Source organism: Phormidesmis priestleyi BC1401 (assembly GCF_001650195.1).
Taxonomy (GTDB): domain Bacteria; phylum Cyanobacteriota; class Cyanobacteriia; order Leptolyngbyales; family Leptolyngbyaceae; genus Phormidesmis_A; species Phormidesmis_A priestleyi_B.
In genome coordinates, this window is sequence record NZ_LXYR01000032.1 from 1 (window position 1) to 56,553 (window position 56,553).

General features: G+C 48.7%; 60 protein-coding genes and 1 tRNA gene (1 of these 61 only partly in view). 21 read left to right on the top strand and 40 right to left on the bottom strand.

Translation table 11 applies throughout. The annotated features are described in order from the left end of the window. Positions 1-548: 548 nt before the first annotated feature. A complete protein-coding gene (locus tag A8707_RS16290) occupies positions 549-986 on the top strand; it encodes a YidH family protein (protein WP_068818292.1) in 438 nt (145 codons plus the stop codon). Positions 987-1,221: 235 nt separating this feature from the next. Here A8707_RS16290 and A8707_RS16295 read toward each other — a convergent pair whose 3' ends face one another. The 6 genes from A8707_RS16295 to A8707_RS16320 form a co-directional block, all read right to left on the bottom strand. Beyond that, positions 1,222-1,722: a hypothetical protein gene (locus tag A8707_RS16295; protein WP_068818293.1), complete on the bottom strand. Its 501-nt coding sequence runs from the start codon at positions 1,720-1,722 to the stop codon at positions 1,222-1,224. A gap of 16 nt (positions 1,723-1,738) precedes the next feature. After that, the gene (fldA, locus tag A8707_RS16300) at positions 1,739-2,251 is read right to left on the bottom strand and encodes a flavodoxin FldA (RefSeq protein ID WP_068818294.1); all 513 of its coding nucleotides are present in this window, start codon (positions 2,249-2,251) and stop codon (positions 1,739-1,741) included. A gap of 103 nt (positions 2,252-2,354) precedes the next feature. Next, positions 2,355-2,768, bottom strand: a complete 414-nt coding sequence (locus A8707_RS16305) for a heavy metal-responsive transcriptional regulator (protein WP_068818345.1) — start codon at positions 2,766-2,768, stop codon at positions 2,355-2,357. 9 nt (positions 2,769-2,777) lie between these two features. Then, complete coding sequence (locus A8707_RS16310; protein ID WP_068818295.1) at positions 2,778-3,272, bottom strand: cupredoxin domain-containing protein; 495 nt, start codon at positions 3,270-3,272, stop codon at positions 2,778-2,780. A gap of 18 nt (positions 3,273-3,290) precedes the next feature. Next, the gene (locus A8707_RS16315) at positions 3,291-5,543 is read right to left on the bottom strand and encodes a heavy metal translocating P-type ATPase (protein ID WP_068818296.1); all 2,253 of its coding nucleotides are present in this window, start codon (positions 5,541-5,543) and stop codon (positions 3,291-3,293) included. Between the two features lie 38 nt (positions 5,544-5,581). After that, positions 5,582-5,779, bottom strand: coding sequence for a heavy-metal-associated domain-containing protein (locus A8707_RS16320; RefSeq protein ID WP_068818297.1), 198 nt, complete (start codon positions 5,777-5,779; stop codon positions 5,582-5,584). 407 nt (positions 5,780-6,186) lie between these two features. Here A8707_RS16320 and A8707_RS16325 point away from each other — a divergent pair, with 407 nt between their 5' ends. After that, entirely contained in the window at positions 6,187-6,891 is a 705-nt protein-coding gene (locus tag A8707_RS16325; RefSeq protein ID WP_231948108.1) for a DUF305 domain-containing protein, read from the top strand. 215 nt (positions 6,892-7,106) lie between these two features. On the opposite strand, the gene A8707_RS16330 is transcribed toward A8707_RS16325, so the two are convergent. From A8707_RS16330 to A8707_RS16380, 11 genes are all read right to left on the bottom strand, one after another. Next, the gene (locus tag A8707_RS16330) at positions 7,107-7,394 is read right to left on the bottom strand and encodes a response regulator (protein ID WP_074382517.1); all 288 of its coding nucleotides are present in this window, start codon (positions 7,392-7,394) and stop codon (positions 7,107-7,109) included. 216 nt (positions 7,395-7,610) lie between these two features. Beyond that, a tRNA-Pro gene (locus A8707_RS16335) sits at positions 7,611-7,684 on the bottom strand. Positions 7,685-7,731: 47 nt separating this feature from the next. Beyond that, positions 7,732-8,097 (bottom strand): DUF1818 family protein, encoded by a 366-nt coding sequence (locus A8707_RS16340; protein WP_068818300.1) that lies wholly within the window; start codon positions 8,095-8,097, stop codon positions 7,732-7,734. 5 nt (positions 8,098-8,102) lie between these two features. Then, a complete protein-coding gene (locus A8707_RS16345; protein ID WP_068818301.1) occupies positions 8,103-8,648 on the bottom strand; it encodes a hypothetical protein in 546 nt (181 codons plus the stop codon). A gap of 511 nt (positions 8,649-9,159) precedes the next feature. Beyond that, a complete protein-coding gene (locus A8707_RS16350; RefSeq protein ID WP_068818302.1) occupies positions 9,160-9,519 on the bottom strand; it encodes a hypothetical protein in 360 nt (119 codons plus the stop codon). Positions 9,520-9,552: 33 nt separating this feature from the next. Beyond that, positions 9,553-9,789, bottom strand: a complete 237-nt coding sequence (locus A8707_RS16355) for a DUF4926 domain-containing protein (protein WP_068818303.1) — start codon at positions 9,787-9,789, stop codon at positions 9,553-9,555. Between the two features lie 9 nt (positions 9,790-9,798). Continuing rightward, on the bottom strand, positions 9,799-10,038 hold the full coding sequence (locus tag A8707_RS16360; protein ID WP_068818304.1) for a type II toxin-antitoxin system HicA family toxin: 240 nt from the start codon (positions 10,036-10,038) through the stop codon (positions 9,799-9,801). Beyond that, on the bottom strand, positions 10,038-10,259 hold the full coding sequence (locus A8707_RS16365; RefSeq protein ID WP_068818305.1) for a type II toxin-antitoxin system HicB family antitoxin: 222 nt from the start codon (positions 10,257-10,259) through the stop codon (positions 10,038-10,040). The genes A8707_RS16360 and A8707_RS16365 overlap by 1 nt, the downstream gene beginning before the upstream one ends. Positions 10,260-10,363: 104 nt before the next feature. Beyond that, positions 10,364-12,721: an NACHT domain-containing protein gene (locus A8707_RS16370; protein ID WP_231948113.1), complete on the bottom strand. Its 2,358-nt coding sequence runs from the start codon at positions 12,719-12,721 to the stop codon at positions 10,364-10,366. Between the two features lie 319 nt (positions 12,722-13,040). Further along, on the bottom strand, positions 13,041-16,268 hold the full coding sequence (locus A8707_RS16375; protein WP_068818307.1) for a glycoside hydrolase family 15 protein: 3,228 nt from the start codon (positions 16,266-16,268) through the stop codon (positions 13,041-13,043). 111 nt (positions 16,269-16,379) lie between these two features. Further along, entirely contained in the window at positions 16,380-17,801 is a 1,422-nt protein-coding gene (locus A8707_RS16380) for an amidohydrolase (protein ID WP_068818308.1), read from the bottom strand. A 188-nt stretch (positions 17,802-17,989) separates the two neighbouring features. Here A8707_RS16380 and gap point away from each other — a divergent pair, with 188 nt between their 5' ends. The 7 genes from gap (at position 17,990) to A8707_RS16415 (ending at position 22,508) form a co-directional block, all read left to right on the top strand. Then, complete coding sequence (gene gap, locus A8707_RS16385) at positions 17,990-19,015, top strand: type I glyceraldehyde-3-phosphate dehydrogenase (RefSeq protein WP_068818309.1); 1,026 nt, start codon at positions 17,990-17,992, stop codon at positions 19,013-19,015. A 117-nt stretch (positions 19,016-19,132) separates the two neighbouring features. After that, positions 19,133-19,462 (top strand): ArsR/SmtB family transcription factor, encoded by a 330-nt coding sequence (locus A8707_RS16390; protein WP_068818310.1) that lies wholly within the window; start codon positions 19,133-19,135, stop codon positions 19,460-19,462. Between the two features lie 124 nt (positions 19,463-19,586). Then, positions 19,587-20,669, top strand: a complete 1,083-nt coding sequence (gene arsB, locus A8707_RS16395) for an ACR3 family arsenite efflux transporter (RefSeq protein WP_068818311.1) — start codon at positions 19,587-19,589, stop codon at positions 20,667-20,669. A gap of 16 nt (positions 20,670-20,685) precedes the next feature. After that, positions 20,686-21,147, top strand: coding sequence for a phosphatase domain-containing putative toxin (locus A8707_RS16400; protein ID WP_068818346.1), 462 nt, complete (start codon positions 20,686-20,688; stop codon positions 21,145-21,147). A gap of 3 nt (positions 21,148-21,150) precedes the next feature. Continuing rightward, a complete protein-coding gene (arsH, locus tag A8707_RS16405; RefSeq protein WP_414858406.1) occupies positions 21,151-21,828 on the top strand; it encodes an arsenical resistance protein ArsH in 678 nt (225 codons plus the stop codon). A gap of 18 nt (positions 21,829-21,846) precedes the next feature. Beyond that, positions 21,847-22,164, top strand: coding sequence for a DUF433 domain-containing protein (locus tag A8707_RS16410; protein WP_068818347.1), 318 nt, complete (start codon positions 21,847-21,849; stop codon positions 22,162-22,164). Between the two features lie 14 nt (positions 22,165-22,178). Next, positions 22,179-22,508, top strand: coding sequence for a DUF5615 family PIN-like protein (locus tag A8707_RS16415; RefSeq protein ID WP_068818313.1), 330 nt, complete (start codon positions 22,179-22,181; stop codon positions 22,506-22,508). A gap of 27 nt (positions 22,509-22,535) precedes the next feature. Here A8707_RS16415 and A8707_RS16420 read toward each other — a convergent pair whose 3' ends face one another. From A8707_RS16420 to A8707_RS29790, 4 genes are all read right to left on the bottom strand, one after another. Continuing rightward, entirely contained in the window at positions 22,536-24,881 is a 2,346-nt protein-coding gene (locus A8707_RS16420) for an ATP-dependent helicase (RefSeq protein ID WP_331711724.1), read from the bottom strand. Between the two features lie 208 nt (positions 24,882-25,089). After that, the gene (locus tag A8707_RS29780; RefSeq protein WP_231948109.1) at positions 25,090-25,395 is read right to left on the bottom strand and encodes an SNF2-related protein; all 306 of its coding nucleotides are present in this window, start codon (positions 25,393-25,395) and stop codon (positions 25,090-25,092) included. A gap of 102 nt (positions 25,396-25,497) precedes the next feature. Next, a complete protein-coding gene (locus A8707_RS29785; RefSeq protein ID WP_068818315.1) occupies positions 25,498-26,046 on the bottom strand; it encodes a phospholipase D-like domain-containing protein in 549 nt (182 codons plus the stop codon). A gap of 102 nt (positions 26,047-26,148) precedes the next feature. Beyond that, a complete protein-coding gene (locus A8707_RS29790) occupies positions 26,149-26,391 on the bottom strand; it encodes a phospholipase D-like domain-containing protein (protein WP_068818316.1) in 243 nt (80 codons plus the stop codon). 132 nt (positions 26,392-26,523) lie between these two features. On the opposite strand from A8707_RS29790, the gene A8707_RS16440 reads away from it, so the two are divergent. Continuing rightward, a complete protein-coding gene (locus tag A8707_RS16440; RefSeq protein WP_068818317.1) occupies positions 26,524-26,943 on the top strand; it encodes a DUF1824 family protein in 420 nt (139 codons plus the stop codon). Positions 26,944-26,947: 4 nt separating this feature from the next. Here A8707_RS16440 and proC read toward each other — a convergent pair whose 3' ends face one another. The 6 genes from proC to A8707_RS16475 all read right to left on the bottom strand — a co-directional run bounded on the left by proC (position 26,948) and on the right by A8707_RS16475 (position 35,039). Beyond that, entirely contained in the window at positions 26,948-27,760 is an 813-nt protein-coding gene (proC, locus tag A8707_RS16445) for a pyrroline-5-carboxylate reductase (protein ID WP_068818349.1), read from the bottom strand. Between the two features lie 90 nt (positions 27,761-27,850). Beyond that, complete coding sequence (locus tag A8707_RS16450; protein WP_068818318.1) at positions 27,851-28,462, bottom strand: cell division protein SepF; 612 nt, start codon at positions 28,460-28,462, stop codon at positions 27,851-27,853. Positions 28,463-29,421: 959 nt separating this feature from the next. Further along, positions 29,422-30,102, bottom strand: a complete 681-nt coding sequence (locus A8707_RS16460; protein ID WP_068818320.1) for a YggS family pyridoxal phosphate-dependent enzyme — start codon at positions 30,100-30,102, stop codon at positions 29,422-29,424. Continuing rightward, on the bottom strand, positions 30,102-30,371 hold the full coding sequence (pipX, locus tag A8707_RS16465; protein ID WP_068818321.1) for a transcriptional coactivator PipX: 270 nt from the start codon (positions 30,369-30,371) through the stop codon (positions 30,102-30,104). The genes A8707_RS16460 and pipX overlap by 1 nt, the downstream gene beginning before the upstream one ends. Before the next feature lie 318 nt (positions 30,372-30,689). Next, positions 30,690-31,736, bottom strand: a complete 1,047-nt coding sequence (locus tag A8707_RS16470; protein ID WP_068818322.1) for a fatty acid desaturase — start codon at positions 31,734-31,736, stop codon at positions 30,690-30,692. Between the two features lie 261 nt (positions 31,737-31,997). Next, positions 31,998-35,039 carry a hypothetical protein gene (locus A8707_RS16475; protein WP_068818323.1) on the bottom strand — a complete coding sequence of 1,014 codons (3,042 nt, stop codon included), beginning with the start codon at positions 35,037-35,039 and terminating at the stop codon, positions 31,998-32,000. A 430-nt stretch (positions 35,040-35,469) separates the two neighbouring features. Here A8707_RS16475 and A8707_RS16480 point away from each other — a divergent pair, with 430 nt between their 5' ends. After that, positions 35,470-35,727 carry a hypothetical protein gene (locus tag A8707_RS16480; protein WP_156518650.1) on the top strand — a complete coding sequence of 86 codons (258 nt, stop codon included), beginning with the start codon at positions 35,470-35,472 and terminating at the stop codon, positions 35,725-35,727. A 69-nt stretch (positions 35,728-35,796) separates the two neighbouring features. Further along, complete coding sequence (gene ppc / locus A8707_RS16485) at positions 35,797-38,904, top strand: phosphoenolpyruvate carboxylase (RefSeq protein ID WP_068818324.1); 3,108 nt, start codon at positions 35,797-35,799, stop codon at positions 38,902-38,904. 26 nt (positions 38,905-38,930) lie between these two features. Here ppc and A8707_RS16490 read toward each other — a convergent pair whose 3' ends face one another. Further along, on the bottom strand, positions 38,931-39,110 hold the full coding sequence (locus A8707_RS16490; protein ID WP_068818325.1) for a hypothetical protein: 180 nt from the start codon (positions 39,108-39,110) through the stop codon (positions 38,931-38,933). 160 nt (positions 39,111-39,270) lie between these two features. On the opposite strand from A8707_RS16490, the gene A8707_RS16495 reads away from it, so the two are divergent. After that, entirely contained in the window at positions 39,271-41,568 is a 2,298-nt protein-coding gene (locus A8707_RS16495) for an NACHT domain-containing protein (RefSeq protein WP_068818326.1), read from the top strand. Positions 41,569-41,595: 27 nt separating this feature from the next. Beyond that, positions 41,596-41,814 (top strand): hypothetical protein, encoded by a 219-nt coding sequence (locus A8707_RS28290; protein ID WP_156518652.1) that lies wholly within the window; start codon positions 41,596-41,598, stop codon positions 41,812-41,814. A 114-nt stretch (positions 41,815-41,928) separates the two neighbouring features. Here A8707_RS28290 and A8707_RS16500 read toward each other — a convergent pair whose 3' ends face one another. After that, entirely contained in the window at positions 41,929-42,174 is a 246-nt protein-coding gene (locus A8707_RS16500) for a hypothetical protein (RefSeq protein ID WP_231948110.1), read from the bottom strand. A 594-nt stretch (positions 42,175-42,768) separates the two neighbouring features. Here A8707_RS16500 and A8707_RS16505 point away from each other — a divergent pair. Next, complete coding sequence (locus A8707_RS16505; RefSeq protein WP_068818327.1) at positions 42,769-43,008, top strand: hypothetical protein; 240 nt, start codon at positions 42,769-42,771, stop codon at positions 43,006-43,008. A gap of 352 nt (positions 43,009-43,360) precedes the next feature. Here A8707_RS16505 and A8707_RS16510 read toward each other — a convergent pair whose 3' ends face one another. The 3 genes from A8707_RS16510 to A8707_RS16515 all read right to left on the bottom strand — a co-directional run bounded on the left by A8707_RS16510 (position 43,361) and on the right by A8707_RS16515 (position 44,796). Then, positions 43,361-43,969 (bottom strand): DUF3318 domain-containing protein, encoded by a 609-nt coding sequence (locus tag A8707_RS16510; RefSeq protein WP_231948111.1) that lies wholly within the window; start codon positions 43,967-43,969, stop codon positions 43,361-43,363. A gap of 100 nt (positions 43,970-44,069) precedes the next feature. Further along, on the bottom strand, positions 44,070-44,198 hold the full coding sequence (locus A8707_RS26955; RefSeq protein ID WP_082906395.1) for a hypothetical protein: 129 nt from the start codon (positions 44,196-44,198) through the stop codon (positions 44,070-44,072). A 100-nt stretch (positions 44,199-44,298) separates the two neighbouring features. Then, positions 44,299-44,796 (bottom strand): Photosystem I reaction center subunit III, encoded by a 498-nt coding sequence (locus A8707_RS16515; protein ID WP_068818329.1) that lies wholly within the window; start codon positions 44,794-44,796, stop codon positions 44,299-44,301. A gap of 164 nt (positions 44,797-44,960) precedes the next feature. On the opposite strand from A8707_RS16515, the gene tsaD reads away from it, so the two are divergent. After that, positions 44,961-46,028 (top strand): tRNA (adenosine(37)-N6)-threonylcarbamoyltransferase complex transferase subunit TsaD, encoded by a 1,068-nt coding sequence (gene tsaD, locus A8707_RS16520; protein WP_068818330.1) that lies wholly within the window; start codon positions 44,961-44,963, stop codon positions 46,026-46,028. On the opposite strand, the gene A8707_RS16525 is transcribed toward tsaD, so the two are convergent. Continuing rightward, a complete protein-coding gene (locus A8707_RS16525) occupies positions 45,992-46,570 on the bottom strand; it encodes a hypothetical protein (RefSeq protein WP_068818331.1) in 579 nt (192 codons plus the stop codon). The genes tsaD and A8707_RS16525 overlap by 37 nt on opposite strands. A 98-nt stretch (positions 46,571-46,668) precedes the next feature. On the opposite strand from A8707_RS16525, the gene A8707_RS16530 reads away from it, so the two are divergent. After that, complete coding sequence (locus A8707_RS16530) at positions 46,669-47,001, top strand: DUF565 domain-containing protein (protein WP_068818332.1); 333 nt, start codon at positions 46,669-46,671, stop codon at positions 46,999-47,001. Between the two features lie 150 nt (positions 47,002-47,151). Further along, positions 47,152-47,343, top strand: coding sequence for a hypothetical protein (locus A8707_RS16535; protein WP_068818333.1), 192 nt, complete (start codon positions 47,152-47,154; stop codon positions 47,341-47,343). 66 nt (positions 47,344-47,409) lie between these two features. On the opposite strand, the gene A8707_RS16540 is transcribed toward A8707_RS16535, so the two are convergent. The 3 genes from A8707_RS16540 to A8707_RS16550 all read right to left on the bottom strand — a co-directional run bounded on the left by A8707_RS16540 (position 47,410) and on the right by A8707_RS16550 (position 51,804). Further along, positions 47,410-48,120 carry a hypothetical protein gene (locus A8707_RS16540; RefSeq protein ID WP_068818334.1) on the bottom strand — a complete coding sequence of 237 codons (711 nt, stop codon included), beginning with the start codon at positions 48,118-48,120 and terminating at the stop codon, positions 47,410-47,412. A gap of 313 nt (positions 48,121-48,433) precedes the next feature. Further along, positions 48,434-50,998, bottom strand: coding sequence for a peptidase domain-containing ABC transporter (locus tag A8707_RS16545; RefSeq protein ID WP_068818335.1), 2,565 nt, complete (start codon positions 50,996-50,998; stop codon positions 48,434-48,436). Positions 50,999-51,045: 47 nt separating this feature from the next. Beyond that, the gene (locus A8707_RS16550) at positions 51,046-51,804 is read right to left on the bottom strand and encodes a peptidylprolyl isomerase (RefSeq protein WP_068818336.1); all 759 of its coding nucleotides are present in this window, start codon (positions 51,802-51,804) and stop codon (positions 51,046-51,048) included. A gap of 345 nt (positions 51,805-52,149) precedes the next feature. Between A8707_RS16550 and A8707_RS16555 the strand changes: the two genes are divergently transcribed. After that, positions 52,150-52,785 (top strand): peroxiredoxin, encoded by a 636-nt coding sequence (locus A8707_RS16555; RefSeq protein WP_068818337.1) that lies wholly within the window; start codon positions 52,150-52,152, stop codon positions 52,783-52,785. A gap of 53 nt (positions 52,786-52,838) precedes the next feature. Here A8707_RS16555 and A8707_RS16560 read toward each other — a convergent pair whose 3' ends face one another. Next, the gene (locus A8707_RS16560) at positions 52,839-53,516 is read right to left on the bottom strand and encodes a Uma2 family endonuclease (RefSeq protein WP_068818338.1); all 678 of its coding nucleotides are present in this window, start codon (positions 53,514-53,516) and stop codon (positions 52,839-52,841) included. 175 nt (positions 53,517-53,691) lie between these two features. On the opposite strand from A8707_RS16560, the gene A8707_RS16565 reads away from it, so the two are divergent. Together A8707_RS16565 and A8707_RS16570 are read left to right on the top strand one after the other, a co-directional pair. Next, positions 53,692-54,669: a cysteine synthase A gene (locus A8707_RS16565; protein WP_068818339.1), complete on the top strand. Its 978-nt coding sequence runs from the start codon at positions 53,692-53,694 to the stop codon at positions 54,667-54,669. Positions 54,670-54,746: 77 nt separating this feature from the next. Continuing rightward, positions 54,747-55,022 carry a (2Fe-2S) ferredoxin domain-containing protein gene (locus A8707_RS16570; protein WP_231948112.1) on the top strand — a complete coding sequence of 92 codons (276 nt, stop codon included), beginning with the start codon at positions 54,747-54,749 and terminating at the stop codon, positions 55,020-55,022. Here the strand turns inward: A8707_RS16570 and ygfZ are convergent. The 3 genes in view from ygfZ to A8707_RS16585 are tightly spaced (at most 21 nt apart) and all read right to left on the bottom strand, a layout consistent with a single transcriptional unit that may run on beyond the window. Next, positions 55,019-56,002 carry a CAF17-like 4Fe-4S cluster assembly/insertion protein YgfZ gene (ygfZ, locus tag A8707_RS16575; protein ID WP_068818341.1) on the bottom strand — a complete coding sequence of 328 codons (984 nt, stop codon included), beginning with the start codon at positions 56,000-56,002 and terminating at the stop codon, positions 55,019-55,021. The two genes, A8707_RS16570 and ygfZ, sit on opposite strands and share 4 nt — an antisense overlap. Next, the gene (locus A8707_RS16580; protein WP_068818342.1) at positions 55,999-56,493 is read right to left on the bottom strand and encodes a hypothetical protein; all 495 of its coding nucleotides are present in this window, start codon (positions 56,491-56,493) and stop codon (positions 55,999-56,001) included. Before A8707_RS16580 ends, ygfZ begins: the two co-directional genes overlap by 4 nt. A 21-nt stretch (positions 56,494-56,514) precedes the next feature. Further along, on the bottom strand, positions 56,515-56,553 hold the final stretch of the coding sequence (locus tag A8707_RS16585) for a hypothetical protein (protein WP_068818343.1). 636 nt of this gene lie beyond the right edge of the window; the window shows 39 of its 675 coding nt (coding positions 637-675); its start codon lies beyond the right edge, outside the window; its stop codon occupies positions 56,515-56,517.

Below are 56,553 nucleotides of genomic sequence, written 5' to 3' on the forward strand. Positions count from 1 at the left end.
CAACGTCACCAAAAACGTCACTTGCGGTTTGCGAAAATGCCCACTTTGGTCAGTAGGCTCTGTACAATGACTTCCATCGCTATTCATCCGGTGCTTGGTTGATACTGGCACCCTGTCCGATGGATAGCTTTCCTGTCAAAAATTGTCCGGACTATTGTTGAACTAACGACACAAAATTCAAACAACAGTTCAAAAGAAAATGAAATTAAATCGCCTGATAATATGCTGAAAAAGATAGAAAAGATGGAGAGAAAAACTCAACACGAACACGCTGAAGCGTCTGTGAGAAGGATGGCGCAGAGAACACAAAAAGAAAGCGGTTGGACAAGATTGAATCTGCGCTAGAAACGAGAACGAAAGAAGAAATTCAGCGATCCGAGGAGAGAGCCATAAGGATATTTGACGAATTGAAAGCAAAAAGAAAGAGAGATTAAGGTTTGGGTCAGCTTTGTGGCAAGAAAAAGACACCTCTGCCATTTTACAGGCGATCGCTCAGTCCTATTTGCAGTCTAAAGTTATACTCTAGTCACTGAATACTACTGTTTGCAATGACTCCAGACTCCCCCGTTGACCGTCAACGAGAACATCAAGCCAACGAACGAACCTTTCTTGCCTGGGTCAGAACCTCGATCGCGCTGATTGGGTTTGGGTTTGCGATCGCCCGCTTTGGCATCTTTCTGCGCCAACTGGAGCTAACCCTGACTCAACAAGAACCCCAGGCTCGCTCCTTCTTCAGTTCTGAGCATCTTGGCGTTAGTTTAGTGGTGTTTGGGGTTGTGACGATCGCCCTAGCCGCGTGGCGATACAATCAGGTGTTTTGGCAAATTGAGCGCGGCAACTATCGTCCTGATCGTTCGATCGTGTGGCTGATGACGGCTGTTGTGATGGTTTTAGGATTGCTTAGTATTCCGCTACTGCTTTCACGCAGTCGTCTGCCCAGTGTTCCTGCTGCGCCCATTAAACCTCAGTCTAGGCAGCCGTTTTGACACTCATCAGAAAATTGTCTATCGTGCCAGACTCCCTTTCTCAAAGTGTTCGGTTGCAACCCTGATTGATGATTTGCATATCACCGATGCAGCAGAGGCAGGGCAAGCTCTTTAAAGCAATGAGCAATGGAAAGAGCAATTGCAGCAGCTTCCGATCGACTGTATCTTGGGGCTTGGGTATACTCCTTCTGTCTTGATGTCTACCTGTGCCTTGATCGAACAGGGTCAGCATAAACTAGGTGAGAGGCAAGATTGAGCTTCTCCGTCTGAACTCGGAGAGGTGACGTTTGACGAACCAGACCACAAGGGGCGGAATCAGCACCCACTGAAAGAGCGGCAGCAGTCCAGTCCCCAAGAATGGAAGGGTTGGCATCAGGTCAGCATATTTCCATTGACTAAATATCTTAGTAGCTAGAGCTTCAAAGATGACTGTAATGACGACGCCTACTAGGATAAAGCTGCTGACTTGCCAGTATTTAAGGTTATGAAACCATTGCCGTGATTTTGAGATCACCGCAACCGCCCAAAAAGCAGCGATCGAGATTCCAACGTCCCCAACGGTCGCGAGAGTACAGTTTCTGATCATATCGAAGCAAGAAGAATCAGATGGAATCTGATAAAACGGCATTTGCTGCATTTCCCAGAAGAAATTCAACAGAAATGAGAATATACCAATGTTCCACTCCGGCAAATTCAGCCAACGAAAGGAGCGAATGACGCTTGTATTGTGTGTCATATAACAACTGATTGAGTCATACACCAAACGCTGGTTTCAGTTCAGCAACCCAAGTTTTGATCCGCTCCTCGGTCAGTTCAGATTGATTATCTTCATCCAGAGCGAGACCCACAAATTTACCATCCCGAACGGCTCTAGACTCATTAAAGTCGTAACCATCAGTAGACCAATACCCCACCGTTGTACCACCCTGTTCAGAAATTTTCTCTTCCAAGATGCCGATCGCGTCTTGAAAACTATCGGCATAGCCTACCTGATCACCGATCCCAAAATAGGCGACTTTCTTGCCCGTGAAATCAACGTTATCTAGCTCATCGTAGAAGCTGTCCCAATCGTCCTGAAGCTGACCGACATTCCAGGTTGGACACCCAACAATGATATTGTTATAGTTCTCGAAGTCACTGAGTTCAAATTTCGCAACATCATACAACGTCACAGCTTCTTCACCACCAAACTCCTTTTGAATTAGTTCTGCTTCAGTTTGGGTATTCCCGGTTTGAGTTCCATAAAATAAGCCAATCTTAGACATATTTCACTCCTTTAAACTTATTAGTGGTCAATGGCTAACGATTCGTAATTCGCGCAACTTTGAAGGAACCGATGAATCCTATGATCTTTTGAGTTCTCTAAGATCAAACCTGCTCAATGATTGGACAAATGGTTGCCGCCGAGTTTTGGGGCAAAATAGCTTCTCCAGCCAGAAGTCTTCCTAACTCCCGTCTGAGAATTTGGAGTTCCTGAATTTGTCGATCGACCTCTATAAGCTTGTTTCTCAGACTTTCTTGAACGCGATCACACGGCAAATCACCTTGGTCGTGAATCTCTAAAAACTCTCGAATTTCTAACAAGCTCAATCCTAATTTTTGAGCGCGTTTAATAAAGTTTAAGCGGGCGAACACATCAGCGCTAAACAATCTAAATCCGCCCTCCGTCCTGCCCATCGTTTTGAGTAAGCCTAGTTCCTCATAATAGCGAATCGTTTTGATCGGAATCCCACTTTCTTTGGCAACGGAACCAATCAGTTTTGTCTCTTCTTGAACAACCATCTTGATCACCTACTCTGCTTTCACAACTCCCCGAAACATATTCATGCCACAGGTAAAGGGATAGTCACCCGGTTTCTCTGGCGTAAACTCGATCGACGTAATCTGATTCATGGCTAAGTCAGCCGCAATGTGGAAATCTGGAAACAAAACTTTCTCTAAGCAGCTACTGGAATCTTTGCGAAAAAAGTTTAGCTGCACAGGTTGACCTGCTTTGACCACCACTTGACTCGGCTCATAGCCCCCATCCACATCGATCGTGAGGGTCTGAACGCCTTGCTCAACGGTGGATCGCTGTGCCTTTGGTTTGCCGAGAAACCACCAAAGTTCCAATCCAATCAGAGCGATTCCCCCAACTGCAACTCCAGCTTTGACGGCGATCGGTTGCTCAATGCGCTGAAATTCATTCGGTGTAGAACGCTCCATTGGCATTTGTGCAGACGCGGATGCAGCGCCCAGCAACAAACTCAGACCTACTAAACGTCCTAAAATTTTGCGTCGGTTCATGGTGTTGTCCCTTCCTGATTAGGTCAGTGTTTTAGGCTGAAAGTTGCGTAAGCGCAGAGCATTGGTGACGACTGAAATAGAACTCAGTGCCATTGCACCGCCAGCAATCATCGGACTGAGCAACCAGCCAAAGAATGGAAATAAAATCCCCGCCGCGATCGGAATCCCAACAATGTTGTAAATGAATGCGAAGAAGAGATTTTGACGGATGTTTCTCATCGTAGCGCGACTGAGCTGAATGGCAGTGACAATGCTTTGAAGATCGCCAGAGATTAACGTAATGTCACTCGCTGCGATCGCCACATCAGTTCCCGTCCCGATCGCGATCCCAACCTGCGCCTGAGCTAAAGCGGGTGCATCATTGATGCCATCCCCCACCATTGCCACAATTTTTCCTTCTTTTTGAAGGGCGGCAATTTGAGCGACTTTTTGGTCGGGGCGAACTTCAGCAATTACACGACTAATCCCCACTTCACGGGCGATCGCGTCTGCAGTTTGCTGATTATCTCCAGTCAGCATGATCACGTCTAGACCGAGTTTCTTCAGCGATCGGACTGCCTGAACCGAGGAAGGTTTCAGCGCATCGGCAATCCCCATTAATCCCTCAAGTTTGCCGTCGACTGCAATCCAGACGGCGGTTTTACCCGATGCTTCTAACTGACTTTTTTGCTCTCGCAATGCCTGAGAGTCGATTCTAAGTTCTTCCATCCAGCGCTGAGTGCCGATTTGGACGACTTGATTAGACATTGTGCCCTCAACGCCACTGCCAGCAACTGCTTCAAAGTTCTGCACGTCTCCTAACGCCACTTCTTGAGACTGAGCATAGCGAACTACCGCTTCCGCTAACGGATGTTCCGAGTTTCGCTCAACCGATGCCGCTAATCTCAGGAGTTTCAATTCGCTTTGATTCGCAGTACCGTTTACCGTTAGAAAGTCTGTTACGGTTGGTTTTCCTTGCGTTAACGTTCCCGTTTTATCTAGCACGATCGTTTGGATTTGATGCGCCAATTCTAAACTGTCTGCCCCTTTGATCAAGATTCCGTTTTCGGCTCCCTTTCCAGTACCCACCATAATCGAGGTTGGAGTGGCTAATCCCAATGCACACGGACAGGCGATAATTAGCACGCCAACGGTTGTAATCAGAGCCAGAGTTAGATTTCCGAGGGCGAGAAACCAGATCACAAAAGTGGCGATCGCGACCCCAATGACAACAGGCACAAACCAACCAGTGACGCGATCGGCTAACCGCTGAATCGGTGCTTTTGATCCTTGAGCTTGCTGCACGAGTTGAACAATCTGTGCCAGTAGGGTGTCTTTTCCAACTCGGGTCGCCCGAAACTTAAAGCTACCTGTCTTATTGATTGTTGCCCCGATCACTTCATCTCCAGCTTGCTTTTTAACGGGCATACTTTCGCCAGTCACCATCGACTCATCAAGCGTCGAAGATCCGTCCACCACTTCGCCATCAACGGGAATCTTTTCGCCCGGACGCACGACCACGACATCCCCAATCTGCACATCCTGAATCGGGACTTCCAGTTCTCGCCCATTGCGAATAATGCGAGCATCTCGTGCCTGCAAGCCAATCAATTTGCGAATCGCATCCGAGGTTTGCCCCTTGGCGCGATTCTCAAACAATCGACCCAGCAAAATTAGCGTAATGATTACCGAGGACGCTTCGTAGTAAACCTCCGGTGTCAAGCCTTGGGTAGTGAAGAAACGCGGGAAAACAGTTGCAAAGATCGAGTAGAAGTAAGCAGACCCGGTTCCGATCGCCACCAATGTATCCATCGAAGCTGCGCGGCGCTTAAGGGCTTTCCACGCATTCTTAAAGAAGTCTCCTCCACACCAAAACAGCACCGGAGTTGCCAGCACGAGTTGAATCCAAGGATTGTCAAGCCCTCGAATCAACGGTAAATTCAGCATGGCAGACATTGCGCCCACCACAATCAAAGCACTCAAAGCGCCGCCAACGATCACCTTGCGTTTGAGTTGACGCGACTCGGCTGCCCGCATCGATTTTTCAGCATCATCCTCGCCCGTCACCATCGTTTGTTCTTGCAGCGAGAATGCAGAATATCCCGCTTCGCTGACGGCATCCTGAATCGTGTCCAGGTCGGTCTTACGAGGGTCGTAGGTGACAGTTGCTTGTTCAATGCCAAAATTAACGTTACTTTCGCTAACTCCAGGAACAGTGCGAATCGCGTCTTCAATGCTGTTTGCGCACGAAGCGCAGCTCATGCCCCGCAGCTTGAGCGTTACAGTTTCCATGTTTAAACTCCTTTAGCTTTGCTTGAAAAAGCACCTCGTCACGAAGCGACGGTATATCCAGCCGCCGTAATCGCGTCTTTGATTGCCGTTTCAGACTGCTGAGTTTCGATGTTCACAAGCTTGGTTTTGGGGTCAGCTTCGACTTTGGCAGTGGTATCGATCGCTTTCACCGCTTCAGTGATCGTGGTGACGCAAGCAGAACACGCCATATTGGGAACCGTGAGTTGAAGTGTCATGATGGTTAAAGAAAAACAATTGGATGTAAAACTTACTTCTATCTTGATCTCTCCAGCCCACTAGAGAGTCAAGCGATTTTGTGAAAATCATCCTTAGGTGTGAGTGAGACCGACCAAAAAAGACTGCCCGATCGAGGCTGTTAAGCAGATAAACCGGGCAGCATCTGTCTTCAACGCCCAAGATCTTGCCTGTCATTTCGCTGGTCTAAATTTTGCTTTTTCAGATGAATCTAAATCTCATCCTGATCTCAGTTTCTATGAAATACTAAGCAGTTGCGCCAGATAGGGCATTTCTGTCTTGTACTTCATCGTCTCCAACCAAGTTGAGCGATAGAGTTGACTCTCCAGTGAACCGGAGAGTGCAGAATTGAAACGCTGTTGTGATTGAACTTTAGATGACACTACAAATGATGCAAAAACGTGCTTTGAGTGGCTTTTGGACAGTAGCGTGGATGACGATCGCCACCTCTGGAGGAGTGTTAACCGCCTGTTCAAATGCTTCTCAACCTTCGGTTCAAGCGTCCCCAAGCCCTGCGGCGACTGACACAGGTTTCATGAAGGGAATGGATCACAGCACCATGGATCACAGCAGCATAGGCAGCATGAGCATGGATCTGGGTCCTGCCGATGCCGACTTTGATTTACGATTCATGGATGCCATGACTTCGCACCACCAGGGAGCCGTGATGATGGCAAAAGAAGCCAAGCAAAAGTCAAAGCGCCCAGAAATCAAAAATTTAGCATCCGACATCATCAAAGCTCAAGATCAAGAAATTGCTCAGATGAAGCAGTGGCGAACCGCCTGGTATCCCAAAGCAGAAAGCACCCCAATGGCGTATAACTCCAAAATGGGAAAAACGATGCCAATGCTGTCTGACCAAATGAACGGCGTGATGATGAACAGGGATCTCGGTGCCGCCGATGATCAGTTCGATTTACGCTTTATCAATGCGATGATTCCGCACCACGAAAGCGCAGTGGTGATGGCAACCGATGTGTTGAGCAAAACAAAGCGTCCAGAGGTCAAGAAACTAGCTGAAGACATTGTTTCATCCCAGCAGGCAGAAATTGCTCAGATGAAGCAGCGGCGCAAAGCCTGGTATAACCAGTAACTCAACTCTCGCAGTTCTAAAGCAACCTTTTTAGAATTGCGGTGATGAGTTTCAAGGAGGGAGCCAAGCGGCTCAGTCTGCGGGATCAATTCAGATAGATGCCGAAACCGCCAAGCGAATAGGGCTAAAGATCGAACCCGTGACTCGCCAGCGATTAGCCTTTGGCGTGAAAGCCACGGGACAGATCGAATCTTTGCCCAACCAGCCAGTAGAAGTCACGACTCCGGTCGGCGGAACTGTGTTGCAGTTGTTGGTGAAGCCAGGAGAACGGGTGAAACGGGCAACTGATAACCTCGTCGATCGCAGAGGCGTTGACATAAGCGGATTCCATCCAGCTTGGGCAGCATGATATCGAGAAATAACAAGTCATAGCTGAAGGCTTCTAGTAAGTTCCACCCGGCTAACTCATCTGCCGCAGGTTCGACCAAAGAATGCTGATCGGTCAAGGCTTCAGTAACAGCATCCGCGATGCGATCGTCATCTTCAACAAACAAAATTCTCACGACAGTGGGATAAAACGGCTATGGAGTTTGGGCATTGGGGTCACGCCTTGAGTTGGATGCAGGCTGGGATCTTACTGATCCCAAAAAGCCCCCATCAAATGCCCAAGATTACCCAAATTTGTCCTAGATTGCTCCACCTCTTGCGTCCAGACCAATGCTTTTTGCGTTCGCCCCAAAAACGCAAAGACCCGCTACTAGAGCGGGTCTTGCCTACGATCGGAGCGACAGGATTTGAACCTGCGACCCCTACTACCCCAAAGTAGTGCGCTACCAAGCTGCGCTACGCCCCGATGTCGCTTAACAAGCATAGCATAGGGGATTGCATCCAACCAAGCGGTCAAAAAACTTGAAGCGTCTGAAGAGCGGGTAAGAGGTGAGCAACGGCTGAGGCAGACCAAAACCCTTCACCTCGGCGACCTGTGAGGAGAATTAATCGAAGACTGTAGGCGTGGGGATAGCCTTCAACTTCTAGCCAGAGGAGAGCGCTTTCGGCTTCGCAGGCGATCGTTTCTTCATCCATCAGTTCAGTGGTCATTTGCTGCATCGTGCGGCTGAGTTGTTCGAGCAGCCGGGAAAAGTCTTGTAGTTCGAGTTCGGTGAGTTCGATCGCCCAGTGGTCTCCGCCGAGGAGTCCTTTAAATTCGGGGGCTTCGGCATCCCAGCCAACACGCCAATCGCTGCCGCTTTTTAATAACCGTCCCATTATAGTTAGGGCTTGAGGAGTTGAGCACCGCTGGGTTGAATCGGGCGATCGGGGATGGTTGGAGGGAGTTGAGGGCGGGAAACGGGGGCTGTGGGCTGATCAGAAGTAGGGCTGAAAAGGTTTACGAGGGTTTGAACGAGAGTGTTGCGCTGTTTGAGGGTGAGGCGGTTAACGACGGCACGATCGCGGTCTAAGGGATTTTTTCTCAGGTTGTTTGAGCCAGGATAGTCGGAGTCGATGATGGGTTCGTTGATGCCCAGATAGTCGCCTAGTGTCATTTTCCAGTCAAGGCGGTAGTTGATGGGGCGACCTTTGACATATTGGTGATAGCGAATCATGCGGCTGACAAGGGTGTTGTTAGGGTCAACTTTTTTAGTTTCACGGTTGACGTATTGATTTTCTAGGGGCAGGTCGGGGATCTTCTCATAGACTTGCTTCCAGGCATCTTGGGGTCTAATAGCTTGGGCAATGGCTGGGGTGAACTGGAAGAAGGCAGTGCTAAGGATGAGGGCAGCGATCGTGAGGGTGGTTTGCTGAATGGGGCGCTTCATAAGATTGCTCAACTCTCTAACTTCATCCTTCATCCTTAGTACTTTATCTTATAGACCTATTTGAGGATTATTTTGTGGCTTATTCGTCTTATATGAGACCACCGATGAGACTTAGAGTGAGTCTTATACGAGACAGATGCGACGAGTAATGGTCTTCTGCAGTGTGCGTATCGTCGGAACCAATATCAGGTGATGTGCAACTAATTTACCCTCATCCCAACCCTTCTCCCTAGGGAGAAGGGCTTTCAGATTCTTTCTAGTTCCCTCTCCTTGGGGAGAGGGCTAGGGTGAGGGCTGTATTCTCAAGCATTTGAGAGAAGTTGCACATCGCCTAATATCGTCTTCTAACAGCACAATGACTCGAACTCTATCGTGTTTATATTCAAGCAGAGGACGATCGAGCGTGAGTTGTCTGTTGCGGTCGATCGTGCCCGTGACTCCAAGAAATTAGCGAGATTGATCCAGGGGTTCCATTCGCGTCTGTTTCCGATGCTTCGGGTTCTGATTAAAATTATTTCACGTCTTCGGAAACTCCTTCGAGAAAGGCGATGAAGCCTTTGCCCCAAGGGTTTTGTTCTGCAAAGTGTTCTCCAACTTTGAGGGCTGCTTTTTTGCCGCCGTTGTAAAGTCGTTTGAGGCTCATGAGATCTTGCCATTGCGGAAGTTGCTTGGCTTTGATCTCGGTGAATTCTGCATCAATGATTCTGAGTGCTTGTTGCTCGTTTTCTACGAACGTGTATTTTTGCTCTAAGGTGCGAATGACTTGCACGATCGCGTTGAGGGCTGTGTCGCTTTCTGACTGAGTAGGATTCACAATCATGTCCCCTTCGACGTTTCCGGCTGCACCGTGGACTGAGCCGTGAAAGTTCATCTAAATTTTGGATTGGTTAGACATGAGTGTGACTTATGAGTTAGGGGTTGACTGAACGGATATAACTTTTTGCAGATGATTAGCAGCGATCGTCAAAAGTGCTTGGGTAGTGCCATCGGGATTGACGAATTCAACTTCAAAGGTTTGACCGTTGGGATAGGCGTGAACGATCGCGCCTCGATCGCCTTGCTTTAACCCGTGTTCTGGCAGGTTATGACTTAGGGCAACAACATCTAATTCCTGAATGGGTGTATCGAGTTGATAGGTCATGGCGATCGCTCACACTTGATTGTAAGCGTTTAGAAACTCTTCCCTTGAAACAGTGATCTGTGTGCAGATTGCTCTCAATGTTCCACTCTTAATTCGGGTTTGGTTGGGCATGACGAGTGGTGTTTCTGTACCATCTTCATTTTCTCGTGTCATGACAATGTGTTCTCGTTCACGGACGATCTGGAAGCCCATTGACTCAAAGGTTTTGATGACTCGATTCTTAGGAGCATCAACTGGAAACTTGCTCATCAAACCGCGATCGCTGCTTCGTCAATAAACACTTCGACGGGTGATGTGTCTTCTAAGTTTTCTTTGCCGAAGACTTCGATATAGGTGGCGATCGCTGACTTTACATCGGATAGGGCTGCTTCGTAGGTGTCACCTTGTCCGACGATCGCTCCGACGATGCCGATCGGGTAAGCGACGTATCCATCGGGATGTTTCTCGATAATGATTTTGAACTGCTTCATTGATTTTCAGGATTAGCAGAGTGAATTCTGTGTTCAGTGTATCGCAGTTAAATCAGGTTGTTCGGTTACAGAATGTTTGTGGGGTTGACGATCGAGCGATCGTGTCACGGGTCTACTGGATCAGAGGTTGACGCTGGCGGTTGAACGTTCAAATCCCCTTCGATGTTGCCTGTGACTCCATAAGCTGGAGCATAGAAATTAAAGATATTTTGAGCGATCGCTTGTTCCGACTGTTGATCGCTTGTCTTTGCTCCTGTAGGGGCGATCGTTCTCTCTATCGAAGTCACGGGTTCTGCATTGTAGCGTTTGCAGCGATTTTGGATCGCGATTAGAGTGTCGATATTTTCGTAATCGAAACCCTCATAGTTCAGGCATTGCTTAAGTTCAGAGATATCAGCTTCTGAACCAGTTTCGTGTAGCCAATCAATCGCATTCACACTCGCCTCACAATTTTCATCTTCAAGGATTTTAAATGATGGTGGAATTGCTCTATGTTCGCCAATTTTTTTCAACGAACTAGCTGCTCTGTCACGCACACGCGAGTCCTCATCTTTGAGCAATTCAGCTAATGGTAGGATTGCTGTATCTGAACCAATTTCTCCTAACGTATGTGCTGCAACTTCACGCATATAGGAGTTCTCATCTTCAAGGAGTTCAACTAATAGCAAAACTGCTATGTCTGTACCAATTTTACCAAGCGCAAAAGCCGTTTCCCAACGCACACTAAAATCTTCATCTCTAAGAAGTTCAACTAATAGTGGAATCACTGCATCTGTACCGATCTCACCAAGTGCAAGAACTACATTCTTGCAAACATCTACCTTTCCGTCTTTGAGAAGTTTAATTAATGATTGAATAACCGCCTCTGAACCGATCTTTCCCAACGCGAAAGCCGCACTTTCACGAACATCAACATCCTCATCTTTAAAAAGATTGATCAATGGTGGAATGGCTGCTTCTGAACCAGCTTCACCTAGCCCATCAGCCGCTTTCCAACGCACAAAGGAGTCTTCATCTTCAAGAAGTTCAATTAACGACTGAATGACAGAATCTGAACCAATTTCACCTAGTGCAAAAGCTGCCTTCCCACGTATAAAAGAGTCTTCATCTTTAAGACACTCAATCAATGCTGGAATGGCTGCCTTGGATCGCCCCACACCCAACAAATGAATCTTGAACATCTGCGGAAGATTCAACGATCGCACCATCTCGATCGTCTGCTCCTGCCATTCTGGTTTCACCTTCCCCGCCAACCTTGCGCCCAGTTGCCAATCGACCTCTAACGCCGATCTCACCACTCGCAGCGCCTCTTGTTCATCCTCCACCAGTTCCAGCATCAGCGCAAAGGGTTCCGTCCATTTCAGATAGTTGAGGTAGTCCCATTTCAGACAATCATTATTCAGTTGTGGTAATTGTCTTAATAACTGTTCCGCTGCGTAATACTCCTGAAACAGTTGATGGTGAAATTCGATTTTGTTTGGCTCCGATGCCACTTGTAACAAATGATATTTGAGCAAGTCTTTAAGCCATCGTTTCGCTTTCGTAGCAGGGTCAGTTTCTCCCCGTTGCCGTAGCCATTTCTCTAGCCAGTCTTCTGCTGTTCTGCGGTCTATTTGCAACACAAACTCGGTTGGCTGATCTCCAAAACGCATCATGCAGCCTGCCAAATGCTGCAAAAGCTCATTCTTAAACTCATAAAATCCCTCAGAAACCACGATCGTTCCTTCAGCTTTGTGAATCGTGTCGTAGTCCTGAATAAACTTCCGCCGAAATAACTCTCCACGATTTTGAGGAACAGGCTGATCAGGGCGATACACTTCACACAGCATCGTCAACATCAATGGCGTTTCTGCAAGATCTCGCAAGCGATCGCCCATCGCTTTCAACAGTGCCTTTGCGTGACCTGGCAAACGCATCTCAACAAACCGCCGCATCTGAGGCTCAGTCAACGACACCATTTCTAGCTTGTGTTCGATCGCAATACTTGTGCCCAATTCCCGTGAGGTAAATACCATCGGCACCTGTTCATAGTCGGCTCGAAAACTCTCGACTTCACAGATTGCTGTTGGCACTTCGTTCAGCCCATCTAGCAACACCAAAATCCGCCCCTCAAACAGCAAATCTTCAATCAAGTCTTGCTTCAGCCGGAGTTTGTTCCGTCGAAATGTTGCTTCTAATAAATCCAGCACCGATTTATGATTCGACCCGTCCAATTCCCGCAACTCCACCAACACCGGAATTAGTAGACCTGGATTGGTCAGTGCCGCCTGTGCCTCTTCCCACAGCAACCGCTTTAGCGCTGTTGATTTGCCTGATCCTGGCTTGCCCACCAGCAACACTTGCGGCGACTTTTGATGTTGTGCTATGGACTGCCGTAACCCTGCCAATACCTCAAATTGTTTCGGTTCATCCTTGAGATCGTCACTCTTCACACCATTCTGGACGGGTGGACAAGATTGCACCTTCAACGGCAATTGTGCAGTAGTCGGCGTGTACAACTCCCGGCTATCCTTGGTTGCGCGATCAAGGATAGTTTGTAAATATAGCTACCGCCACATAGGTTAGGACAGGGACATTTTTGGCAGCACGCGAAGCACACTACCAAAAATGTCCTAAGCAAAGTGGCGATGGCTATACAACCGAAAAAAATCAGGCGGCAAATCGAGGCTCATAGGACAAAAAGCATTTGACTTTGAGCGATCGTCAAATCGCTCTCCCCATCCTAATCAATCCGCTAGAGCATTCAGTGATTTTGTCTGCTTTGGTAATAAACACAACCCTCTAAGCAGGATTGGCTTGCCCCAACTGCGTCAAGAAGCGCATCGCTTTTGCAATATAGCTGGCACAGTCATAAGGCGACGATTCGTAAAACGCTCGCCACGCCGATCCTTTGTGTTCATCGTAGCGATCGGACAAGTCTGGAAATTTGTCTAACCAGGCTAATCGGACTGCGTGACCAATTAACACATCTAACACGATCGACTCTTCAATTTTGAAATCAGGATTGCGTTGCGCGATCGTGGCTAATTCCATCATCGCTTCTATATTCACCTGACGATATTCTGGCGCTTGAATTTTGTTTAATAAGTGTTCAATTTTGAGTGCAAAGTTTTTCTCTCCAGCAGTCATTTCCATGATCAGTCGTTCGCTATCAAGGCGGTTGCGGCGTTCTAATTTGTCGCCAATTACCAACCCTTCGCAGTGATTTAGAAGTTGCCATACGCTCGGATAAAAATCTTTCGGGACACGATTCAACGATCCGTCTAGCTGACGTTTGCGCCACCAATCCTGATTCGCAGGTTCGACTTCGGTTTGCTCATCTAACAAGACGACCCATTCGATGCCCCGATCGGGCAATTTTACCCGAAGTGATTCTTGCTTAAACAACGCCTGATTGAGATCAGCATATCCCACTAGAATCTGTCGCAGTCGAGTCTTAATCTCAAACGGACTGAGTTGCATCAAGTATTCATAGGCTTCGTCTTGAGTGAGCTTTAATTCTTGCGCGAGTTCGGTAGTGATCAGCAAGATTAGATAGCCGACTCGCAGAGTTAGTAATCCTTGAAAGAGGTCTGGCTCGCTTTTGATTAGCAAACTCAGATAGATGATAATTTCTTGAGTGAGAACCCGATCGCGAATATCTTCTCGACAAAAATGATGAATCTTTTCAAGCACTTCGATGTAGGGCAACGGCTGCATAATCAGCGAATCTTCACTGTATGCCCGTCCAACCGAAATCTGTTTTTGTCGCACCAAAATGTCGGTGACGGCATCCGATAACCCGACATCAACTTTGTCTAGTAAGCCTGCTGCCCGTCGCACAATTCCCCAATAGGGACCTGACGCATCGCCCTTACTGGCTTTGGCGTAGACTTCGTTGACTAAATCTGTGAGGGCGATCGCAGGCTGCGATTTGGTCAAACGAGTATCAAAATCTAATCCTTCGAGACGAACGAGTGTACTCAATATCTCAATCTGTTCGTAGAGATTATGAGACTCGCGCAAGTTCGATATCAGAGCATTAACATCAGTTTCATACTCCAGCTTAAATTCTTGCGAAGTGCTCAACGGGTCGTTTGTTTCGGGGTGATAAACTAGATGATAGTTTGGCAGCGTCATGTCAACCACAGACGAGGGCGGAAACTCAAAATCGTGGAGCGAGTCAATGCGTTCGGTTCCAGCAGTGAGGGCAAGCTGATTGAGGCGACCTAGCTGCACCGGAATATCACCACAGCGACCTTCTTGTAGGTCTTGCACGAGATTGATCAGCGCCTCTCGTCCTAGTTCCAGCATCTCATTTGTGAGCAGCAGCGTCATAGTGGGTTTGCCCAAATCTTGCCAGTGGCGATGGGTGTAGGCAAGTTCGCTTTTGATATTGGAGACGAGAAAGTGATAGTCGAGGGTGACATAAAAACGTCCTGGCTCTAGAAAAGATGGCAGAAACACGATCGTTTCTCCACAGATTTTAAACACTCTCGAAGTCGTCAAACTTCGCATTCGGCGCATCGGGCGACCCGTTAAATTGAGTTTGTCGCTGCGTCCAACCTGAGCATAGGCGGCGGCTAAGTCTCGCGCATAGCGAACCTGAATCGGCTCGACTTGTTTAAGCGTTTGAGTTGTGATGTTGTTGGCAGCTAGTTTGGACTGTAACTCTTCGTCTTCTGCCAAGAGCGCAATTTGAACCGTTGCCTTGCGTTTTTGACCAATGCGGAGGTGACAGCCGATCGGGTCAACATCTCCAACTGCCAACAGTCCCTCATTCATCATTTGCGCGAGAAGATAGAGACTCTGTGCCCACACGAGCGGAATGTTTTCATTGGGCAACCGAGTTTGACTAGAAGGATTTGCCTTTTCTTGCTCGATCGCGTCTTCAGGAACGTAGTACAACTCTGGCAGCAAGTCTAAGCCGTCTCGTTTGACAACCAGTTGAGCAAGTTTATCGAGATAGTTTTGTGCCTGTGGGCGATCGCCGCGAAACAATCCATCTAATGCTAAATAGGTAAAGAACAGCGACCATTCGCACTCGATATGTTCAAATTGCTTGAGTTCCCACGGCTCATAGTGGAGTCGGCTACCGTCTTCTAAAACGGTTTGGTGTCCGTCTCGCAGAAAGCGTTTGCAGCCATAGCGACCTTGCAGCAGATTGACAATTTTGGTGCGCGTACGATCGACGAGTTGCACATCTTCAACCGCAAACGCCGGAAAGCTAATCACGCTCAATAGAGCAGCATCGACTTCTTTAGAGCTAGACTCTCTGGGCAATAAGGATTCGAGCGTGGTGCGACATCGAGCAATCTCATCGGGCAACACATGAATCACCGATGCCTGACTGCCATGCACACCAAATAAATTTAGCCCGTTTAGCGCTTCGAGTGCCGCCTTTGCCATCCCAACCGAACTGGCATTTAGTTCAGGGTTGCCGTGATTGATTTTGTTGCCTCGCTCCCAGATGCCATAATCGGGCGTGCGATAGGTTCTGCCGATGTAGTAGACGAGATTTTGAATAAAACTCACTTCATCAATGGTGAAGACGATCGAGAGTCCTGATGCGGTCATTTGCGCCAACATCAATAGAAAAATTGAGGTCGCGTCAAGCTGCAAATGTCCCCATTCGTCGTCGCCGACTACGGTGCTTCCAGTGTCAGTGTCATATTTGGCATGAAGGGCATCGAGAGGGGCTTGATTAGCTTTGAATTTCTCAACTTTTTCGGCTTGTCGCATCATCGAGAACAGCAAGCCGCGCATCAATTTAACAACGCTGTGTTCTAGCTCGTAGGTGCGTCCCCGATCGTCATCCAGCTTACGATAGGCGAGTCCCAATCCCCACACGGCGAGAATGCTGTAGACGTTATCGCGCACCCACGCGTCGGTGTAGTCGCCATGAGCGTTAACCGCCGTGCTGGCGGGCAACAGTCCAGAAATTGCATTCTGACGACTGAGAATGACGGCACGCACCTGTTCGTAGTAGTGATCTAACCGGGCTGCTAAATCAACGGGTTTGACTGCCATACCGCCCTCGCGTGAAAGAATTGAGCAAGTCTTAATTTTAAGCCTTTGTGGGGATGATGGATGGCTCGATCGAGAACCTGAGTTCTTACAACACTTAAGCAAGGCAAGATTTCAAGAATAGCCCAACGGTTTTGCTGATAATCCCATTACCGATCGATAGTGAAGTTCCATTTGTGCCACTGATGGAGCTTGGCGTTTCGGATTCCATTGACTTTGATCGAATAGTGATTGTCTTAGTTCGTCAACATTGACGTTACAAACTTCGTTATCTGAAACGACCGCTCTGCCATTCACCCAGACATGAGAAATAGCGTTGACTGGACGACCTAAAATCAGAAGCCCGATCGGGTCAGTGCGCGGCAACAGCGATAAGTTCATCAAGTCAACCATGATTAAATCGGCTTTTTTGCCCACCGTCAGCGAACCAAGTTGATCTCCTAAATTCAAGCCCGTTGCACCGCCCAAGGAAGCCATCTCGATCGCGTGTCGCGGCGTGATCCAATTTTGATAATCGGGATCAGTGGTGTTATGCAAAATCGAGCCGATTTTAATCGCTTCTAGCAGGTCTTGAGAATCATTGCTCGCCGAGCCATCACACCCAAACGAGACATTCACGCCCGCCTGACGATATTTGAGAACCGGGGCAATGCCACTTCCCAGCCGCAGATTGCTGAGAGGATTGTGAACCACCGTTGATTTTGTCGCCGCCATGATTTCGATGTCGGCATCGTCGAGCCAGACACAGTGCGCTAACGAAGTCCGATCGCCCAAAAATCCAATCTGTTTGAGATGCTCAACCGCGCTACAGCCATATTTTTCTTGGGCGAGAATCTGCTGCGCTTTCGTTTCGAGCAGGTGAGCGTGACGACAGAGATGGTAGCGATCGCTCAACTCAACACATCCCTCAAACAAAGCATCCGAACAGAGTTGAATTCCAGTTGGCGCGACGAGAATATTCACCCCTTCATCCGGGCGATGATAGTGAGTAACGGCTTCTTGGACTAACGCCAGAGTTGCCGCCGTCGATCGCACATACTCATCGTGTTCCCGGTTAGCTCCCCCACTTGGAAGACCTGTCGATAACGCCTGATCTTGAATCAGAGGAGCCACAAATGCCCGAATTCCGACCTGACGATAGGCGCGAACCGCCGCCTCGATCGTCTCTAATTCTTGACCAGGGATCAATACCAAATGATCCACAACGCTTGTTCCGCCAGAGAGCAGCGTTTCGACAGCCGTTCCGATCGCGCTCAGGTAAGCTTTCTCTGGGTCGAGCGGTGTAAAGTCATAGAGTTCTGCAATCCACAACTCTAGCGGGACGGGCGGAATCATGCCGCGTTGCCACATCTCAGAAGAGTGTGTGTGAGCATTGACAAATCCTGGCAGAAGAAGTTTATTACGTCCGTCAATCAAAGTGCCAATGGGATCTAGATTCGGTGCGACCGCCGCAATGTGATCATCCACAATCTGCACATCGACCATCTCATAGGCTCGATCGCTAGGAATTAAAATGTTCTGAATAGTAAAACTCATGAGCAGAGGCAATAAGTAATAGATAGGCTATTAGATGTAGCGGATTACTCGATCGTCAAACTGTTACATTCGCTACAAAACCGATGACGCTATCCGAACGAAAAGATTACGCTGACGGCGATCGTCGATTAAGCACGCTAATCTAATTGAAAAATCTGACTCCATTACCGCTTTGAGGAACCTTTATCATGACCACGATTAAAGTAGGAATCAATGGATTTGGACGAATTGGTCGCCTTGCATTTCGGGCAGGTGTTGACAACCCCAATATCGAATTTGTGGGCATCAATGATTTGGTATCGCCCGACAATCTTGCTTATTTGCTCAAATATGACTCGACTCACGGCAGATTTAAGGGCACGATCGAGGCTAAGTCCGACGGCATTATTGTCAATGGCAAATTTATTCCCTGTACGGCAATTCGCAACCCCGCAGACCTGCCGTGGGGCACTCTCGGCGTAGATTATGTGATTGAGTCTACCGGATTTTTTACTGACTTTGCAGGCGCATCTAATCACCTTAAAGCAGGTGCAAAACGAGTGATTCTCTCGGCTCCGACCAAAGACCCTGAGAAAGTTCGGACGCTGTTGGTCGGCGTAAATCATCACCAGTTTGATCCGAGTCAGGACACGATCGTCTCCAATGCCAGTTGCACAACCAACTGTTTAGCGCCCGTTGCTAAAGTTCTTAACGATAGTTTTGGGTTAGCCGAAGGGTTAATGACCACCGTTCACGCCACCACAGCCACTCAGCCGACGGTTGACGGTCCGAGTCAAAAAGATTGGCGCGGCGGACGGGGTGCCTCTCAAAATATCATTCCCTCTTCGACGGGTGCCGCCAAAGCAGTAACGCTAGTCTTGCCAGAACTCAAGGGCAAACTGACGGGGATGGCGTTCCGAGTGCCCACACCGGATGTCTCTGTGGTGGATCTGACCTTCAAAACCGAGAAAGCGACGAGCTACAAAGAAATCTGTGCGGCGATGAAAGAAGCGTCAGAAGGCTCACTCAAAGGCATCTTAGGCTACACCGAAGATGAAGTCGTCTCAACCGATTTTCAGGGCGATACGCACTCTAGCATTTTTGATGCTGGAGCAGGCATTGAGTTAAACTCCAATTTCTTCAAAGTCATCTCGTGGTATGACAACGAGTGGGGCTATTCGTGTCGGGTGATTGATTTGATGGTGTCAATGGCAAAAAAAGAAGGCATTTTGTAGGAAAGATAAGGGATGAGGGATGAATTGATCAGGATTCAATTGATCCCCCGTCCTTCAAATTAAGACCAACGAACCACTAGATTTACTACTATTGAGAGGTCGATTCAATAAAACTGAATGCAAAAGACTACTTCACTTCCATCAACTTTAATTATTTTGGGGTTTCATGCACTTTCTGACCCTTTGCGGGTGCAAGTCGTTGATCTGCTGCGAGAGCAAGAACTTTGTGTGTGTGATCTCTGCGGAGTTTTGGAGGTGACGCAATCTAAATTATCTTTTCACCTCAAAACTCTAAAGGAAGCCCAGCTAGTTAAGGCTCGGCAAGAAGGGCGTTGGATCTACTACAGCTTGAATTTGTCCCAGTTTGTAGTTCTAGAGCAGTATCTCGCAGAACTGCGTCGCTTTAGCCCAATCCTACCGCCCCGAATCTGCAAAGACGAGGAATAATTCATCACCTTTAATTGAAGAGTCTTAAAACAACTCTCTAGAATTTGACTTGACAAATCAATTTTTCTTGAAATAATGAGGATGTGAACTCTTCATTTATGGGAACGTGATCCCTAAGTTTTGAATGAGACAATCCGTTTCCCAAACAAAACCTCTTTCTAAGCAACTGTCTTTTCTCGATCGCTACCTAACCCTCTGGATTTTTCTAGCAATGGCGATCGGGGTTGGCATTGGCTATTTTTTTCCTAGTGTCGATGTTGTGATCAATCAGTTTCAGGTCGGCACAACCAATATTCCAATCGCGATTGGCTTAATTTTGATGATGTATCCACCTCTCGCAAAGGTGCGATACGAGGAATTAGGCGATGTGTTTCGCAACGGCAAAATTTTGGGCATATCACTGCTTCAAAATTGGGTGATTGGACCGATTTTGATGTTTGCGCTGGCGATCGTCTTTTTGCGCGACTACCCAGACTACATGGTGGGCTTGATTTTAATTGGGCTGGCGCGATGTATCGCAATGGTTGTCGTCTGGAGCGATTTAGCAAAAGGCAACACCGAGTACACTGCTGGACTGGTGGCGTTTAACAGCATCTTTCAAGTCATTTTCTACAGTCCCTATGCCTGGTTTTTCATCTCAGTCTTGCCGCCGCTATTTGGCTTGCAGGGCAGCACCGTTAACATCAGCATTGCAGAGATTGCTAAGAGCGTATTCATTTACTTGGGCATTCCCTTTATCGCCGGATTCTTTACCCGATACTTTTTAGTGAAAGCGATGGGTAGACGCTGGTATCACGAAGAGTTTGTGCCTAGAATTAGTCCGATCACGCTGATTGCGTTGCTGTTTACGATCGTCGTAATGTTCAGCCTTAAAGGAAGTTTGATTGTACAAATTCCTTTAGATGTAGTTCGCATTGCGATTCCGCTATTGATCTACTTTGTGATTATGTTTTTCACGAGTTTCTACATGGCGTGGAAAATTAAAGCGGACTACTCGAAAGCGGCAAGTGTAGCATTTACCGCCGCAGGCAACAATTTTGAACTCGCGATCGCCGTTGCCGTTGCTGTGTTTGGCATCAATTCTGGTGCGGCGTTTGCAGCCGTGATTGGTCCGCTCGTAGAAGTGCCCGTGTTAATTGGTTTGGTAAACGTCTCATTTTGGTTTCAGCGCCGATTTTTTGTGTCTTCTCAACCCAATGCCCGTTAGTCTAAACAAAAGCGTCATGACACAGCCATTTATTCAACCGATCGCACAAAACGTCTGGTGGGTAATTCCCGGCAAACTGGCAGGAGTGCGAAAGCCAACATCCGAGGAATTGAATGAGCTACAGACTGCAGGGATAGGCGCGATCGTATCCGTGATGGATGATCCGTCTAATCTCGATGTCTACAAATACGCGGACATTCCTCATCTTTGGCTACCTATTAAAGGCGGCACAGCACCAACCCAGGAACAAATTCAGGAGTTACAAGACTTTGTAAATCATCAAAACCAGCTTGGCAATGCTGTAGCCATTCACTGCACGAGTGGACGGCGACGAACAGGAACGATGCTGGCAGCTTATTTAATCAATTCTGGTTCGTCCTATAACCAAGCGATGCAGACGATACAAAATGCGAATCCTGATGTTGACCTGCGCGAGGCTCAAACAACCTTCCTGCAAGCCTTAGCAGGATTGAAATAATAAATTCGCCGCTGTTTAAGTAAGCCCGATCGAGTTTGCAAATCTATGAGCAAATTTGATCATCCTCCCAGAATTCTATTTTTATATGGCTCTCTCAGAGAGCGTTCATATAGCCGTCTTGCTGCCGAAGAAGCTGCTCGAATTATTCAGGAATTTGGGGCAGAGGTGAGATTTTTTGATCCGCGTGAGCTACCAATTTATGGCAGCGTGCCTGACACCCATCCCAAAGTGCAAGAGTTACGCGAGTTAAGTCAATGGTCAGAAGGGCAGGTTTGGTCTAGCCCAGAGATGCACGGCAATATTACTGGCATTATGAAAAACCAAATTGATTGGATTCCTCTAACCATTGGAGCCGTTCGCCCGACTCAAGGTAGAACATTAGCGGTTATGCAAGTCTCTGGAGGTTCCCAGTCCTTCAATGCAGTCAATACCCTGCGGTTGCTCGGTCGCTGGATGCGGATGTTTACGATTCCTAATCAGTCTTCGATCGCCAAAGCCTATCAAGAATTTAACGAAGACGGCACGCTAAAAGACTCGCCTTATCGCGATCGTATGATTGACGTAATGGAAGAACTCTACAAGTTCACAACGCTCTTGAGAGAGCAAGTAGATTACTTAACCGATCGCCACAGCGAACGCAAGGACAAAGCAGCAAAGCAGTTTATGATCAAAAATAGCTAAATGAATGAGGCAACCATCATGACCTTCATCACAACCGGATACAAACACATTGAACTCAACGAGAACAATGTGCCGATCGTGGCAGGAACAACCATGAAGGTCGTTGAGCTAGTGACCTCACACCTTGTCTACGGCTGGAGTCCTGAAGAATTGCATTTTCAGTATCCCCACGTTGCTTTGAGCAAAATCTATTCAGCATTGGCTTACTACTGGGATCACAAAGCGGACATTGACGCAGATATGCAGCGACGGCTAGAGTTTGCAGAGCGATCGTGTCAAGAAGCAGATCCTTCTCCGATCGTTGCAAAGCTTCAAGCGAAAAGGCTGTTGCCGTGACGATCACTTTGTAAATGGATGACAACGTTCCCCGCCAGATCACGGTCGGGTTGAGGCTACGAGAGGTGGATGTCCTTTGTATCCAAGAAGACGGTCGGAAGGGGATTCCTGATCCGCTTGTTTTAGATCGAGCGAACGAACTTCAGAGAGTCTTGTTCACTAGAGATGATGATTTTTTAGCGATTGTTAAGCAGCTTCAGCAAAAAGAATCGAGTTTTTCAGGAGTCATTTATGCTCCTCAACAGCTTGTCAGCATCGGTGATTGCGTCAGAGATCTAGAACTCATTGCAAAGACTTGCGATTTGGAGGATTTCACAAGCCACGTTCAATATTTGCCACTTTAGGAGCAATCTACGAGATTACGTCTCACATCAAAAATCAACGTCGTCATCGTCTATCACAGAATCAGGAAATCGGGATTTGAGGGCTGGAATCACAGGACACGGCTTCCGATCGTCTAAGTTTTCCGATTTATTCCAGCTAAACGGCGCTCGTTTGGCGGCTGACATCCACAGCAAGCGTTTGGCTCTCGTCATCGCCACGTAAAGCAAGCGAAACTCCTCAGCAGTCTTGAGATAGTCTGCTCGTTTCCAAGCGGTCTCGATATCGGGAATCACTGTATCGTGCACGATCGCTCGAATCTGAGCGCGCGCCACTTCTGACAGAGTGAAGTCTCCCAAAAACTTCGCTTGAGGCGGCACATAAAGGCTTCCAGGAATCATATTTTCGTGCAGAAACGGAATAAAAACCGTGTCCCAGTCCAATCCTTTAGCTTTGTGCATCGTGATCACCGTCAGTTGGTTGGGACGGGTGTAGCGATCGTCATCTTCTGCTTCAACAGGTTCAAATCGCTCCGAACTAACAATCTCACTCAACGTTTCTAGCATTGCCCCTAGCGAGTTCTCAGTCGTTTGCTGCATGATTCGTTCTGACAGCTTATTTGCCGTTGCCAATTCGGTTTGATCGTAGTCCAGCGTGTAGGCGAGAAACGAGATTAACTGATAGAGCGGCAGTTCTAATCGAGCGCGGAGCAGACTGACGCAATAGTGACTCGCCTCTTTTACTTGAGCAGATTGGGGCGGGTCAAGGGGTGCCGGATACAAAAACTGTTCGGGAAAGGTCACGAGCGCGTTGAGATCTTGATTGGGAATTAATCGTCGTCCGACTAACGCTAAAAGAGCGGCTTTGAGATTGTCGGGAGAATGGGGACGATCGAGAAACTGCAACAGCGACAATATCTCTGCGGGAATGTGAGATTGACGATCGCGTTGTCCGACTTCAAACACGTCGAGATTATCGCCGTGCCAGCGTTTTAATTCTCGTGCGACAAATCGCCCTTGCTCATTGGTACGAACTAAAACCGCCGCTTGAGCATCGGGATTATCAGCAAATAAAGCGAGCGATCGCTGCCCAATCAATTCGACAGTTTTATAGACATCTTCTGGCGTATAAATTTCTAAACCTAGCCCGATCGGGACTGGATTTGCATCGGCTTGAGGATCGTCAAATGCGACGGGATGAATCGCTTGAGGACGAAACGGCGTAGCAGAAAATTGGGTTGTGGAATCGGCGATGAGTTCGATCGCTTCATCGTGACCATCAGCGACTCGGCTGTAATTGCGATTGACCCAAGACAAAACAAAGTTTGCTGCATCGATAATCACCTGACTGCTGCGACCTGCTTGATTCATTTCTGCCAGTCGATCGTCGTGGCTGCACTCTTGGCAAAATTGACGAAAGAACACCGGATCAGCCGGGGTAAACGTTGAGTTAATCGCCTGGTTGGGATCGCCGACTCGAACCAGATTTTGCTGATTTTCAGAGTCACTCGGATTGGTTGCTAACAGTTCTAACAGCTTGGTTTGCAGTGGGCTGGAATCTTGAGCCTCATCTTCAAACACGGCAAAGACTTGAGTTTGCCAACGCTCTCTAACACTCAGATTTTCAAGCACCCGCAATGCGCCTAAAATCATCTCGTCATAGTCGATCGAGTTCCTCGACTTTAGCTGAAGCTGATATTGCTCATAAAGTCCGGCGGCGATCGTCAAAATCGAGTCGTCAGCGAGTTGATTGCTGCGATCGCGCAACGCTTGCGGCATCAACCCCGAACTTTTTGCCTCCCGAATCACCGTATCTGCCAAAGCGGGCAAGACTTCAGTTCGCAAAACGGCTTGACGACGCAGCCGCTCGGTTTCTTCACCGTCAAACTGCTGCCCTTCTAATAGCTGCTGATAAAGCGACGGATTCAGCCCAATCCACTGCTCGACGCTGTTGCGAATCAAGCGATGACTTTGATTTGGCGTAATCAGCACACTCTCAGGATTCAACCCCGATAGCTCTGGATAGCTGCGCGCGATCGACCACGCCAACCCGTGCAGCGTATGCACCACAAACCCACCTTGAGGCAGTGCCAGCGTTTTGAGATACTCCCGAATTTTTGATTTGATATTGGCGGCTGCCGATCGGGTAAAGGTGACAACGACTAACTGCCGCCGAGCGTGAAGCTGATAACGCGCGATCGCCAACGCTGCCGCGACTGCCATGCCCGTTGACTTGCCTGATCCCGGCACTGCGGAAACTGCCAATCGTCCGCCTTGCCAGTCAGCAATTTCTTGCTGCCCCGGACGCAAACCGTCACGCAGCCGTTTGAGCAGTGGCTCTCGTGAAGGAGGAGAATTTGAGGGCGATCGGTCAACCAGCATAATCAAAAGCCGCAAAGTGAGTCGAGTATAATGACATTCTGACAGCAATTTAATTAGACTTTCTGCATAAATACTCCCTCACCTGGTATTCTAAAAACTTCCGTCCTTTGTCATCTTGAGCATAGTGAGTTTTAATAAAACTACGCGTTCGTCGTACCATATACAGCTTCATTAAATCTCGCCAATCATCAGCGTGATCACTAAACTCAAATGCTCGTAGCGATCATATTAGCACCTGATGCTTCCGCCTGAATGCCGCTTCGCCTCCTAGCTCATACAGAAGTTGTTCTGGACGAATGCCTAAATCTTTATCTTCAGGAATAAATAACCGTAGCTGTGCTGATAAGTCTAAATAGGTTTTGTTATGGGGCGTTGCGGTTAGCAAAATGCATTTGCTTTCGTTAATCGCAATGTATTCTTGAATGGCTCGATAGCGTTTTCCATCTGTGTTGCGGAGGTTATGGCTTTCGTCGATCAACACGACTCGATAGTGCCGCAAGTTAGGTAACTCGATTTGAACACGACTCATCGAAATTACTTCAGCAATCAGCCGATATTCCCGCACATAATCGCACCACACAGAGACGAGATTTTTGGGGCAGATGACCAACGTTTCTAACCACAAATCTTCCTATAGAATTCGTGCCAGCGCAGAACCCACCATCGTTTTACCCAATCCGACGACATCGCCAATCAACACGCCGCCGTGTTTGTTGACGTGCTGGGCAGCGATCTTCACAGCGGCACTTTGAAAGTCAAACAAGCGATCGCGAAACTCTTTTGGCACTCGATACTCAGACAACCCGATTCGCGCTTCTTGCGACAAGTGATAAGCGATCTTTAGATAAATGTGATAGGGCGAAATCAATGCCTCCCGCGCCCAGCTTTCATCGATCAGTTGCGCGAGTTCTTTAGGAATATCAAGACAAAAGCGATCGCTCCAAAGTCCGTCAAACCAGCGTTCTAATTTATTCGTCGCATCATGATCTAAAACATCGACGTTCAACTCTCCCTGATGGTGCAACCCAGAAAGCGTTAAGTTGCTGCTGCCAAGAAACCCGATCGTCGGTAAATTGGGGTTATTTTGGTAAATCAAATACAGCTTGGCGTGAAGTGAGTGTCGCAGATAGAGCTTGACGACAAATTTTCCTGCCTTGAGCTGATGGGCAAGTCGCTGCAAACCCGCTTCATCTTCGTTGGTCGGTGCTCCGATCGTCAGTTGCTCTCGAAACTCTTGCGCGGCTTGTTTCTTTAATCGAATTGCTTCACGCTGATCGATGTCTCATTCTGAGCCAGTCAGCGAAAGCGCACTTTCAAGCTGTTGACGCGGCATCTTTTGCATTCCCACAATCAGCCGACAGCAGCCTTGATCTCCGCCTGGAAGCTGCTCAATTAGGCGATCGAGTTGCTGCCAGCCTCGCAGATTAAAGTAATTCACACAGAAGTCTGCTCGTTTTGCAGCTTGCAGCGTTTCTCTCAAAACGGGCAACAACTTTAAGTCAATGTTGTCAAAAATTCGTGGCACGATGAATCTTGGCTAGACACTGCACTTCAACCTACAGCACTCTCACGCTTTTGCTTAAGTTTCTCCCGACCTTTTCAAACTAGACTCAAAAAACGATAGACTCTTTCTCTCGACCTTCATCGCTGATCACTCATGTCTTCCCAAGTTTCCAGTCTGACGATCCAAACTGCACAAGAGCTTCTCAGACAATTTATTTGTCTCGATCGAGAGCCTTCCAGTCCCGAATTGGATTACGCCACCGTTCGAGAAGCGTTGTTCTTAATGGTTGATCGCTCTGACTATCAAATCTTTGGAATCTGCGCAGATAACGCTAGCAAAGGGCAGCAAGCACTTCACAGCTACTTAGCAGCATTGCAGCGCGATGAACGTCCTGAAGTTCAGGCAACCACCGACGACGCAGTGTATATCAAATACAATCCTAAAACGGGACTGTGCAGAGCAGAACCCTATACCGGAAACCATCGAGGCGTGTTGGTTTCCTGCCAGTCTGCTTATGACGACGACATCAACGAGACCTTTGGACATTTACCGATCGACCTGTTTGAGGGTTAGATCTTCAGGATTTCTGTCCCAACTCTCTCGATCGCATCCATGCCGCTTTTACGGCTTCAATCACTGCCGATCGAAAGCCCGCTTTTTCTAACACCGCGATCCCCGCGATCGTCGTCCCTCCCGGACTGGTAACGCGATCTTTGAGTTCGCCAGGGTGAATGCCTTCTTCTTGCAGCAGTTGAGCCGTTCCGCGCACGGTTTGCAGGGCAAGTTTGAGCGCGATCGCTCTTGGCAACCCTGCCGCAACTCCGCCATCTGCTAACGCTTCGACCATCAATGCCACATAGCCAGGACCCGACCCCGACAATCCGGTTACAGCGTCCATCATCGACTCTGGCACATCCACCACGTCGCCAACAGTTCCTAAAATGCGTCGGGCAAGATCTAGGTGATCAGCCTGAACGTGTTGACCAGCCGCGATCGCCGTGATGCCTGCCCCGACTGCTGCGGGAGTGTTGGGCATCGCCCGAATCACAGGCTGTCCTGGAAACGCTGATTCCAAAACACTCAGGGGCGTTCCTGCCAAAATCGAGATCACTAAAGCTGACGGGCTACGATCGCAATCCGATAAACCCGCCGCGACTTGTTCAAAAGCTTGAGGCTTGATCGCGAGAAAGAGAACCTCGATCGCGCGCGCAGCGACCTGATTGTCCCCCGTGACCTGTACTCCGTACTGCTGCGCTAAAAACTCTTGCCGTTTAGCCTGTGGCTCACTCACCACCATGTCGCCAGGCAAATAAACCTGCCCAACGACAAGACGGGACAACAGGGCTTCCCCCATCATCCCGCCGCCAATCATTCCAAATTTAGTAGACAAGGTGAGTCCCCAAAAAATCAAGTTTCAGTCAGGCATCGGGTATCAGGTGCAATCATTTACAGCATCATCCTGACTCCTGATCCTTAGCCTCTATTGGGCTGCTCTGACTGACTCGGTTGCCCATGCAGGAGTCGGGGCTGCGGGACGTGCGGGACGCACAGGTTGAGGTTGTGGCACTTCATGAATGACACCCGTTTGAGTGCTAACTTGAACACAGCTAGGCGTGAAGAGGAAGATGCTTTCGCCAATGCGCTCTTGATGACCATCAATCGCGTAGGTGCCACCCGCCACAAAATCAACTGCTCTTTGCGCTTGGTCAGGGTCCATGATCGTCAGGTTTAACACGACTGACTTACGCTCACGCAAGGCTTGAATGGCTTGGGGCATTTCTTCAAAAGTGCGGGGTTCCATCACCACGACTTCTGAGATACCATTAGCGGCTCCGGGCATTCCAATCACGTTATTCATGCTGTTGTTCACACCTGTTGCAATAGGGGTAGTTTCGGGATTAGTGGCGACGCGATCGCGGAACCGTTGCCGACGTGCGCGGCTTTCTTCATCAGCGATCGGAGCAGGAACCGGATTCTCTTCTTGATAGAGAGTCTGATATTCCTGTCCATCCATTTCGTCATACTCATATTCATAATCTGCTTGTTCGTTCAAGCCGACAAAATCACGCAGTTTGCTGAAGATACTCATCATTTAAGCTCCATTACACTTTCAAGGGAGAACATTGGAAGACCAGATTTTAACCACTGAGGTAGCAAACGATACAGCCGGACTCAGGTTTTATTAGACGGCAGCAATGAAAGTCTGAGTTAACGCATTTACGCTTAATCGTAAGGACTAAATTTCTGATTTGCAACTCAGGAAGTCTATCACATTACTGTTGAGAATTAATGAATAAATAATATACCTCTAGGTCGCAAATTTGAAAGCCCCTATGAACTTTTTTTGCTATCTCAGTCATTATTCTATCGGCTAGTTCAACTTTTGAATCACTCGATCGTTGATTTCTACAGTCAGCTAACCCAGATATCCTGTAAATCTTTGCATAGAGGATTTTCTATAAAGTAGACCTCAGATGGATCGTGAGCAGAGATTCTTGATAATGTCCCCACAATGAGTAAAATCTTGCCATGAAGCAGAGCTTTAAAGCTAGATTTTTTCAACTGTTTGATCAACACAATCAAGGTTAGTTTCAACGTTGTAGAAACCAAATTTATGACTCAACGCTGGCTTGAAAAATGGAGTGAGATAGATTCAGTTGGTTCAACCTTATTTCAATCCGCTTAAAACGTTAGTTTCATCACTTCTTGAAGTTGAGTGACCTGAACGAGCCATCTAGGTCAACTAAGATACCACCTTTTGCTACATCGAACAATTCTTTTGGCGTTAAGTTCAAAAAGTCCTACAGCCCAGCATCAGAGATATCTTTATTGCTCATAGATGACTCACGAGTTAGTCGCAGTTGAACAATAAGTAAGCGAGTAGAGTTGAAGATAAAGTAGCTGTAGGTTAGATTGAGGCATGAAGCCCAACACTACAAATAATTGCGCCTACCTACTTAGTTGCTGATACAACAGTGCCAGTGATTACTCACCCATCTGCATCGACTGCTAAAAGGGTTGAGGGTTAAACCGTACCCTGATTCGCTAGACTCAACGTTGCAAATCTCCATATAAAATTCGTCCGGGTCGAATCATAGTGGCTCCCGATCGGATTGCCAACAGATAATCTTCGGACATGCCCATTGAGAGTTGGTCTAAATAGAGTCCCTCTATATTCAGTTGTTGAATCTTAACCGCAAGTTCGCGAGTTTGCACAAAAAGATTGAAAATTTCTGTAGATTCTAGACCGAGGGGCGCGATCGTCATCAACCCTCGGATGTCTAAATGCTTACAGTCACTCAACTGAGGCAGATCTGCCAATAGGTCTGCCTCAGTCCAGCCAAATTTATTGGGGTCAGGAAGCAGTTTAACCTGCAGACAGATTTGAGGTTTGTGGGGGCGATCGACGGCAAGTTGATTGAGTCGCTGCGCTAGTTTCAAGCTATCGACTGAATGAATCCACTCAAACTGCTCTAGGGCTTTCTTTGCCTTGTTTGCTTGCAGATGCCCGATCAAATGCCAGGTAACATCGGTCAAGTCTTTAAGTTGTTCTTGTTTGACTTCGGCATCTTGAATGCGGTTTTCGCCAAAGTCTCGCACCCCGGCGGCATAAGCGATCCGCATCACCTCAGCAGACACTTGCTTAGTGACTGCCACAATGCGAACCGTGTCAGGAATAGTTTCGCGGAATCGAACGATTCGATCTTTGAGCGAGTCAGAATCAACAGCCATCATTGAAACGTGCGTTTGTGAATGATCTGAAGCTGATCGTACTCCTGAGACAACCTAGTCCGACGCAGCATTCGCAGCCGATTTTCGACCAGCACTTTAGACTCGGTGCGGTTAATTGGTTCAAACTCGATGCCATCGCCGCTGTTTGAGACGATGAAAAAGAGTCGCTGGGCATAGAGAGTGCTAAATAACTCTCGCTTGTCTTCTACCGAACACACTCTGAACAGCAAACCAAATGTGGGGTGATTTAGATAGGTCTCAGTGCTCATTCAGAATTGGCTCAACAGGGTATCTGGAGAATAAGATTGCGATCGGGCTGAAGTGAATAACAAATTGTAATGAATATCTTCAGCTTTGTGAGTAGTAAATTCTAATTCGTTCTTATTTTGCTTTCTATGCGATGAGAGCGATGATTTTTGTAGCAGACATTACAGATTATAAATGTCACCGTGACGGTTTATAAATTCGTCTACATCTGTTATCTCTATACTTCGTGTAAAGATATCTGCAACCATTAAAAGCGCAAAACCTGGAAGTTTTACCGCCAGGTTTCGCACTTTTTGAGTTAAACGCGATCGCTCTCTAGATCACCGTTTGCTCTGATATTCCTCAAACGATTGATAGGCGTAAGTGGGGTGATAAAGATGGCACTTATCCGTAATCTGCTTCATTAGCTTCCAAGAGAAGTGATGCTCTTGCAGCGAATTTCCCCACGTCTTTTGCAGGCTGCGGTGCGCGAGTCGCAAATTATAAGACGGAATCGCCGTTGATAGATGGTGAGGAATGTGAACATTAATGTGATGGCAGAGAAACTCAACCCAAAACGGATATTCACAGTGAACGGTGCCAAATAGCTGCGCTTGAGCCGCATCCCAGTCTTCTGGCTCAGAAAAGTGAATGTCGGGCAGCGTGTGATGCACCAGCGTAAAGGTGCTCATCCAGAAGTGATAAACCAGCCAAGGCACCAGCCAAAATTTGACAAATCCCCAAATCCCAGTCGTCGCAATTAGGGTCGGGAAGACGATCGCCGCAAACAACACGACAACCGCGATCGAGACTTTCACTTTGTCGCGATCTTTCGGCTCATATTGAGACAGATCAAAGTGAATAATCCCCCAATGCAAAATCGAGGCTAGCCACCACAAACGACCGCGCATGTGTTCATAACCAACGCGCCGAACGGTGCCAAACTCGTCATAGACCTCTGGGCGAAAGGGCTGCCACGCGTTATCCACATCCATTTTGTTGGTGTGGTTGTGGTGTTGGTTGTGCAAAATGCGCCAGCAGTGGAACGGGTAGATCAGCGGTGCCATAAAGATATGACCCACCAAATCATTAACCCATCTGCGCTTTGCAAACGATCGGTGCCCACAGTCGTGAGAAATCACAAAAAACCCGGTGAGGGCAGTGCCCGTAAACACCCAGGCGAAAGGAAGCAAAAACCAGGGCGATGTCTGAATTGCCCAATAGCCGAGACCCACCATCAAAACATTGACCAGCACCATCGTCCAGGCTTTTTGCATATTGCGCTGAAAGCTTTCGCGGGGCAGAGTTTTGAGAATATCTTTGAGACGGAGCTTTGAACCAGTGAGATCGAGAGCCGGATTGTGAGACTGGATGGTCGGTGCTGTCATGAATGGATTTTTTCCTCCGAGTAGTGTTCGGAACGCACAGAAAAACCTGCCTAGCTGTGAGCAGGTCTTTTGCCAACGGGCTGGCTGCACGATCGCACCTCTAAGGTGGACAAGTTTTTCAAAAACTTATCGTTGGCTAGAGGCAATGCAGTGTTGTTTGTAACAAAACCTTAATCGTTATATCACAATTCGATAACGCTCTAGCGAAAATTTATAAAGTTGAAGCGCGATCGTGAACACAATCCTTTTGATACCCAGCAATCAACGTTTTATCCAAGGAATCAGAGGATCTTTTGCAATGTGATCAGACACCGCAAACGCGCCATATCGATTTAGGTGGCTGGGGTCAGAGAAGAAGTCATTTTCCATCTTCCATTCTTCCCCCAAGTTGCGGTAAGTAAACCCCAACTCAGCAGAAGCACGTAGCATGTATTGCTGAAATGCCTGCTCATGCTCTCGGCGCACCGAGTCAAGATACTCCCCTGACAGCGGCAGATTGATGAACACGAGAGGAATCTTTCGGGACTGAGTAAACTTTGCGAGAGAGGCGATCGCCTCAGCCTGTCCGCCCTCTAATCGAAAATCGGCATAGTCACCGTCACTGTTGCCCGCCACTCTAGAATATTTCTGATAATAGGTTGCTGGGTTGAATCGATTTGAGATCGGCAAAAAGCCATTGACATCAATTAATCCCTGTCCGTCTTGAGCGATCGTCAGATCAGCGTCGTGATCAGCACTCGGAGTTAATTTAAGCCCAGATGCGACCTCGTGCTGAAAGAGCGTTTTGAGTGATTCTCGCTGATTATAAGTGCTAGAAAGATTTGCCAGCGACTGATTTAGCCAAGTGTTGACTGCTTGATAGCTGTCTGCCACAACAGAATTAGTGGATGAAATCGTTCCTAATGACTGAGTTAAAGAGGATTCAGGAACGGGAGTCGGAACCGCTGCGATCGCGGGCGGAGATGGATCATTCGGGAGTTTCTTAAAGCCCTGGGAGACGGCGATCGCATTATAGGTGACATCGACGCGCCCGCTATTGAGCGCTCGTGAACCATCTGCCCAGATGATCATTTTGGGCATTTTTTCGGCAGGTAAGATGCGGCGCACAATCAAATCAATAACCTGGGCGGTCGCTCCATTCACCCCAAAGTTAAAAACCTTTAAGCCAGAGTAGCCCTGAGTCGCCAACGCTTGCTGCAACGCAGTCGGATCGATGCCTCGCATGGCTCTAGAACTGCCCATAATCAGCACATCTGGCGCACCCGACTTCTCAACATATTGACGATAGAGAACCAGCTTTTCGTCCAGTTGACGGGCGTTGAAGGTGGGATAGGGCGATCGAGCCGCATCCACCACAGCTTTCTGCTGAAGTTGAGCAGCCGCAAGCGCTTTAGCGATCGGAGCCTCGGCGATCGAGTTCGGCGATGGGCTGCGATCGTCCGTAGAGAGAACGGTTTGCCCTGACTGAGTAAAGCCAGACCCATTAAAGGCTTCTCCGCGACCAATACCAGGTTTTTGTAGGGACAACTGAGGCAACTTGATTTCGTCTGAGACATTAGGAGACGGAGAAACCACTGCGATCGGAGTCGGTTTCATTGGCTCAACGGTTGGCTTGAGAAGTTGTCCTAAAATCCAATCAGACTGGACGGTGAGCAAGAGACCGAGCGTTCCCCACACAAAAGCAAGTTTTGTAGGGTGAGAAATCCCCGGTTTTGCGTCTAACGTCCGGTTACTAGAAGCTGAAACGACAAATAGCTGCGATCGAGTCAACAGTCCCTGCACCGATTCGAGCAGCCGACTGAGAGCAGCTTGCAGATCATTGGAGGTTAAGTCCGATCGGCGCGTCAGTTCACCCGATTCGGTCAGCAAGTCACCCACATATTCATCTGAAGCGGCAAATTCTGGAGTGGCGGCGGGCACTAAGCGATCGCGAACCCCAAAATCAGCTCCATAGCTCCAAGCGGGGCGCACTTGTCCGGCTCTGCGCCCATAGATTCTCACCCCTGCAACCCCTGGAATATCGAGCGGTTTGAGAAACTGAGCGACCGCTGTTCCGACCCGATTTTGAGGAGGGCACAGCGGCGCGTCTGCCATGATGTGCAGCAGATCTTCTTTTTGCCGGACTTGAATGCGAATGCCTCCAGTAGCAAGTTGGCGATCGAGATCGGGGTTAAGCAATCGAGTTAAGAGATACGCGATCGCCGGAATGTCTCCTTTCTCTGCCAGCCAGTGAGTTGAGTCAGCCAACGCCGTATGAATAGAGGCGGGTAAATTGAGCCACTCGACCCATGCAGGGGTGTCATCTGGGGCTGTTTTGTCTCCTTGTCCTGCGGTGGCTCCATAAACCGTGGCAGACTGAATGCCCTGAGGGGCGATCGCGTTAAGCAACGGCTGGATAGCCGCGATCGCTCGTTTCTGATCAGGAGCAGGCGACCCCGTGCAGGAAACGTGAAGCGTCGTGTCCTTCAGCGTTGCAGAAGCGCGAATAGTTTCGTCACAGGTGCGATCGAGCAGCCGAGAAATTGCTTCAGCGTCTCCCCAGCGCGCCCATTCTTTGAGCATCTCATCGGGAGGAGTCAGATCTACGCGCAGCGTCCATTCGGGCTGGGGTTCTCCGTGAACTTGGCTAAAGACGATCGCGTCTTGAAAGCCTGACAACTCTAAATCACGCAGCTTTTGCGCGATCGATTCTGCCATCAGAGACGCATCGGGGCTGTAGATAGACTCGCACATCACCCAGAGCCGCGAGTGGTCGGGCGTGCCTTGTTGCGACGGCACCATTTTTACAGTCGCCCGGACTGCGACCCCTAACGCGTTGAGAAACTCACTCAGATAACGAGCGATCGCATCCGGTCGCCCCTGTTTGGCAAGTTGAATATTGGCGATCGCCAGCGAAGAGGTTGGAGTGTCATCGGTTAGAACAGACCTGGCAACCGATGCTCCTTTTTGCAGCTTTTCTAGGTAGCGATCGAGTTGATTGAGATAAATCACGTCTGCCCACGCGGGGCGCACCTGACCCAGCGATCGCCCATAGAGCAAGACCTGATAGACTTGAGGCTGACTGTTAGGAACAAATCGCTCTAGATTTGTCTCGGCGAGAGCGCGAACGACCCGAAGCAACAGCAGCGATCGGAGTGGGCACTCCTGACCTTCGCACAAGATATACAAGTTATTACCCCGCAAGCGTACCTGCACTCGCACCTGCGGTAAGTCAATGACCTGATCAAGCCACTGAACTAGAGTCGTGGGTCTGTTTTTTACAGGTCTCGTCGAGGAGGGCGGGCGCTCAGGTACGTTCAACATCAGAAGCGGAATTCCTTGTGGTGGGTCAGACGGCTCATTTTGCTCTCCGAGGTTTGCACACTCGGCTCTACTTTTTCACACTGATTTTCGTTTTCACCGAGCTTTTCTTTGATATGGTAAGCAAAAGTTAATCAATTCACGCAACAACGAGCTAGGAATTCAGACTGTAAGTCTGTAAACTTGCTAGGCTAAACGCAATACACGAATAAACGGATAGATCTACGACGAGTTGGAGCTTTGAGAAGCAAATTGACTCCTCTAGTTTCGGTCTCTCATGATACTGTCCCAGGTTCAGATTTAAGATACGACTACTTGAGTCTTTCGTAGGCTGAAATCTTAGAGATTCTAGTCTAGAAATCAACAATTTCAACTATTCTTTGAGAAATTGCAGCCATATCTCGCCATTTTGCCCCCTACTCAGGAAATCTTGATGGAATCATCTGACCCAAAATCGCGTCCGATCGAGTCGCAGACCCGTCTCAACTCACTAATCGATCCCGAAATTCTAGTTGGGCTAGCAGTGGTGCCTATATTGATAGGCATGGTTGGAGTTCGAGCGATCGTCGATGGGCTACAGGAACTTGGATCGCTGAGTGAAGAGATTTTTAGAGGCGATCGATTACCTGTTTTAGACGTTTCAAATTCACAACCCCCCGAAGGTTCTCTAAGACAAACTCAGAATAATTGAATGGTTCGCGACTATTAGAATCAAATATTTCCTCGTAAGATTGTTGAATCTCTCTGCTGGAACCGCTTTATGAGTTCGACCCGTCCCTCTCCCGAAGAATCCTCTTTCGGAATCGCTACAGAAGCCAACGCAGTGCCAGATATATCATTTGACGATGGAGGGGTCATCACCTCCGACCTCTTTCTTCGCCATCGCATCAAAATTGTCGAAGACTTGTGGGAAGCGGTTTTGCGACAGGAATGCGGTCAGGAACTGGTCGATTTGCTCAATCAGTTGCGCGAGATGTGTTCGCCCGAAGGTCAGGCAACGACGTTTGCCGAGTCGGACGTGCTGCAAATCGTTGAAAAGCTCGACCTCAATGAGGCAATTCGGGCGGCTCGTGCCTTTGCGCTCTACTTTCAGTTGATCAACATCGTCGAGCAGCACTACGAGCAGCGAGATCAACAGCAGCAATATCGGGCGGCTCGTGAAGCGTTGCCTGCGCCATCTGCCGCTAAACATGACTATGGGCAGTTGCCTGAGACGACCTCTAGCCTAGAAGCCGACTTGCTCGAAAAGAGTATGCACAACAGCAATCTGCGGCGAGAAGTCGGGACGTTTCACTGGCTGTTTCCCAAGTTAAAGCGGCTCAACGTTCCGCCTCAGCAGATTCAACGGCTGCTTGATCAGTTAGATGTCTGGCTCGTGTTTACGGCGCACCCGACTGAGATTGTCCGTCACACCATTCGCGACAAACAGCGACGCATCGCCAAGGTTTTGCGAGAACTCGATCGCGTCGAAGATAACCTCAAATCGATGGGTCTGTCATCCTCATGGGAAGCCGACTCGCTGCGAGACCAGCTTACCGAAGAAATTCGGCTCTGGTGGCGTACCGACGAACTGCACCAGTTCAAGCCCACCGTTCTCGATGAAGTCGATTACACCCTGCACTACTTTCAGGAGGTGCTGTTTGATGCGATCCCCCATCTTTATCAGCGCTTAAAACAAGGCTTGCACTCGTCCTTTCCAGGAATGCAGATGCCCCGCTATAACTTCTGTCAGTTTGGCTCGTGGGTGGGTTCCGATCGCGATGGCAACCCTTCGGTTACGCCCTATGTCACCTGGCAAACCGCCTGCTATCAGCGGCGAATGGTGCTAGAGAAGTATATTCAGTCGCTCGATCGCTTGATTGATTTGCTGAGTCTATCGCTGCACTGGAGCGACGTATTGCCCGACTTGCTGGAATCGCTAGAGCAAGACCAGCAGCGAATGCCCGATGTGTATGATCAACTCTCTGTTCGCTATCGTCAAGAACCCTATCGCTTAAAGCTGTCCTACATTCAAAAGCGGCTGAGAAACACGCTGGCTCGCAACGAGCAGATGTATAACAGTGATCCCCTGCCTCAAGAGATTCCTGATTATGACGAAGCGACAGTTTACTGCTCTGGCAAAAACTTTCTCGCAGAACTGCACCTGATTCAGCGCAACTTGGGTGAAACAGGGCTAACCTGCCGAGACTTGGAGCACCTGATCTGTCAAGTCGAAATCTTTGGCTTTAATCTCGCCCACCTCGACATTCGCCAAGAAAGCACGCGCCACGCCGACACGCTCAACGAGATTGCCGACTATCTCCAGGTGTTGCCCAAGCCCTATAACGAGATGTCAGAGTCCGAGAAAACAATCTGGCTGGCAACCGAGCTTCAGACCCGCAGACCCCTGATCCCCGGTGAGTTGCCCTTCTCAGAAAAAGCGCGGGAAACGATCGCCACGTTCCGCATGATTCGCAAACTTCAGCAGGAGTTTGGACTCGACATCTGCCGCACCTATATCATCAGCATGAGCCACGAGGTCAGCGACATGCTAGAGGTCTTGCTGCTGGCAAAAGAAGCCGGACTCTACGATCCCGCAACCGGAATCAGCACGATACAAGTGGTGCCTCTCTTTGAGACGGTAGAAGATCTGCTGAAAGCGCCTTCTGTTTTGACCGACATTTTTCAGCTTCCTTTCTATCGGGCAATGCTATCGGGAGGCTATGCCAAGAGTGAGGGAGCGGCGATCGACGCACCTCAAGATTCGTCTGCCCTTCTACACAACGCGTCGCTGCAAGAAGTGATGTTGGGCTACTCCGACAGCAACAAAGACTCAGGCTTTCTCAGCAGTAATTGGGAAATCCATAAAGCACAACAAGCGCTGCAAACCATTGCTGACCAGCATGGAGTCGCCCTGCGGATCTTTCACGGTCGCGGCGGTTCAGTCGGTCGTGGGGGTGGTCCTGCCTATGAGGCGATCTTGGCGCAGCCCGGACGCAGTGTGAACGGACGAATCAAGATTACTGAACAAGGCGAAGTTCTAGCATCGAAGTATTCGCTTCCAGAGTTAGCGCTATACAACTTAGAAACCGTGACAACTGCGGTGATTCAGGGCAGCTTGCTGCGAACCGGGTTTGACGACATTCAGCCCTGGCACGAAATCATGGAGGAGTTAGCGGCAAAATCGCGGACTCACTATCGGGGGTTGATTTATGAGCAGCCTGACTTTATTGATTTCTTTCATCAAGTGACTCCGATCGAGGAAATCAGTCAGCTTCAAATCAGTTCTCGCCCTGCCCGTCGCGGTGGAAAGAAAGATCTGGCAAGTCTCCGAGCGATCCCGTGGGTGTTTAGCTGGACACAAAGCCGATTTTTACTGCCGTCGTGGTATGGCGTTGGTACTGCGCTGCAAGGCTTTTTGGCAGAGCATCCTGAAGAACACTTAAAGCTACTGCGCTATTTCTATCTCAAGTGGCCCTTCTTTAAGATGGCGATCTCTAAGGTCGAAATGACGCTTTCAAAGGTCGATCTGCAAATCGCAGGTCACTACGTTCGAGAACTCACGCAACCCGAAGATCGCGAACGATTTGAACCCGTCTATCAGCAGATCGTCAGCGAATATTATCTGACTCGCGAACTGGTGCTGACCATCACCGAGCACAAGCGCTTGTTAGATGGCGACCCCGAATTGCAGCGATCGGTGCAGCTTCGCAACGGCACGATCGTCCCCCTCGGATTTCTGCAAGTCTCGTTGCTCAAACGTCTGCGTCAACACAAAACGTTTGCAGCGGCTGGCGTGGTGCGATCGCGCTACAGCAAAGGCGAACTGCTGCGGGGCGCACTGCTGACGATCAATGGCATCGCTGCGGGAATGAGAAACACGGGTTGATTCGGTAGAGACACCCATACTAGAGGTCACTCCTTGCGGTTCTTGAGGAGTGACTGACTGCCGACGAGAAAAATTTGGTTGGTGGTGTGACCTAAGTCTGTTTGGGGTTGGGTCGGGTTGGGAAGTGTGGCGAGGTAGATTGAGGTTGCGCCAGCTACGACGGTGAGGGTGGATGCGATCGCAGATCGAAGATTGAAAGGCTTCATGGTTGAATGCTGGGTTGACGACTCCTTGAGTTTGTCAAAAGCCTTATGGGGTCTGATGTTCAGCGATGTTCAGCCAATGTCCAAGATTGTTCAGGGATGTCCAGGATTGTTCGTGTATGTAGAATAGTGGATGTGCTGAAACAATTACGTGGCGGGATGAATGGAGCGATCGCGGAAGCTGGCGCTAACTAATTGGACAAAAGCGAACGATGCTTTAAATCTGCACTTCGAGGGTAATAAGTCAAAGCTGGCGACGCATCTTAAAAAGAAGTCCCGAACTACGATTACGGCATTTTTTAGCCAAGAGTCTCTGAGCGAGCCTGAGTTTCGTAAGATTTGCTTTGCCTTGCGGTTGAATTGGCAAGAGGTTTCTGCGGTAGAGACACTCGCACCAACTCAAAGTGAGAATGACCAGATTGAACAGGTACGATCGCGCTGTTGTAAAAAGATTCTCTACCAACACAGCACAATTCAACTTCTAAATCAGACTGAGATTGGTGTCGATCAGCTTTATGTTGATGTGTGGCTGCTCGATCGCTCTCCCCGCACGTTTCAGGTTTCAGAATCCACGTTGTTGAAGTCGTTTGACTTGCGGAACGATCGATTGGGGTTGGGCGATCGCGTCAAACGTAATGAAGGAATGGCAGTTGCACACGCCAACGCTAGACTGCTGATTCTCGGAAAACCGGGAGCAGGGAAAACAACGTTTCTCAAGCATTTAGCAGTAGATTGTAGCAATGACAAATTTCAGCCGAAATTGATTCCGGTGTTGATTGAGTTACGGAAGATTCGATCGATGGGATGGAATTTACTGGATGCGCTTTCGGAAGAATTAGGTGTGGACAATCAGCGAACACAAACCCTGTTAGAGCAAGGCAGACTACTGATTTTGATGGATGGATTGGATGAAGTGCCCACAAATAGCTTTCGCCGCAACGTGCAGGAACAACTTCAGAGCCTTGCTCAAGAGCCGAAGCATTCGGGCAATCGGTTCATTTTGACTTGTCGCACTCAAATTATTGAGATGATTCCACAGGGCTTTAATTCAGTAGAGGTCGCGGACTTTAACGATGAACAAGTCAAGAAGTTTGTCGAAAATTGGTTTTGTGCCAGTGGGCGCAATGAAGCGGAGATTGCTCAACACTGGCAAGCCTTCTCGGATGCAACGAAAAAGAATCCATCACTGAATGAACTGACAGTTACACCTGTGCTGTTGAGTTTGATGTGTTTAGTGTTGCAGGATGCAGGAGAGTTGCCATCTCAAACAGCTTCGCTTTATCGCAAGGGAATTCGACTGCTGTTGGAGAAGTGGAACGATCGTAAAGATATCGCTGAATGGGAGATTGGAAAGGAAGTCTATCGGAAATTGAGCATCGATCAAAAGGAAGCACTCTTGATCGAAATTGCGGCTCGGAAATTCGAGAATCCGGGGAACTTTGTGCTGTTTGAGCAGCAAGACTTGGCACAACAGATTGCTAACTTTCTCAAGCTTGTAGATGCACAAGAAGGGGAAGCTGTGTTGAAAGCTATTGAAGCGCAGCATGGATTGCTAGTGGAAAGAGCCGATGAATTGTGGTCGTTTTCTCATCTCACCTTTCAGGAGCATTTCACGATTCAATGGCTCACTAAACTTTCGCCTGAGCAATTAGCTGAAAAGATAGCGGACAAGCGGTGGCAGGAGATTGTTAAGCTAGCAGTTGAATCCCAGCAGCCAGCAGATCGACTGCTGCGCTTAATCAAACAAGCGATCGATCACTCCGTCTTACAGGATGCGAAATTACAAGAATTTCTTACTTGGATTCAGAGCAAAACTGAATCTACAAAAGTTGACTACAAATCGGCTGCGATTCGGGCACTCTATTTTGCTTTTACTCTTGATTTTTCTTGCAATTTTTCTCTTGACTACGCTCTTGAATTTTCTCTTGATCATGCTCTTGAACTTACTCTTAATCATGATCTCGAATTTGCTGTCGATCTCACCCTTGCTCATTCCCTTGCTCTCGTTAGGGTTCTCAATCATGCCCTCGGCATTGCCCCCGACTTCGAGGTTGACCCAGACCTAGATCTCTACCTTAATCGACCTCTTACTCGTGCTCACACTCGCGCATACGCCCTTGACCCTATATTGGCGAATAAACTGGAAAAACTGAGGATACAACTGTTGGAACACGTCGGTCAAGACAGTGGTTCTTTGAAACGATGGTGGAATTGTAGCAGTCATAAATGGGTAGCAGAATTGCGACAGACTATGATTGAACATCGCAACATTGGGCACGATTGGCAGTTTACTAAATTACAAGAACAGGCTCTACAGCGCTACTATGATGCCAATAGATTCCTTATTGAACTGCTTAAGAAACCTGGAGCCGTCACTGACACAGTGCGCCAAGAAATCGAAGACAATCTGCTGCTACCCATTGCTGAACTCAAGCGCCGATCGCCAGACCAGTATTCATAACTGACAGCTTAATAGGATGTTGAAGGCGTGAGTCTATCACTCTTGCATCTCGCGATCGCTAATAACCTACTTCCAGCGATCGTCAACTCAAGAAGGCTACAGCGTAAGTCAATTCAGCAAAAGCGTTCTTTAGAAATGCGAAAGCGTAAGTCGATTCCGCAAAAGCGTTCCTTACAAATGCGAAAGCTTAACTCGATTCCGCAGAAGCGTTTCTTACAAGTACGAAAGCTTAACTCGATTCCGTAAAAGCGTTCCTTACAAATGCGAAAGCTTAACTCGATTCCGCAGAAGCGTTCCTTACAAATGCGAAAGCTCAAGTAATTAACCAAGCATTTCTATCGTCTCATTGCCTTGAAATTTTTACGGTTGCGATCGCTGAGCTAACAAGCAATCTTCAAAACTGAACGCCTCTTCATCTAGAAAAGAGGCGATCGCCATTTCTACGACTTCCTCGATCGAGCAATCCAATTCAGCCGATTTCTCAGTTAGAGCCACTTTCACATACTCAGGCACATCCTTCAAAAATCGCTGAACCGTCTCTGATGAAAGATGGTGTGTCGTTAGGAAATTCATCGGTTTCTCAGAATCATCCTGTGCTTGATCCATCAATGCTTGAGCTTTAAATGAGCAGTCGCAACACTTTACACGAGAAAGTCCTAATCCAGTTGCACCAGCCTCTTTGCTGCGGTTCTGTCCCGCCCGTGAATGGAATTCCGGGCTAGCGGTGCGAAGTCCGTTAAAACGGACTGAATCCCTCAAATCCCCTCTTCCAGTCCCTTCAGTGGACTTCGCACCGTTAGACGGTGATTAAAAATCACGGGCGGGTGAGTGCTAGAAACGAGGGAGTTTTAATCAGATGCCAGATCTCAGCTAATCCAGATGTTTATAACACTCGCCGATACCAGCCATTCATCCGATCGCTCCCTCCCAACGATGACTTGACACCAACCTAAAAATACCTCTACGCTAACGAGTTAAGTTGCCATCACAGTTATATCGGGCAACTGTATCCCCAGAAATCTAGCCGCCATCCAATACTGTTATCAGCAGCACTGGATGACTATTCCCCCAAGCTGTCGTAGCCAGCATGGAGACTTAGTGTGGAATTTTAGCATTCCGCCTAGCCATCCTGCATCGTTACATCTGCGGGGTGGCTAGGTTTTTGGGTTTCCTTCCCCCAACACACCGAGGAAACCCCCAATGAACTACAACATCCGTCAACTGTTGCCGATCGAGCCGACCCAAAGCGAGAACGAATCGATTCGATTTATCCTAATCGGCAGTCGCGATTGGATCACCGAGACGATTCACACCCTGCATCATCTTGGATTTGCCGAAGCTAGTTTATGGAGTCCGAACACGGAGTGTAGCGAAGCTTCCGTTCCGGTTCCCAACTCGACCGAAGCGATGGCATTGCTCAAGCGAACCCGATCGCGATAGCAGCGTCGCACTTCAAGTCGGAGTGTTCGTTCTCAGCAGTCACCCGATCGCAGGCGTTTGGCACCCGATCGGGCGACTTCTGTAAGAAAACGCCTCCCTTTGGCACCCGATCGCGCGACTTCCATAAGAGAACGCCTCCGTTTGGCACTCGATCGCGCGTGTCTTCTTATCGATCGAGCACGTTTAGCAGCAAAACGCACGAGATTAGCACCCGATCGCCTTCCAACACCATCCGCAGTGGAATGATTTTGAAGGACATTGAAATTTAGCGGAAGTTTTAGGGGCACGATCGCTGCCTTTCGCGATGTTATCGTTGAGCGATCACTATAGAAGACTTCTTTGAGCTTTAATCCTATTCGCGACGCAACTCTTCGGGGATGCCGATTGCAGAAATCCCCGCGATCGCTCTTAGGCTTTGACCTCTCAACAGTTCAATGAAACTGAGCGGACGTTTTTCAAATTGAGCGACAGACTCGATCGCAGACAGCAAAGATCTAGCAGCATCGGTTTCAGAATAGCCGCGTCGTTGAGCGACTTGAAGGGCGCGCTCGTCGGCATCCAACTCGATGCTAGTGCTGTGGTTGTTGCGCCAAATTTGAGTGGCTGCGATCGCGCTCAGCGCACTGGCTACAGCAACACCCACAAAGTCCTGCTGCATCAGTTCTACGCCTGTGCCTAACAACCCTGCGGCAACAAGTCCAAAATTGAGGTTGGGCTGAAACCATTTGACCGCACCCAACCAACTGACCGTCCGTAAAATGAGTAAATCTCGCTGAGATCGAGACAGACGACTCCAAAAATCAAAATTAATGTAGATCGGACGATCGCGCATCCACGGCATTGGCAGTGGAGCATCAATCACTAATCGCTGCTCTGGCTTGCTGATCAATTTGGTCGTCATTCGTCCAGAGGCTGGCATCACATCCAGCAGGCGACGAATTTCTGGCTCTGGGTTCATCATTTCCTGATTTTAAGGCACCGGGAATCGATCGAGGGTAATCGGGCTAACCCTTTTGACGAAAGTCTTTAGGAAGTCTCAGTTACCCTCGATCGATCGATGCTCACTGACCCAAAAACAGCAGGTCGGGGTAAACCGAGTTAATCAAAATAAACACGGTGAGCGTAAGACTAGTAAACAGCACCGCTAACACAGGAGCGTTAGACAAATATTTTAAGAAAGCAGATGACATATTGAAACCTCCTAAGAAAGTAATTCACGCATTTTGGGTTTTGGAGCTTGAGTCAACGGTCTCGCTAAGAACGCCACCAAATGACTCAAATACCGACTTCTTAGCGAGGCGAAACCGTGATTTTGGAATCATCTTCCTGAAGTTCACCCGTAAGAATCTGCTTGACAAAAGTCAAAGGCCAAAACAGAGCAGCAATGAAGCTTTGAATCGCAACAGGCACGTCGATTTGAATCTCTTTAGACTCATTGATGCCATTTTTATGAACGGTTTGCAGATAGTTGCGACCTGCCCAACCTAGCCAACCAGCCAGATATAAAAACAGCACGCCCGGAATAATAAACTCGCCTGCATGATTGAGATGACCATCTGCAATCAGATGAGGCAAGCCGTCAACTTTGCCGCATAACAAACCCGCATCTGCATATTTTTGAAACCGCTCTGCTGCCGTTGCGCTGACGGAATCTTTAGCGCGTTGAGCAAACGCCGCAGAATCACGGCAAGGCACGAGTAACCCAGACACGTCTGAATCAGCCGAGGCAGAAGGAGCAGCCCCAAACCAAAGGGCAAAAACGAGCATTAAAGCAAACAACTGTCGCATGGAATTGTTTCCCTTTATTAAGAAGAGTGAACAGTGCAAAAAGATGAGACTTCTTGCAGAACTGGATTCTCTAAACCGTGCAGCGTTCCAATGGTAATTAGACCTGCACAGACAGAGTTTAAGCTACTGTTGAATAGCCCATTCCTTAAAAAAATTAGCAGCAAATGGCAACGGTTTTAGCAATTGAAACAAGTTGTGACGAAACAGCCGTAGCGATCGTTAAAAATCGTCACGTCATGAGCAGCATTGTGTCGTCTCAGATTGCCATTCATCGTCAATATGGCGGCGTAGTGCCAGAGGTGGCTTCGCGTCAGCACGTCGAAACCGTCAATCAAGCGATCGCGCAATCTCTAACCGACGCGAAACTCGATTGGTCAGAAGTGGACGCGATCGCTGCCACTTGCGCTCCAGGATTGGTCGGCGCACTGTTAGTTGGGTTGACTGCCGCAAAGACGCTGGCACTCGTTCACCAAAAACCTCTAATTGGCGTTCATCATCTAGAAGGGCACATCTACGCCTCTTATTTGACTGACCCGACGCTAGAGCCGCCTTTTCTCTGTTTGCTAGTGTCGGGTGGACACACGAGTCTGATTTATGTCAAAGAATGCGGCATCTACGAGATTTTGGGACAAACCCGCGACGATGCGGCAGGAGAAGCCTTTGATAAAGTGGCTCGACTGCTGAATTTAGGGTATCCAGGAGGTCCGATTCTCGATCGTCTCGCTGCCGAGGGCAACCCCAAAGCATTCCCACTGCCAGAAGGAAAAGTTTCGCGTCCAGAAGGCGGATTTCATCGCTATGACTCTAGCTTTAGTGGCTTAAAGACCGCTGTGCTGAGGCTGACGCAAACACTTCAGCAAGAGGGTCAACCGCTACCCGTGAATGATATTGCGGCTAGTTTTCAGGCAACCGTTGCCAAAGCGTTAACTAAACGAGCGATCGCCTGTGCTTTAGATTATGGATTGGACACGATCGTAGTGGGCGGTGGCGTAGCGGCAAACAGCGGACTTCGGCAACACCTGCAAGCAGCGGCAAGTCAGCACAATCTGCGAGTGCTGTTTCCCCCAATGAAGTTTTGCACCGACAACGCGGCAATGATTGGCTGTGCAGCAGCAGAGCATTTTGAGAAAGGGCACATCTCCCCTCTGACGCTAGGAGCGCAGTCGAGATTGCCCGTGTCAGATGTGATGACGCTTTATCGCTCTAGCGCTAACTCCCACTCTGCTAACTGACCGTTCCAAGTCGGTTGAGCCGTTTCTCCCACCACATAGGGTCCCCAATAGCGCTGAGAGCCGTCTTGAGCAAAGGCGACCAACACATCGCCTTTTTTGAGCGTCACGGTGCGGTTTGGCAAAGATACTAACAAGCCTTTTTCGCTGCCTTCGTTGGGCGAAAAATCCCAGTGAGAGGGAGAGTCAAAGCCAGCAGGTGTCACTTCCCCAGATTTGGCATTTGTGCTTTTAGGTTGACGACTCAATAAAGCCACCCGCAGAGGATGCTCCGATCGATTGCTCACCCGTAAGGTGCCCTGACGTGCCGCTGCCATTGCGGGATCAATTTTGTCGATCGGGGACGCAGTGCTCGAAGTCTGTCCGTTATTCTTAGCGAGTTTTGGCTCGCCTGTTTGAGACGGATCGGTTTTAATCATCGGGATCGAGTCGGGGGCTGTCACGGCGACTTCAATCTGAAATCGTCTCAGCACCAGCCATCCCCCAATCAGCAGCACTGCTGTAAATAATGCAATTTTGGTCGCAGGGTTTCCTTTTACCTTCATTTCTTTTATCGACCCCGCATCTTCTTCTACTCTAGTAATAGCAATCCCTGAAGCGATCGGGGAAGAAATCTTTTGGTAGTTGAGTCTTCACCCTCTGTATGCAAAATACTCGCCTAAATGATCTTGTAGGAGTTGTGACGGGTCAAATCGGTCAATTGTTTCAAAATCCGTGGCGGCGCGCGTCGCTGCTGGTGATTAGTCTGCTTTTCGGCTTTTATTTGGGCACAGCCATTTCAACCACGACGGGGCAACAGGCACAGTTAGATATTGTTGTCGCGACCATTTTAGTGGTGCTGACTGAAAGCGTTAGTCGGATTATTTATGGAGGAAGCGATCGAGTGCGGCGATCGCTTCCCGCACAAATCATCAATATGCTCAAAATCGGCATAACTTACAGCCTGTTTATCGATGCTTTGAAGTTGGGCAGCTAGGGAAGGATTGCAGACTTTTCAAACTGATGGACTAGAAATCCTCACCTCAGTTGACAACCGTTTAAGATAATCAATGGGTACATTCTCTACTGCGCGTTTGCAAGAGATTGCCTGATAATTAGCCGAGCGTTGAGAATTGGAGACGAGAACATGGAAGTAAACTGCGCTGAAGCCTGCAAAAACGGATGCATCTTAGGCGATGATTGTCCCAACACCGAATATAAAGAGCAAACAGCCAAATTTATTCAAGAAACTTCGCTCGACCAAATGATTGCAATGGCAGAAGAAGCCGCTCGCAAAAGGCGAACGGCTCCTCCCCAATGGATCTTGCCCGAAGACTAAGTTCTGTTTAGATTCGCTATTCAAATCCCCGGCTTTGTTGAGATTGCAGAGTCGGGGATTTTTACCTCAGCGAGTGACCGCGATCGGCACTCCTCGAAAGGCAACTGTCTCAGGAATCTGTAAATCAATGCGGTTCAGATCTTGAGGAACACGCAGCATCACCGTCACATCAGCCGACTCACCTGGACGCAGACCGTAAAGCGACAGAGCCTTTCCAGAAGGAGTTTGGAAATCGAGAGTTGGGTAGCGCCTATTGGTTCGGGAATTGATGGCAACGGTTTGAGCCAGATTGATATCTCCGAGTCCCTGCACTTGCTCGTTCACGCGCCGAACACGCATCTTTAGGTTCACTACATTTGAGTTATTTGCCCCGCTGACTCGATCGACCGACAGCAGTTCAATCTGTCCGGTTCCTCCATACACAGGTTCAACAAATCGACCTGGCTCCACACGTTGCGCGATCGGAGGCAGATTACCCGGAGGCGCAGACGATTGGCTAAGCGGTTTAGGCGTAGAGTTAGCTGCTGACGCAGGCGCTGGACGGTTGGTTGTCTGCTGCATTGCCTGCACTTCTCGACGTGCCCTGACTCCTTCAACCATTGCTACACCGCTAAAGAAGAATGACACGATCGAAAACAGCAAGGCTAACCCGGTTGCTGTATCGGCGACTAGATTGCCTGCGCCTTCCCTGACTCCACCAACACTTGGGCGGCTCGAACGTCGATCGATATCCCGCCCTTGAGATTTGGGACGCTCAAGGTTTCGTTCTTGCACCATGATGATTACCCCGAAGTGTTGTGTTCTTCAAGGCTACGGAAAATGTTAGATTTTTTACTCCCTCTTAAGGGGAGTCACAATAGCTTTCTCCTCCGTTTGTAGCAGACAATCTGATCGATTCAGTAAACAACGTACCGAACCAATTGGGTCATTGGAAACTCACTTTTAACTCTAGAGAGCAACAGTTCCACTGGCAAAGGTTGAAACAATGTGCGGGAAAACCACTGCCTTTCTTGAAATAATTTATCAGCCGAGAACCGCATGACGTTCAGGTTTTTCAACCTAGTTTCGGGTCTTTTTGATCGTGTCTTCATTACACCGACGCTTGCTGACGCTGATAGAGCGACCAATATAAACCCTTCGATCGTAGCAACTGCTCATGAGTGCCTTTTTCAGCAATCACGCCTTTCTCCATCACGAGAATGAGATCAGCCCGTTTGAGCGGCGCAAATCGGTGAGCAATCAGAAACACGGTTTTGCTTTCCGCCAGCTTTTGCAGATTTTGCAGAACTTGCTGTTCAGTTTCGCTGTCTAGGGCACTCGTCGCTTCATCTAAAACAAGCATCGGGGCATCCGAGAGAAACAGTCGAGCCAGCGCAACTCGTTGCCGTTGTCCGCCCGACAGTGCCGTGCCGCGTTCTCCCACACTCGTTTCATAGCCGTGCGGAAGTTCGCTGATAAAATCGTGAGCGACCGCCAAACGAGCCGCTTCGACCACCTGTTCTGCACTCACATCAGGACGACCCAGACTAATATTTTCTAAAACGCTGCCGTTGAAGAGAAAATCTTCTTGCAGCACGACTGCCATTTGGCTGCGAAGTGAGTGCAGGTCAGCGCTCTTAATATCAAAGCCATCCACCAGAATGCGCCCTGACTCAGGCTGATAAAGTCGCTGCAAAAGTTTAGATAACGTACTTTTACCCGAACCACTGCGCCCGACGACACCGACCAGCATTCCCGGTTCAGAAGTAAACGAGATGCCTTTCAGCACAGGTTCTTGCTCAGGGTTGTAGCGAAAAAAGACTTGATCAAATGTGGTTTGACCCTTGAGCGGAGGCAGCACCAAACCTGATCCGGGTTCTGCTTCAGGGGCAACGTTGAGAATGTCACCAATGCGATCGACCGACAGCAGCACCTGCTGCAAGTTTTGCCAAAGCTGTACGAGGCGAAGCAGCGGACCCGTCACCCGTCCTGACAGCATTTGAAACGCGACTAGCTGACCGACGGTTAACTTTTGTTCGATTACCAGATGGGCACCAAACCACAAAATCAGTAAATACGACAAGTTGGTGAGAAAATCACCCAAATTATTGCTGATGTTAGACGTTGTGGATGCTTTAAAGCTGGTGCGAATGTAGCGCGCAAATAACCCTTCCCAGCGATCGCGCGATGCCTTTTCTGCCGAGTGCGCCTTGACCGAGTGAATTCCTGTAATCGTCTCAACTAAAAAAGACTGACTATCGGCACTGCGGTTAAACGTCTCATTGAGCCAGTTTCGCAAAATCGGGGTCGTGGTCAACGTCAACGCCGCATAGAGCGGCAAAACTGCGAGGGCGATCCCCGTGAGCGGAACGCTGTAGAAAAACATCAACGCTAGATAAACCACCGCAAAGAAGCTATCTAGAATCACCGTGAGAGCCGTTCCGGTCAAAAATTGGCGAATGTTCTCCAACTCCTGCACGCGTGCAACAGTATCGCCGACTCGTCGCGCCTCAAAATAAGCCAGAGGCAACCGCATCAAGTGACGAAAGAGTTGAGCCGATAGACTCAAATCCAATCGCCGCGCCGTATGTGTAAAGATAAACAGCCGCAGAATTCCGAGAACCGCCTCAAACACCGCCACCGATAGCAGCGCGATCGCCATCACATCCAAAGTGGGAATGCTGCCCTGCACCATCACTCGATCGATGACGACCTGAGTGATCAGAGGCGTTCCCAACCCCAAAAGCTGCAAGGTAAATGACGCAAACAGCACTTCACCCAGCAAGCCTTTATAGCGCCAAATCGCCGGAAGAAACCAGCTTAAGTTAAACCGTTCCTGTTTTTGAATTGGCTCAACTTGCCAAAGCTGCCCATCCCAGTGCTGTTGAACCGCCGATCGGTGAATCGCCTCACAGTTCATGGTTGGGTTGATCGGGTCAGCGACAATCAAGCGATCGCCGCGCACCCCATACACCACTACCCAATGTGGCTCAACTTGAATCGATGTCCCCTGCCTCCTGTCCGATGGCTCTTGTCTCTCCCACAGGATCATTGCCGGAAAAGTGAGCAGCCGCAAGCTCTGCCAATTGGTCTCAATCCGACGAAGCTGTAGCCCCAATTTCTCAGCCGCATCGACGACATTGGTTGGACGCTGCCCGCGAAGCTGACGCTGCACCCAATCCATCTGAGCCGGATTTTGCAAATGGTTAGACACCATCGTTAGACACGCGGCGGCGGTGTTCATTCCCGCTACAAACGGAAAGCCCTCGACAGGTCGAGCCGAGTTGTCGCTTTCTGGCTGATAGCGAGTGCGCTGAATTGCCCAAAAGCGATCGATATTAGATGAAGACAGCGATGACCAATGACTCGCCGTCCATTGCACAATTTGCACATCATTGCTGGCGGCTCGTGCCTTCCAGCCCGGTAGCTCTAGCAGATCGCCCACCCACTCACCGGGTTGCAGCAGCAGCGATCGCCCATCGTCGGCAACAAGGCGCACCTTGCCCACCAGCACAATAATCTGCACATCGGGCGTTTCGTCTGACCAGAGCAACTCTCCAAGCTTACAGCGCCGGATTTCAGCTTTGGTCTTAAATTGGATCTGCTGTTCTGGGCTGAGGAACGACAGGGGCGGTGATTCCCAGGGCAGATTTGCAGCAATGTCATTGGTAATCATGGGGCTTTTACATCAACATTAAATGGGGTCAACTCGAATTTTGAGACCTACTCTACCTGAAGCTTGACAGTCATTTTTTGAATTTTTTCTGCTAGCCAGCGCTCAAATAGCTCATTTTGCAGCGTTTGCCGCAGTTGCTGATTATCCAATGTCGCTGGAATCGTTTGCTCGACTCTAAACAACGCCCAGCGCTGCTCGACCTCGATCGGTCCCACTAAATCACCCGGTTCAGCAGAATCGATCGCCGCTCTAATCGTATCGGGCATCGTGCCGCGACTTACCGGACCCATCATGCCGTTTGAGATGCGATCGTCCGCGATCGAGTGCTCTTGCGCCAGTTCCTCAAAACTCGCCCCTTCTTGAATCTGGATTTTGAGTTCATCGGCAAGTTCTTGATTTTCGACGATGATTCGGGAAAGGACGACGCGATCGAGGAACACTTTACGCTCAATGAAATACTCTTGCAGCTTTGCGTCTGCAATCACGCTCTTGAGTTTTTCGACCTTAAAGTTTGAGTTGATCTGGCTATGAAAAGTCGAATAATCTGACCCGTTGCCCTTAAGCCATTCTTGAAATACCTTTGGGTCGGTTAATTGCTGCTGAAGCCGGAAGTCGATCACCGCCTGCTCAATCACCGCAGGATTGATGTCGAGATCTTCTCGCGTGGCAACTTCCTGTTCCAACACATATTGGCGTAGGATATCGCCTAAAAATCCCTGAAGTTTTCCAGCAGTCTGAAGATATTTCAGACATTCCCCTAAGGTGATTGATTGTTCGTCAACCGTGAGAAAAGCTTTAACGTCCATGAGTTTATTTGATTACCCGATATTCAAGTTTGATGTCAACGTGCCCAAGCTTACGGTATTCCTGACGACCTCTTTACGAAACGTCTCAGAGATTTAACGGAAGCTATTGTGATTAAACTTGAAAATCGTCTGTTCCCGACTCCGCAATTTCAACTAAATAGGCTGAGATTTGACTGAGTTCTACCAATCTCTCTGAGCACATTTGCTGAACTTGCTGCGAGGTTTTAGAGTTCAATGCGTAACGCTTTGACTAAAATCGTAAATAGATCCAAACTCCGACCGGGAAACCGGAGGTTTGTGTCATGATCTTTAAGTAACTATTTGCGATCACTAGGAAAACTGGCTATGGCTCTCCGACTAGGCGACACAGTTCCCAACTTCACTCAAGAATCTTCCGAAGGCACTATCAATTTCTATGATTGGGCTGGCGATAGTTGGGTAATTTTGTTCTCACATCCCAAAGATTTTACGCCCGTCTGCACGACTGAGCTAGGCACTGTTGCAAAACTCAAGCCTGAGTTTGACAAGCGTAATGTCAAGGCGATCGCGCTCAGCGTCGATGATGTCACCTCGCACATGGGTTGGATCGGCGATATCGAAGAAACCCAAAGCACTAAGCTCAATTACCCGATTTTGGCTGATCCAGACCGGAAGGTATCAGATCTATATGACATGATCCACCCCAACGCCAACAATACGCTGACGGTGCGATCGGTGTTTGTGATCGATCCCCAGAAGAAACTGCGTCTCACGCTCACTTACCCTGCTAGCACTGGGCGCAACTTTGATGAGATTTTGCGCGTGGTTGATTCGCTGCAACTCACCGATGATCACAGCGTTGCAACTCCGGCTAATTGGACAGACGGCGGTGACTGTGTTGTGGTACCTTCTATCTCGACTGAAGATGCCAAGCAAAAATTTCCCAAAGGCGTGACCGAACTCAAGCCTTATCTGCGGATGACTCCTCAACCCAACAAATGAAGTTGGCATCTCTGACCAACTGTCAGGGGCAGGCTTGAGCTTGCCCTTGTTCTTTACAGGATTTCATCGGGGTTGACACCGAGCGATCGCAATCGTTCTTTTAGCTGCTCGACGTGCTGTTCTGCTTCTTGCCGTGCCTGAGTCTCTACTCGCAGCGCGCTGGCAAGCTCACTGGGGATCAACAATTTCTCACCCGTGTCTTCTCGATAGAAGGCAATGAGCGGTCCGTCTATCTCTAGTCGAAGCTTTAAAGGTTCGCTGCGTCCATCTGTGATGGGATCGTACTGATCTCGATGAAGCCGATAGCCTCTGAGCTTTTCTTCAATCCACTCGCCCTTGGGGTCAAATAGCCAATATTCGAGCACGCCCAACTGCTCGTATAGGGTTCGCTTAAACTCCTGGTCTTGGTTTTTCGTCCCGGCTGAGGTCATCTCAAAAATCACAGATGGAACTTGCCCTTCTTCCCAGGTTTTATAGTTGTCTCGTCCACCTGGGGCAACATCGAAAATTACCATCACATCAGGAGCCACCCGCAGCCGTGGATAGCCTTGAGAATAGTAGAGAAACTGATTGCTCAAAACGGTTGCCTGCTGACCTGCTAGATACTGAGTGAGCACTTCTAGCGTCACTAAGATGGCATATAAGTGAAGATACGATTCTGCCAAGGGTTCACCGTCTGAGCTTGGATAAAAAACTTCAGTCTTTTGAGAGGTCGGGGAGAGACTGGTCATAACGAAAGAATATGAAGTGATTTCTATCTTACTGTGACTCGATCGTCCCCTTTGCAGTGAATGGACATCTTCAACAGTGAGAACCAAACTGCGGATGATTCCTAAACTAAAAGGCAAGATTCTAATCGCTGCTTTGAGCCAAAATCGTCATAGGGAAACATGCGGGAAATCGAAAATGGATATTAAAAATGGATTTGTGGACAGCGTTGGCAACACACCATTAATTCGGATCAATAGCTTTAGTGACGAAACAGGCTGCGAGATTTTGGGGAAAGCAGAATTTCTCAATCCTGGTGGGTCGGTAAAAGATCGAGCCGCGCTCTACATCATTGAAGACGCTGAAAAGAAAGGCTTACTTAAACCAGGTGGAACCGTTGTAGAAGGCACCGCAGGCAATACAGGAATTGGACTCGCTCATATCTGCAACGCGAAGGGCTACAAATGTCTAATCATCATTCCTGAAACGCAATCACAAGAAAAAATTGATCTCCTGCGAACATTAGGAGCCGAAGTGCGAACCGTTCCGGCGGTTCCCTATAAAGATTCCAATAACTACGTCAAGTTGTCGGGCAGAATCGCAGCAGAGATGGAGAACGCAATCTGGGCAAACCAGTTTGAAAATTTAGCAAATCGCATCGCTCACTACGAAACTACAGGACCTGAAATCTGGGCACAAACTGATGGCAAGGTCGATGTCTGGGTGGCATCAACTGGGACGGGAGGCACTTACGCCGGGGTTTCGATGTTCCTCAAAGAGAAAAATCCAGCGATTAAGTGCATTCTGGCAGACCCGATGGGAAGCGGATTATATAGCTATGTCAAGACGGGTGAGATTCATTCAGAAGGTAGCTCGATCACTGAAGGCATTGGCAACAGCCGCGTTACTGGAAATATGGAAGGTGCCCCCGTCGATGATGCGATTCGCGTAGACGATCGAGAAGCGGTTCGCGTGGTCTATCAACTGCTAGAAAAAGATGGGCTGTTTATGGGCGGCTCGGTCGGAATTAATGTGGGGGCTGCGATCGCGATCGCCAAGCAAATGGGACCAGGACATACGATCGTCACTATTCTCTGTGATGGCGGCAGCCGCTACCAATCAAAATTATTCAATCGCGACTGGTTAGCTACTAAAGGACTCTTGCCTAACTCTTAAGCGGAATCTGTCAGAATAGAGCGATGGAACCTACAGCGCCATCCTCCGCTACAGAATCTATTGTTGTGTCTAGGTGTGTGCAAATTTGTCAAAGCAAGTCTTGCCGCAAGTTAGGAGCTGCTGGAGTCTTAGCTGCGTTTCAGTTACAGCCCGTCGTCAACGTAGAGGTGACGGGCTGCGGTTGTTTTGGACAGTGTGGCAATGGTCCGATCGTAGTCGTTTCACCTGACCAGGTTTGGTATTGCGGAGTCCAAGCGGATGAAGTTGGATCGATCGTCGATCGACACCTCAAAAATGGACAGCCCGTTAAAGCAATGCTCTATCCCAAATTTCACCCCGCCCTCCATCGTTAAGATTGCTTTTCGCGGGTCAAAAATGGCAGCTCCAGCAATTCGGTTTGGTTGCCGCTAATTTGAACCGATAGCCCTGCGCCTCCTGCTTTCGTTCGCACATAGGCAAGTCCGATCGCGCCCGCCTCGGTCTCCACAACACTCGTAAGTTTGCCGACTTTCTCTTCTCCAACGGTGACGATCGCACCCGCTTCTACCGGAGCCTTCAATTTGACACCCCAGAGTTGCTGTTTGACTCCGTTATAAGTGTCTAGACGCGCGATCGTTTCTTGCCCGATATAGCAGCCTTTGTTAAACGAGACGGTGTTCCACAACCCTGCTTCTAAGGGATTGTAATCATCTGTCAATTCATGACCAGGCATCGGGCGACCTTGCTCAATGCGGAGTTGCTCCCAGGCGCGATCGCTCATTGTCACGGCTCCCGCTTCAATCAAAGATTTCTGCAATGCAGATGAATGATCGACTTGCGTAATCAAAATGTAGCCTTCTGTAGCTAGCCCACTGCCCACGGCAACTCGCACGTCTTGTCCTGCTAAATTTATCAAGCGATGACTCGCGTAAGGTTGACCGATTATCTCTGCTGCACCCAGCTTTTCTAACAACCCGTGACTCCCAGAACCAACTAAGCTGAAAGTCGCGGTTTGGGGAGTGACATCTACTAACTTCACGTTGTCGGCAAAGAAAATGTAGCGATCGAGAAACGTCATTAATTTCTCAGTCAAATTTGGCGATACCAGCAGCAAAACTGAATCTTCTAAAAGGTAAGCGCTTGCCAGGTCGATCGTTCGTGCAGTCGAGGTGACAAACACCGTGTCGCACCCTTCACCCGGCTTGCGAATCTTGAAATCATTGGTGCTTTGGTTGTGTAAAAATCGAATCCGATCAGCGTCAGAGACTTCGATGCGTCCCCAATGAGAGCGATCGTAGAGCGCCACACCTGACTTTGCGGCTTCTAAGGCTGTGGTGTCATTCTCGAAGTTCATTCTGATTTACTCGGCAGGGTTGCAAATATCTGTTCGACTCGCTGTTTCGTCTTATCGTCGAGCTGATTCCAGTCTACATCGCCTGTTTCGTCAATCAGGTTCATATCGACTTCCACAGGCTGCAATTCGTCGTCTTGCTGGCTAAAACAGATTTTGTAGCACAGTTCCCACAGGTCAACCACGACTTGCTGATTGCCTTGCTCTAAGCACAGTTCATAGCCCGGATGAGGAGACGGCAACTGAGACAAGGTTTGCTGAATTTCGGCAGCTTGGTCGGGGGGTGCGGTTTTAAGCTGTTCTTGCAGTTGCGTCACGGTTACTTTAACGTCTTCTGGTGTATCGTCAGCCCAGATAGGAACCTCTCGATAAGCGCCTTTCCATGAAGATTGGTCTAGCTGCTTGCGAAGATTATCAACCACTCGAATAAATGTAGGCTGCATCAACAGTTCCGCTCGCTGCCATGCCTCAATATTTGCAAATTTAGGTTTCATAACACCACCATGCACTCCTTCCTATCTTTGCATTTGAGGTCCTGCCCAAACGCTATTAGT

Bases quoted from the DNA above. Each gene is read 5' to 3' on its own strand.
- A8707_RS16290 (WP_068818292.1), top strand. From the start codon at position 549: ATGACTCCAGACTCCCCCGTTGACCGTCAACGAGAACATCAAGCCAAC.
- A8707_RS16295 (WP_068818293.1), bottom strand. From the start codon at position 1,722: ATGACACACAATACAAGCGTCATTCGCTCCTTTCGTTGGCTGAATTTG.
- fldA (WP_068818294.1), bottom strand. From the start codon at position 2,251: ATGTCTAAGATTGGCTTATTTTATGGAACTCAAACCGGGAATACCCAA.
- A8707_RS16305 (WP_068818345.1), bottom strand. From the start codon at position 2,768: ATGGTTGTTCAAGAAGAGACAAAACTGATTGGTTCCGTTGCCAAAGAA.
- A8707_RS16310 (WP_068818295.1), bottom strand. From the start codon at position 3,272: ATGAACCGACGCAAAATTTTAGGACGTTTAGTAGGTCTGAGTTTGTTG.
- A8707_RS16315 (WP_068818296.1), bottom strand. From the start codon at position 5,543: ATGGAAACTGTAACGCTCAAGCTGCGGGGCATGAGCTGCGCTTCGTGC.
- A8707_RS16320 (WP_068818297.1), bottom strand. From the start codon at position 5,779: ATGACACTTCAACTCACGGTTCCCAATATGGCGTGTTCTGCTTGCGTC.
- A8707_RS16325 (WP_231948108.1), top strand. From the start codon at position 6,187: ATGATGCAAAAACGTGCTTTGAGTGGCTTTTGGACAGTAGCGTGGATG.
- A8707_RS16340 (WP_068818300.1), bottom strand. From the start codon at position 8,097: ATGGGACGGTTATTAAAAAGCGGCAGCGATTGGCGTGTTGGCTGGGAT.
- A8707_RS16345 (WP_068818301.1), bottom strand. From the start codon at position 8,648: ATGAAGCGCCCCATTCAGCAAACCACCCTCACGATCGCTGCCCTCATC.
- A8707_RS16350 (WP_068818302.1), bottom strand. From the start codon at position 9,519: ATGAACTTTCACGGCTCAGTCCACGGTGCAGCCGGAAACGTCGAAGGG.
- A8707_RS16355 (WP_068818303.1), bottom strand. From the start codon at position 9,789: ATGACCTATCAACTCGATACACCCATTCAGGAATTAGATGTTGTTGCC.
- A8707_RS16360 (WP_068818304.1), bottom strand. From the start codon at position 10,038: ATGAGCAAGTTTCCAGTTGATGCTCCTAAGAATCGAGTCATCAAAACC.
- A8707_RS16365 (WP_068818305.1), bottom strand. From the start codon at position 10,259: ATGAAGCAGTTCAAAATCATTATCGAGAAACATCCCGATGGATACGTC.
- A8707_RS16375 (WP_068818307.1), bottom strand. From the start codon at position 16,268: ATGGCAGTCAAACCCGTTGATTTAGCAGCCCGGTTAGATCACTACTAC.
- A8707_RS16380 (WP_068818308.1), bottom strand. From the start codon at position 17,801: ATGAGTTTTACTATTCAGAACATTTTAATTCCTAGCGATCGAGCCTAT.
- gap (WP_068818309.1), top strand. From the start codon at position 17,990: ATGACCACGATTAAAGTAGGAATCAATGGATTTGGACGAATTGGTCGC.
- A8707_RS16390 (WP_068818310.1), top strand. From the start codon at position 19,133: ATGCAAAAGACTACTTCACTTCCATCAACTTTAATTATTTTGGGGTTT.
- arsB (WP_068818311.1), top strand. From the start codon at position 19,587: ATGAGACAATCCGTTTCCCAAACAAAACCTCTTTCTAAGCAACTGTCT.
- A8707_RS16400 (WP_068818346.1), top strand. From the start codon at position 20,686: ATGACACAGCCATTTATTCAACCGATCGCACAAAACGTCTGGTGGGTA.
- A8707_RS16410 (WP_068818347.1), top strand. From the start codon at position 21,847: ATGACCTTCATCACAACCGGATACAAACACATTGAACTCAACGAGAAC.
- A8707_RS16415 (WP_068818313.1), top strand. From the start codon at position 22,179: ATGGATGACAACGTTCCCCGCCAGATCACGGTCGGGTTGAGGCTACGA.
- A8707_RS29780 (WP_231948109.1), bottom strand. From the start codon at position 25,395: ATGAGTCGTGTTCAAATCGAGTTACCTAACTTGCGGCACTATCGAGTC.
- A8707_RS16440 (WP_068818317.1), top strand. From the start codon at position 26,524: ATGTCTTCCCAAGTTTCCAGTCTGACGATCCAAACTGCACAAGAGCTT.
- A8707_RS16450 (WP_068818318.1), bottom strand. From the start codon at position 28,462: ATGATGAGTATCTTCAGCAAACTGCGTGATTTTGTCGGCTTGAACGAA.
- A8707_RS16460 (WP_068818320.1), bottom strand. From the start codon at position 30,102: ATGGCTGTTGATTCTGACTCGCTCAAAGATCGAATCGTTCGATTCCGC.
- pipX (WP_068818321.1), bottom strand. From the start codon at position 30,371: ATGAGCACTGAGACCTATCTAAATCACCCCACATTTGGTTTGCTGTTC.
- A8707_RS16470 (WP_068818322.1), bottom strand. From the start codon at position 31,736: ATGACAGCACCGACCATCCAGTCTCACAATCCGGCTCTCGATCTCACT.
- A8707_RS16475 (WP_068818323.1), bottom strand. From the start codon at position 35,039: ATGTTGAACGTACCTGAGCGCCCGCCCTCCTCGACGAGACCTGTAAAA.
- A8707_RS16480 (WP_156518650.1), top strand. From the start codon at position 35,470: ATGGAATCATCTGACCCAAAATCGCGTCCGATCGAGTCGCAGACCCGT.
- ppc (WP_068818324.1), top strand. From the start codon at position 35,797: ATGAGTTCGACCCGTCCCTCTCCCGAAGAATCCTCTTTCGGAATCGCT.
- A8707_RS16490 (WP_068818325.1), bottom strand. From the start codon at position 39,110: ATGAAGCCTTTCAATCTTCGATCTGCGATCGCATCCACCCTCACCGTC.
- A8707_RS16495 (WP_068818326.1), top strand. From the start codon at position 39,271: ATGGAGCGATCGCGGAAGCTGGCGCTAACTAATTGGACAAAAGCGAAC.
- A8707_RS16500 (WP_231948110.1), bottom strand. From the start codon at position 42,174: ATGGATCAAGCACAGGATGATTCTGAGAAACCGATGAATTTCCTAACG.
- A8707_RS16505 (WP_068818327.1), top strand. From the start codon at position 42,769: ATGAACTACAACATCCGTCAACTGTTGCCGATCGAGCCGACCCAAAGC.
- A8707_RS16510 (WP_231948111.1), bottom strand. From the start codon at position 43,969: ATGATGAACCCAGAGCCAGAAATTCGTCGCCTGCTGGATGTGATGCCA.
- A8707_RS26955 (WP_082906395.1), bottom strand. From the start codon at position 44,198: ATGTCATCTGCTTTCTTAAAATATTTGTCTAACGCTCCTGTGTTAGCG.
- A8707_RS16515 (WP_068818329.1), bottom strand. From the start codon at position 44,796: ATGCGACAGTTGTTTGCTTTAATGCTCGTTTTTGCCCTTTGGTTTGGG.
- tsaD (WP_068818330.1), top strand. From the start codon at position 44,961: ATGGCAACGGTTTTAGCAATTGAAACAAGTTGTGACGAAACAGCCGTA.
- A8707_RS16525 (WP_068818331.1), bottom strand. From the start codon at position 46,570: ATGAAGGTAAAAGGAAACCCTGCGACCAAAATTGCATTATTTACAGCA.
- A8707_RS16530 (WP_068818332.1), top strand. From the start codon at position 46,669: ATGCAAAATACTCGCCTAAATGATCTTGTAGGAGTTGTGACGGGTCAA.
- A8707_RS16535 (WP_068818333.1), top strand. From the start codon at position 47,152: ATGGAAGTAAACTGCGCTGAAGCCTGCAAAAACGGATGCATCTTAGGC.
- A8707_RS16540 (WP_068818334.1), bottom strand. From the start codon at position 48,120: ATGGTGCAAGAACGAAACCTTGAGCGTCCCAAATCTCAAGGGCGGGAT.
- A8707_RS16545 (WP_068818335.1), bottom strand. From the start codon at position 50,998: ATGATTACCAATGACATTGCTGCAAATCTGCCCTGGGAATCACCGCCC.
- A8707_RS16550 (WP_068818336.1), bottom strand. From the start codon at position 51,804: ATGGACGTTAAAGCTTTTCTCACGGTTGACGAACAATCAATCACCTTA.
- A8707_RS16555 (WP_068818337.1), top strand. From the start codon at position 52,150: ATGGCTCTCCGACTAGGCGACACAGTTCCCAACTTCACTCAAGAATCT.
- A8707_RS16560 (WP_068818338.1), bottom strand. From the start codon at position 53,516: ATGACCAGTCTCTCCCCGACCTCTCAAAAGACTGAAGTTTTTTATCCA.
- A8707_RS16565 (WP_068818339.1), top strand. From the start codon at position 53,692: ATGGATATTAAAAATGGATTTGTGGACAGCGTTGGCAACACACCATTA.
- ygfZ (WP_068818341.1), bottom strand. From the start codon at position 56,002: ATGAACTTCGAGAATGACACCACAGCCTTAGAAGCCGCAAAGTCAGGT.
- A8707_RS16580 (WP_068818342.1), bottom strand. From the start codon at position 56,493: ATGAAACCTAAATTTGCAAATATTGAGGCATGGCAGCGAGCGGAACTG.